The 47,483-nt window shown below is 44.7% G+C and carries 44 protein-coding genes and 4 tRNA genes; 26 read left to right on the top strand and 22 right to left on the bottom strand.

Annotated features, from left to right (window positions below; translation table 11 throughout):
* Positions 1–145 precede the first annotated feature (145 nt).
* From PHX29_03190 to PHX29_03160, 7 genes are all read left to right on the top strand, one after another.
* Entirely contained in the window at positions 146–1,681 is a 1,536-nt protein-coding gene (locus PHX29_03190) for an AAA family ATPase (GenBank protein ID MDD5604901.1), read from the top strand.
* A complete protein-coding gene (gene tmk / locus PHX29_03185; GenBank protein ID MDD5604900.1) occupies positions 1,678–2,313 on the top strand; it encodes a dTMP kinase in 636 nt (211 codons plus the stop codon). The genes PHX29_03190 and tmk overlap by 4 nt, the downstream gene beginning before the upstream one ends.
* Complete coding sequence (gene mnmA, locus PHX29_03180) at positions 2,313–3,344, top strand: tRNA 2-thiouridine(34) synthase MnmA (protein ID MDD5604899.1); 1,032 nt, start codon at positions 2,313–2,315, stop codon at positions 3,342–3,344. The genes tmk and mnmA overlap by 1 nt, the downstream gene beginning before the upstream one ends.
* Positions 3,345–3,350: 6 nt before the next feature.
* Positions 3,351–3,986, top strand: coding sequence for a ribonuclease HII (locus PHX29_03175; GenBank protein ID MDD5604898.1), 636 nt, complete (start codon positions 3,351–3,353; stop codon positions 3,984–3,986).
* A complete protein-coding gene (locus PHX29_03170) occupies positions 3,983–4,357 on the top strand; it encodes a YraN family protein (protein ID MDD5604897.1) in 375 nt (124 codons plus the stop codon). The genes PHX29_03175 and PHX29_03170 overlap by 4 nt, the downstream gene beginning before the upstream one ends.
* 41 nt (positions 4,358–4,398) lie before the next feature.
* A complete protein-coding gene (gene thiE / locus PHX29_03165) occupies positions 4,399–5,469 on the top strand; it encodes a thiamine phosphate synthase (protein ID MDD5604896.1) in 1,071 nt (356 codons plus the stop codon).
* A 68-nt stretch (positions 5,470–5,537) separates the two neighbouring features.
* Complete coding sequence (locus tag PHX29_03160) at positions 5,538–7,577, top strand: sodium-translocating pyrophosphatase (GenBank protein MDD5604895.1); 2,040 nt, start codon at positions 5,538–5,540, stop codon at positions 7,575–7,577.
* Here PHX29_03160 and PHX29_03155 read toward each other — a convergent pair.
* Entirely contained in the window at positions 7,574–8,197 is a 624-nt protein-coding gene (locus PHX29_03155) for an MBL fold metallo-hydrolase (GenBank protein MDD5604894.1), read from the bottom strand. The two genes, PHX29_03160 and PHX29_03155, sit on opposite strands and share 4 nt — an antisense overlap.
* A 121-nt stretch (positions 8,198–8,318) precedes the next feature.
* On the opposite strand from PHX29_03155, the gene PHX29_03150 reads away from it, so the two are divergent.
* Genes PHX29_03150 through PHX29_03135 form a run of 4 tightly spaced genes read left to right on the top strand, consistent with a single transcriptional unit; the run spans position 8,319 to position 12,365 of the window.
* Positions 8,319–8,978 carry a hypothetical protein gene (locus PHX29_03150; GenBank protein MDD5604893.1) on the top strand — a complete coding sequence of 220 codons (660 nt, stop codon included), beginning with the start codon at positions 8,319–8,321 and terminating at the stop codon, positions 8,976–8,978.
* Between the two features lie 25 nt (positions 8,979–9,003).
* Positions 9,004–10,365: a glycine--tRNA ligase gene (locus PHX29_03145; GenBank protein ID MDD5604892.1), complete on the top strand. Its 1,362-nt coding sequence runs from the start codon at positions 9,004–9,006 to the stop codon at positions 10,363–10,365.
* A gap of 3 nt (positions 10,366–10,368) precedes the next feature.
* Complete coding sequence (locus PHX29_03140; protein MDD5604891.1) at positions 10,369–11,631, top strand: exonuclease SbcCD subunit D; 1,263 nt, start codon at positions 10,369–10,371, stop codon at positions 11,629–11,631.
* Between the two features lie 11 nt (positions 11,632–11,642).
* On the top strand, positions 11,643–12,365 hold the full coding sequence (locus PHX29_03135; protein ID MDD5604890.1) for a phosphoribosyltransferase family protein: 723 nt from the start codon (positions 11,643–11,645) through the stop codon (positions 12,363–12,365).
* Here PHX29_03135 and ade read toward each other — a convergent pair whose 3' ends face one another.
* The 4 genes from ade to PHX29_03115 form a co-directional block, all read right to left on the bottom strand.
* Positions 12,366–14,078, bottom strand: coding sequence for an adenine deaminase (gene ade, locus PHX29_03130; GenBank protein MDD5604889.1), 1,713 nt, complete (start codon positions 14,076–14,078; stop codon positions 12,366–12,368).
* On the bottom strand, positions 14,078–14,614 hold the full coding sequence (gene hpt, locus PHX29_03125) for a hypoxanthine phosphoribosyltransferase (GenBank protein ID MDD5604888.1): 537 nt from the start codon (positions 14,612–14,614) through the stop codon (positions 14,078–14,080). Before hpt ends, ade begins: the two co-directional genes overlap by 1 nt.
* Positions 14,615–14,701: 87 nt before the next feature.
* Positions 14,702–16,732 (bottom strand): ferrous iron transport protein B, encoded by a 2,031-nt coding sequence (feoB, locus tag PHX29_03120; protein MDD5604887.1) that lies wholly within the window; start codon positions 16,730–16,732, stop codon positions 14,702–14,704.
* An 18-nt stretch (positions 16,733–16,750) separates the two neighbouring features.
* Complete coding sequence (locus PHX29_03115; protein ID MDD5604886.1) at positions 16,751–16,987, bottom strand: ferrous iron transport protein A; 237 nt, start codon at positions 16,985–16,987, stop codon at positions 16,751–16,753.
* A gap of 193 nt (positions 16,988–17,180) precedes the next feature.
* Between PHX29_03115 and PHX29_03110 the strand changes: the two genes are divergently transcribed.
* The 3 genes from PHX29_03110 (at position 17,181) to PHX29_03100 (ending at position 20,612) form a co-directional block, all read left to right on the top strand.
* Complete coding sequence (locus PHX29_03110) at positions 17,181–19,304, top strand: ribonucleoside triphosphate reductase (protein MDD5604885.1); 2,124 nt, start codon at positions 17,181–17,183, stop codon at positions 19,302–19,304.
* Between the two features lie 6 nt (positions 19,305–19,310).
* Complete coding sequence (locus PHX29_03105; GenBank protein MDD5604884.1) at positions 19,311–19,997, top strand: anaerobic ribonucleoside-triphosphate reductase activating protein; 687 nt, start codon at positions 19,311–19,313, stop codon at positions 19,995–19,997.
* Positions 19,998–20,081: 84 nt separating this feature from the next.
* The gene (locus PHX29_03100; protein MDD5604883.1) at positions 20,082–20,612 is read left to right on the top strand and encodes a zinc ribbon domain-containing protein; all 531 of its coding nucleotides are present in this window, start codon (positions 20,082–20,084) and stop codon (positions 20,610–20,612) included.
* 125 nt (positions 20,613–20,737) lie between these two features.
* Here PHX29_03100 and PHX29_03095 read toward each other — a convergent pair whose 3' ends face one another.
* From PHX29_03095 to PHX29_03060, 8 genes are all read right to left on the bottom strand, one after another.
* On the bottom strand, positions 20,738–20,887 hold the full coding sequence (locus PHX29_03095; GenBank protein ID MDD5604882.1) for a hypothetical protein: 150 nt from the start codon (positions 20,885–20,887) through the stop codon (positions 20,738–20,740).
* Between the two features lie 569 nt (positions 20,888–21,456).
* A complete protein-coding gene (locus PHX29_03090) occupies positions 21,457–21,996 on the bottom strand; it encodes a formylmethanofuran dehydrogenase subunit E family protein (GenBank protein ID MDD5604881.1) in 540 nt (179 codons plus the stop codon).
* 147 nt (positions 21,997–22,143) lie between these two features.
* Complete coding sequence (locus PHX29_03085; protein ID MDD5604880.1) at positions 22,144–22,911, bottom strand: formate dehydrogenase accessory protein FdhE; 768 nt, start codon at positions 22,909–22,911, stop codon at positions 22,144–22,146.
* 211 nt (positions 22,912–23,122) lie between these two features.
* Positions 23,123–26,164, bottom strand: coding sequence for a formate dehydrogenase-N subunit alpha (fdnG, locus tag PHX29_03080; protein ID MDD5604879.1), 3,042 nt, complete (start codon positions 26,162–26,164; stop codon positions 23,123–23,125).
* 32 nt (positions 26,165–26,196) lie between these two features.
* Complete coding sequence (gene nrfD / locus PHX29_03075) at positions 26,197–27,141, bottom strand: polysulfide reductase NrfD (GenBank protein MDD5604878.1); 945 nt, start codon at positions 27,139–27,141, stop codon at positions 26,197–26,199.
* On the bottom strand, positions 27,138–27,935 hold the full coding sequence (locus PHX29_03070) for a 4Fe-4S dicluster domain-containing protein (protein MDD5604877.1): 798 nt from the start codon (positions 27,933–27,935) through the stop codon (positions 27,138–27,140). The genes nrfD and PHX29_03070 overlap by 4 nt, the downstream gene beginning before the upstream one ends.
* 259 nt (positions 27,936–28,194) lie before the next feature.
* On the bottom strand, positions 28,195–29,358 hold the full coding sequence (locus PHX29_03065; GenBank protein MDD5604876.1) for a substrate-binding domain-containing protein: 1,164 nt from the start codon (positions 29,356–29,358) through the stop codon (positions 28,195–28,197).
* Between the two features lie 84 nt (positions 29,359–29,442).
* On the bottom strand, positions 29,443–29,934 hold the full coding sequence (locus tag PHX29_03060) for a GNAT family N-acetyltransferase (protein MDD5604875.1): 492 nt from the start codon (positions 29,932–29,934) through the stop codon (positions 29,443–29,445).
* 313 nt (positions 29,935–30,247) lie between these two features.
* On the opposite strand from PHX29_03060, the gene PHX29_03055 reads away from it, so the two are divergent.
* On the top strand, positions 30,248–30,991 hold the full coding sequence (locus tag PHX29_03055) for a CPBP family intramembrane metalloprotease (GenBank protein ID MDD5604874.1): 744 nt from the start codon (positions 30,248–30,250) through the stop codon (positions 30,989–30,991).
* A gap of 286 nt (positions 30,992–31,277) precedes the next feature.
* Here PHX29_03055 and queA read toward each other — a convergent pair whose 3' ends face one another.
* On the bottom strand, positions 31,278–32,279 hold the full coding sequence (gene queA, locus PHX29_03050; protein ID MDD5604873.1) for a tRNA preQ1(34) S-adenosylmethionine ribosyltransferase-isomerase QueA: 1,002 nt from the start codon (positions 32,277–32,279) through the stop codon (positions 31,278–31,280).
* Entirely contained in the window at positions 32,276–33,847 is a 1,572-nt protein-coding gene (locus tag PHX29_03045) for a methylenetetrahydrofolate reductase C-terminal domain-containing protein (GenBank protein ID MDD5604872.1), read from the bottom strand. The genes queA and PHX29_03045 overlap by 4 nt, the downstream gene beginning before the upstream one ends.
* 133 nt (positions 33,848–33,980) lie before the next feature.
* On the opposite strand from PHX29_03045, the gene surE reads away from it, so the two are divergent.
* The 9 genes from surE to PHX29_03000 all read left to right on the top strand — a co-directional run bounded on the left by surE (position 33,981) and on the right by PHX29_03000 (position 38,561).
* The gene (gene surE / locus PHX29_03040) at positions 33,981–34,760 is read left to right on the top strand and encodes a 5'/3'-nucleotidase SurE (GenBank protein MDD5604871.1); all 780 of its coding nucleotides are present in this window, start codon (positions 33,981–33,983) and stop codon (positions 34,758–34,760) included.
* Between the two features lie 193 nt (positions 34,761–34,953).
* Positions 34,954–35,847, top strand: coding sequence for a DUF2520 domain-containing protein (locus tag PHX29_03035; protein MDD5604870.1), 894 nt, complete (start codon positions 34,954–34,956; stop codon positions 35,845–35,847).
* Positions 35,840–36,250 (top strand): aspartate 1-decarboxylase, encoded by a 411-nt coding sequence (locus PHX29_03030; GenBank protein MDD5604869.1) that lies wholly within the window; start codon positions 35,840–35,842, stop codon positions 36,248–36,250. The genes PHX29_03035 and PHX29_03030 overlap by 8 nt, the downstream gene beginning before the upstream one ends.
* On the top strand, positions 36,234–37,073 hold the full coding sequence (gene panB, locus PHX29_03025; GenBank protein ID MDD5604868.1) for a 3-methyl-2-oxobutanoate hydroxymethyltransferase: 840 nt from the start codon (positions 36,234–36,236) through the stop codon (positions 37,071–37,073). Before PHX29_03030 ends, panB begins: the two co-directional genes overlap by 17 nt.
* A complete protein-coding gene (panC, locus tag PHX29_03020; GenBank protein MDD5604867.1) occupies positions 37,070–37,909 on the top strand; it encodes a pantoate--beta-alanine ligase in 840 nt (279 codons plus the stop codon). The genes panB and panC overlap by 4 nt, the downstream gene beginning before the upstream one ends.
* Positions 37,910–37,982: 73 nt before the next feature.
* Positions 37,983–38,058: transfer RNA gene (locus PHX29_03015), tRNA-Phe, on the top strand.
* A 24-nt stretch (positions 38,059–38,082) separates the two neighbouring features.
* Positions 38,083–38,171, top strand: a tRNA-Leu gene (locus PHX29_03010).
* 19 nt (positions 38,172–38,190) lie between these two features.
* Positions 38,191–38,261, top strand: a tRNA-Gln gene (locus PHX29_03005).
* Between the two features lie 225 nt (positions 38,262–38,486).
* Positions 38,487–38,561, top strand: a tRNA-Asn gene (locus tag PHX29_03000).
* 322 nt (positions 38,562–38,883) lie between these two features.
* Here the strand turns inward: PHX29_03000 and yqeB are convergent.
* The 7 genes from yqeB to plsX all read right to left on the bottom strand — a co-directional run bounded on the left by yqeB (position 38,884) and on the right by plsX (position 46,042).
* On the bottom strand, positions 38,884–39,726 hold the full coding sequence (gene yqeB, locus PHX29_02995) for a selenium-dependent molybdenum cofactor biosynthesis protein YqeB (GenBank protein MDD5604866.1): 843 nt from the start codon (positions 39,724–39,726) through the stop codon (positions 38,884–38,886).
* A 114-nt stretch (positions 39,727–39,840) separates the two neighbouring features.
* Positions 39,841–40,812 (bottom strand): FAD binding domain-containing protein, encoded by a 972-nt coding sequence (locus PHX29_02990; protein MDD5604865.1) that lies wholly within the window; start codon positions 40,810–40,812, stop codon positions 39,841–39,843.
* A gap of 9 nt (positions 40,813–40,821) precedes the next feature.
* On the bottom strand, positions 40,822–43,044 hold the full coding sequence (locus PHX29_02985; GenBank protein ID MDD5604864.1) for a molybdopterin-dependent oxidoreductase: 2,223 nt from the start codon (positions 43,042–43,044) through the stop codon (positions 40,822–40,824).
* A 2-nt stretch (positions 43,045–43,046) separates the two neighbouring features.
* A complete protein-coding gene (locus tag PHX29_02980; GenBank protein MDD5604863.1) occupies positions 43,047–43,727 on the bottom strand; it encodes a (2Fe-2S)-binding protein in 681 nt (226 codons plus the stop codon).
* 575 nt (positions 43,728–44,302) lie between these two features.
* Positions 44,303–44,557, bottom strand: a complete 255-nt coding sequence (locus PHX29_02975) for a Smr/MutS family protein (protein MDD5604862.1) — start codon at positions 44,555–44,557, stop codon at positions 44,303–44,305.
* Positions 44,545–44,961 carry an FxsA family protein gene (locus tag PHX29_02970; protein MDD5604861.1) on the bottom strand — a complete coding sequence of 139 codons (417 nt, stop codon included), beginning with the start codon at positions 44,959–44,961 and terminating at the stop codon, positions 44,545–44,547. The genes PHX29_02975 and PHX29_02970 overlap by 13 nt, the downstream gene beginning before the upstream one ends.
* A 61-nt stretch (positions 44,962–45,022) precedes the next feature.
* Positions 45,023–46,042 (bottom strand): phosphate acyltransferase PlsX, encoded by a 1,020-nt coding sequence (gene plsX / locus PHX29_02965; GenBank protein MDD5604860.1) that lies wholly within the window; start codon positions 46,040–46,042, stop codon positions 45,023–45,025.
* Between the two features lie 180 nt (positions 46,043–46,222).
* Here plsX and PHX29_02960 point away from each other — a divergent pair, with 180 nt between their 5' ends.
* Both PHX29_02960 and PHX29_02955 read left to right on the top strand, forming a co-directional pair.
* Positions 46,223–46,462, top strand: coding sequence for an acyl carrier protein (locus PHX29_02960; protein MDD5604859.1), 240 nt, complete (start codon positions 46,223–46,225; stop codon positions 46,460–46,462).
* A gap of 1 nt (position 46,463) precedes the next feature.
* Positions 46,464–47,357: a beta-ketoacyl synthase N-terminal-like domain-containing protein gene (locus PHX29_02955; protein MDD5604858.1), complete on the top strand. Its 894-nt coding sequence runs from the start codon at positions 46,464–46,466 to the stop codon at positions 47,355–47,357.
* Positions 47,358–47,483: the final 126 nt, after the last annotated feature.

Here is a 47,483-nt window from a genome sequence, read left to right as displayed (position 1 = left end):
CACCCACTACACGGATGCTGCCATAATTGCCGAAGTGAGCAAGAACCTGGGTTCTGCTATGCCCGGGCTGGATGTCAGCAAGCTTGACGAAAAAGAACGTATGTCTCACAGGGGTTGGTAATAGAATATTTTAAGGATGTGATTATTGAATAAAATATCCACTGAAGATCTTTCTGACCTGCTAGATATTCTTCCACCTCATATACACAAGCCACTGGTTGAACAGGATGATATTAATTCCCTGCTTGAAGTAGTAATGGATCTGGGTAGACCTCCCAGCGCCCGATTTCCCGGTCGAGAAATTGATTTATCTGCACGTGAGGTAATCCAGGAGGATATTGATTATGTAACCAATCGCATTGGAGCGTTCGGTGATGATAACCGTGCTGGTATTGAACGTACCCTGCATCGTATTTCTGCTATTCGTAACCGGGCAGGGAAAATTGTAGGTTTAACCTGCCGCGTAGGAAGAGCAGTATTTGGCACAATCAGGGTAATAGAAGACCTCGTTCAAAGCGGCAAGAGCGTGCTGCTTCTTGGCCGCCCCGGTGTTGGAAAAACCACTATGCTGCGTGAAGTTGCCCGAGTGCTAGCCGATTATGCCGGTAAAAGAGTAGTGGTGGTTGACACCTCGAATGAAATAGCCGGGGATGGGGATATCCCCCATCCCGCAATTGGCAGAGCGAGAAGAATGCAGGTTGTGACACCTACCATGCAGCATTCCGTAATGATAGAAGCTGTTGAAAACCATATGCCAGAAGTAATCGTCATAGATGAAATTGGCACAGAGCTGGAAGCTCTCGCTGCACGTACTATTGCTGAAAGAGGCGTTCAGCTGGTAGGCACTGCTCATGGCAATACACTGCAAAACCTTATGTTAAATCCAACCCTCGCAGATCTTATTGGCGGTATCCAGGCAGTAACTCTGAGTGACGAAGAAGCCAAACGACGCGGTACGCAAAAGACAATCCTTGAAAGAAAAGCCCCTCCAACTTTCAATATAATTGTAGAAATCCAGGATCGTGACCTTGTTGCCGTCCATCCCGACGTAACCGTAGCGGTAGACGGCTTATTGTCTGGACAGGAAGTCCCCCAGGAAATTCGTTCATTAGATGAAAATAATGAGGTTAAAATCGAACACATCGAGCCAGCCAGGACTCCTCATAGAGGCACCTCAAAAACTCCCTCAATCCCTGTACCTGACCAGGCTATTCCGGGAATGTATTTGTTTGGCGTTAACCGTGAAAGACTCGAAGCAACCGCTCGAGAGCTTCACATTCCGATGAATATTGTGAGCAATCTATCCCAGGCCGATATCCTGGTTACCTCAAAAAGCTACTACCAGCGCAAACCGCAAAAAATACGTGATGCTGAAGCGGCTAATATCCCTATCTATGTGCTAAGAAAACACTCCAGCTCCCAGTTTAGGCAGTTTTTACTTACACTTGATAAAAGAAGCCACATTACAGAGGAGCTACCGATTACAGAAATTGCAATCCGTGAAGCTGAAGAAGCAGTATCCCGGTTAATAAGTGGCGAAGATGAAATAGAACTCAGCCCGCGCAGTTCGTATATAAGGCGTTTGCAACATCTGATTGCAGAAAGAAATCATCTTGCGAGCCATAGTGTGGGAAGCGAACCACGGAGAAGGGTGCGTATTACCCGAGGGGCAGGTCAATGAACAAACCAGCTTCTTTTTTTATTACCTTCGAAGGCCTTGATGGTTGCGGAAAAACCCTGCAATCAAAGCGTCTGCACGAATATTTGAAAAGCGCTGATAGAAAGGTACTTCTTTTACATGAACCCGGCTCAACGCCACTTGGGGAAGAAATCAGCCGTCTGGTAAAATGGCACAACACTACTGATCTGAGCCCAATTACTGAACTTTTTCTTTTCAACGCCTCACGCGCTCAACTGGTGCAAGATACAATAAAACCGGCATTGGCAGAAGGTTCTATTGTGATTGTAGATCGTTTCACCGATTCTACGCTTGTTTATCAGGGTTACGGCCGTGGCCTTGATCTTGAATTGATACGACAAGTAAACGACATTGCCTTGCAAGGATGCCAGGCAGATCTTTCAATATTACTCGATATCCCGCTGGAAGTAGCCAACCTCCGGCGGAAAAAAACAAGCGATCGGTTCGAATCGGAAAAATCTGCTTTCCATCGCAAGCTAAGAGCAGGTTATCTGGAACTGGCAGAAAATGAGCCTGAACGATGGATGGTGATTGATGGCACCCTTGAGGTAGATATTATCACGAGTATTATCACCGAAAAAGTAACCTTGCTGCTCGAAACCACAGAGGAATAATGTCCGGCAGAAAAGTTGCTGTAGCAATCAGCGGAGGATTGGATTCTGCCGTTTGCGCAGCTCTTTTAATAAAACAGGGTTATCAGGTTGTGGGTGTTACCATGCACCTCACTAATTCGAGCGCAAAATCAGTCATCGATAATGCCCGTTCAGTTGCCAGCACACTGAACATCCCTCATCATGTTATAGATTTTTCGGCGGCTTTCGAAGAAAAGGTTGTAACGCCCTTTTGCCAGCATTACACATCTGGAAAAACTCCAAACCCTTGCGTTGCCTGTAATTATTACCTGAAATTTGGCTTACTCCTCGACTATGTTAAGCAGATAGGTGTCGACTTTCTTGCCACTGGCCATTATGCCCGCATCGTAAAACATGATTCCGGTTTAAGTTTATGTAAAGCTATCGATACGTTTAAGGATCAAACCTATTTTCTTTACACTCTCAAGTCAGGTATTTTACCCAGTTTGCTCTTCCCGATTGGCAATCTGTATAAAAGAGAAGTTGCAATACTTGCCAAAGAGCTTTCCCTCCCGGTACCGGTTAACGAAGGAAGTCAAGATATCTGCTTTATGTCCGGCGCTAACTATCGTACATTTCTAAGCTCTCGCCTTTCCACGTTACCCGGAAAAGTTTACGACATTTCAGGCCAGGAACTTGGAGTTCACTCAGGAATATCCAATTATACTATCGGCCAACGCCAGGGCCTCAATTTTGGGCAAGCTGAAAAGCTTTACGTAGTTGAAATAGATCAAGCTGCCAACAGCATTATTATCGGCCCCGAGAGTTATCTTAGAAAAACCCGGCTGTTTGCTGATTCGATCAATTGGATTTCAGGTTCTTTTCCCCACAATAAATTGGACATAACTGCAAAAATAAGATACGGTTCAACGGAGACACCGGTAAATCTTGTACCCAGTGCAGACATCCTCGAGGTAGAGTTTGCTTCTCCGGTCAAGGCAGTAACTCCGGGCCAGAGTATTGTTTTTTACTATGGAGACGAGCTGCTGGGCGGTGGTATAATCCGAGCGTAAGATGCAATGGCAAAAAACAATCCAAGTTACCATTACGAATACCTTTTCACCAAACAAGGCTTTAGCCTGATAGCTGGTATTGACGAAGCCGGCCGTGCTCCCCTTGCAGGCCCTGTGGCTGCTGGTGCAGTGATTCTGGATCTTTCTGCTATCCATCCCTGGCTTGCAGATGTGCAGGACTCCAAGCTTGTCAGCGCCAGAATGCGTCAAAAATTAGAAAGCATTATTCAACGAGAAGCCATAAGCTGGGGAGTAGGGATGGTTTCCAGCGCAGAAATTGACAGTTTCGGCATCGCCCGCGCTGCCCGTCTCGCCATGAAAAAAGCCGTTAGCCTGCTTAAACCGCCACCCCAGGCGATTCTGGTTGATTATTTCAGACTACCGGAAGTCAATCTCCCTCAGCGAGGCATCACCCGGGGAGATAGCCTTTCTTATTCAATCGCTTGTGCGTCTATTCTAGCCAAGGTTGCTCGCGACCGTTTGATGGAAGAAATGGATGAACGGTATCCCGGTTACGGCTTCTGCCGCAACAAAGGCTATCCGACACACGAGCATTTGGAAGCCTTGAAGAAACGAGGCCCCTGTCCGATTCATCGAATTTCTTTTCGTCCGTTAAAACCTCAGCTTGGTATGGAGTCATGACTTCAAAGGAAACTGGAGCACTAGCAGAAAAAATTGCTGCGAAGTACCTTTCCCGTAAGGGCTATTGTATACTTCACACGAATTACCGTAATAGTATCGGGGAAATTGATATCGTTGCTATGCACGGCTCTACCCTGGTATTTGTAGAAGTGAGAAGCAAAACTGGCAAGGGATTCGGATTGCCTCTCGAATCAATAACCCGCACCAAATCATCCAAGCTCATCAAAGTAGCTGAAGGCTATATAAACCAGTATCCGAATTCCCCTGAGGACTGGCGAATAGACGCAATCGGCGTGTTGTTTTCGCAAGAAGAAACTAATCCCCGCATCACTCACATACCCGGTGCCATCGAACGACCCGACGGTTTTTAGTCTATAACTCTATTTATGTTAAAATAATTGACTTTACTACTATGAATGAAGAATACGGTATAAATTTACCCTCTGGTATATTCAGGATGCTTGATGCCAGCTTAAACCGTGCCGCCGAAGGTTTAAGGGTTCTCGAAGACGTCGCTCGGATGGTCTTAAACGAAGCAGAGCTCACTCATGAGCTTAAAAATATACGTCACGGACTTGAGCTGTCTATACCTTTTCGGCCAGTATTGCTGTCTAAGCGTGATTCACAAAACGATGTCGGTCAGGTTAGTTCTGGTGGTGGCTCGGCTGAGCATGGAGATATATTTTCAATCGTTACTGCCAATGCTCGCCGTTGCGAACAAGCTCTTCGGACCATAGAAGAAATTGCCAGACTACCAGACTCCAATATGAAAAGCAGTACTTTTGAAAATATGCGTTTTAAGCTCTACAGCCTTGAGAAAGACATAGTCTCTCGTATATTACGCAGACAAAAGCAAAGTCGGATAAAAGGTCTTTATGTAATTCTCGATTCTACCCTACTGGGCGGACGAAGCCATATGGATATGGCTAAAATGCTCCTTGAAGCCGGTGTAAAAACCATCCAGTTGCGGGAGAAAAATATGCCGGGCGGCAAATTCCTGAAACTAGCTTGCTCTCTGGTAAAATTATGTGATTCCAATAACGCCATGCTTGTTATTAATGATCATCTTGATATTGCTCTGGCAAGCGGTGCCGGAGGGCTGCACCTAGGTCAGGAAGATATTCCATTATCCATAGCTCGGAAACACCTGCCAATCGATACCATTATCGGAGTTTCGGTGGATTCTGTTGAGCAGGCAAAGAAGGCAGAACAGAATGGTGCCGATTACATTTCCCCGCAAGCAATATTTGAAACTCATAGCAAAGCTTGCCCCCCAATCGGGCTCAACGCCTTCCGGGCTATTCGCAACGCTGTTTCAATCCCTATAGTTGCTATCGGTGGCATAAACATAGATAATATAGCTCTTGTTATTGAAGCTGGCACAGACGCCGTAGCGGTGATATCTTCGGTTACACTTTCCCCGGAGCCTGATCAGGTAGCCAGGGAGTTGTCGAAAAGGTTCAACCAGTCTACTATAAGCTAAACATTAACCTGGAAAATACCTTAACTATTCCGGGTTATTAGAATATATATTATTTAAGGAGGATTAATTTGGAGCTGGTTATTGCATTATCAGCGGGTCTATTAGGGGTTATTGTAGCCGGCCTGATGGCTCAGTTCGTGCTAAAACAGCCCCAGGGCACGAAAGCAGTCCGCGATATTTCTGCTGCCATTAAAGAAGGCGCTCTCGCCTTTTTAGGAAGAGAATACCGAGTACTGGCAGTTTTCGTGGTTGCGGTAACACTTATCCTGGGTTTCGTACCAATGCTTGGATGGTGGGTTGCCATCAGTTTTATTTTTGGAGCGGTTTGTTCCGGCTTGGCTGGTTTTATCGGCATGAGTATCGCCATTCGGTCAAATTCGCGCACCGCCACTGCCGTTCAGCATGGTTTAAACCATGGCCTCAAGGTATCCTTCCGCGCTGGCGCGGTAATGGGTATGAGCGTTGTCGGTATTGGCATGCTGGGGCTTACAGCCCTTTATTTTGCATTCAACGGTAATGCCGATTTTACCCAGATAATTCCCGGTTTTGGCTTCGGTGCTTCCTCGGTAGCTATATTTGCCCGTGTTGGTGGTGGTATTTATACCAAGGCAGCTGACACCGGAGCCGATATAGTTGGTAAAGTGGAATCAAACATACCAGAGGATGATCCCCGCAACGCAGCTGTTATTGCAGACTTCGTTGGCGATAACGTTGGTGATGTTGCAGGTATGGGAGCTGATCTTTTTGAATCGTATGTCAGCTCAATCATCGCCACTTCTGCCCTGGCAAGTATTGCAGTAATGTCTCCAGCGCTTGAAAAAGCGCTTGTTCCCACTCAGGAAGCTGGCTGGTTCCTTCCGCTTTTGGTTTCGGCCGGCGGTATCCTGGCATCCATTATTGGTATATTCTTCATTCGTGTTGGAGAAAAACTGGAAATGACCGCCCTGTTAAACGCATTGCGTCGCGGTACTATTGTAAGCTCAGTCCTGGCTGCCGGCTTTTCTTACCTGGCAGTCTGGCTGCTGGATGCCGATATTAGAATATTCTGGGCGATTATCATAGGCCTTGTCGCCGGGATTCTGATTGGCGAAAGCACCAACTATTTTACTTCTTATGTATACAAACCGACTCTTAAGATTGCAGAAGCTTCACAAACCGGCGCAGGCACAAATATCATCGCCGGTTTTGGCAATGGTCTCCTCAGCGTATTGCCGCCTATAATTATTATTGGGATTGCAGTTATAGCGGCCTACAAGCTTGGTGATATATACGGTGTAGCTATCGCCGGCGTAGGTATGCTGTCAACTCTGGGTATTCAGGATGCCACCGATGCATATGGACCAATTGCGGATAATGCAGGCGGCATTGTTGAAATGAGCGGGCTTCCTCATGAGATCCGCGAACGCACTGATGCTCTGGATTCCCTTGGTAACACAACCGCTGCTACTGGTAAAGGTTTTGCTATTGGCGCAGCTGGTCTAACGTCTCTGGCGCTACTGTTTGCGTATGCAGAAACTGTCGGCATTACTGCTGAAGGAATCAACCTTCTTCAACCAGAAGTGTTGGTTGGTATGTTTCTTGGGGCACTCCTGCCAGCCATATTCTGCGCATTAACTATGGATGCAGTAGGCAAAACCAGTTTCTCTATCGTTAATGAAGTTCGACGTCAATTCAAAGAAATTCCCGGCCTCATGGAAGGGACTGGCAAGCCAGAATATGCAAAATGTGTAGATATTTGCACCAAAGATTCCATTAAGAAAATGGTAATGCCGGGCTTGATAACCATTCTCTCCCCGGTAGTGGTGGGCATTGTTCTTGGCCCAGTAGCCTTGGGAGGGTTCCTCGGCGGGGCTATTTCTACAGGTCTTATCCTGGCAATCACGTTTGCCAATGCTGGTGGATCCTGGGATAATGCCAAAAAGTGGATTGAGACTGGTGCTTATGGCGGCAAGGGATCAGCAGCTCATAAAGCGGCAGTAGTTGGAGATACCGTGGGTGACCCAATGAAGGACACTTCTGGCCCAGCTCTCAACATCATGATCAAGCTGATAAGTATAATCTCGGTGGTTCTTGCTCCGGTAATTGCCAGCTTTGGCGGGCTTTTCTAAACCCAACCATCAAGATAAATATTACCCCGGCTTTCGGCCTCAATCGTAGTACTGGGGCCATGGCCGGGGTAAACTTTTATTGATGGGTCCATCTTCATAACCTTGTGCAGGCTTTCTGTGATCTGATTTTGGTCACCGCCAGGTAAATCACATCTGCCGATACCTCCAGAAAAAAGCAAATCGCCAGTAAACAAAATTCCTTCACTCTTTAAACAAATGCTTCCCTGTGAGTGGCCAGGTGTATGAATAACTACAAATTCGATACTGCCAACTTTAATAACGTTCCCATCGACAAGTAATTCGTCCGGTTCAATTTTTGTGTTATCTTTTATGCCCAGCATCATACGTAATAATCGACTATTGACTATTTCCAAGTCACCCGCGTGCATTGCAATTAAAGCTTTGGTGTTTTCTTTTAATTCTTTAACACCGGCGCAATGATCCGGATGGCCATGTGTTAGCACGATTTTTTCAACTTGCATATTCATCTGCCGGGTCTTTTTAATAATACGTTGCACCTCATCCCCGGGATCAATTACGATCCCTTTCCCGGAACACTCACACTTGAGTAAATAACAATTGGCGCCGAATGCACCAACAACCAAACTCTCTATGAACATATACCATCTCCCCTGCTCTATTTGCCGTTGATGATAACACCGGTTTCAGCGATGGATCAAATTGAATTTTCTTTGACACTGACTGTATAAAGCTGGTATCTTTAAACAACCTGTTATTATTATGAATACCAGCACTGTACTTATCATACTCATTGGTGGAGCAATAGTTGTTTTTGGCGGGTTTTTTGCTACAGTCGTTCTTTTCCAGTATTTTCTTAACAAAAGCCGTGCTGCAGCACCACCTGAGCAATCAAAGACAGAACAACCGGAACTCAATATACCGAAAGCTCCGGAACCTATTTACCGAGCCTATTTTGGTTTCAGGCAGATTGTCCCTTTACTTGCCATTGGCGCCACCTGCCTTGCTTTCACCCTGGCGTTGCTCCCCCAGCTATCAGCAGAACCAGCCTTCCGTTTCAGTGATGCCGGTGAGCCGGCCAATTATGCCGGCGCATCCCTTGTAATAGCTGGTTCTTTACTGGTACAACTTCTGTTCATAACAATTGGATGGTTCGTCGGTACCGCCGTTAAAAGCTTTATTAATCGTTTGGCCATGCCAGAATCAGCTGGGCGCCAGTCCCAAAAGGTTATTTCTGTTGCAGCTAATATGATAGTCCTTCCCCAGCTGATCGCAGCCTATATATCCTTTGATATTTTCATTTACGATGTTTTCAGTTTTCACTTGCTGCCAGTGTGGATATTCGCCATTATGACCATGGTGATTGGAGGTATTTTCTTATGCTGGCGGTTCTATAATATAATGCACAGCAAGATCGAATAATTATGCCAGGAGTACATATAAATACGTGGAAGATAACAACAATAAAGTAAGCATGGATAAAATTGTTTCCCTAGCCCGCAGGCGCGGGTTTATTTTTCCCTCGAGCGAAATTTATGGAGGGCTTTCCAGTTGCTGGGATTATGGCCCATTAGGTGTAGAGGTTAAACGTAATGTAAAAAACGCCTGGTGGCAAGCAATGATTCACAATCGGGATGATATGGTTGGCCTTGATACCAGCATAATCATGCATCCAAAGGTTTGGGAAGCTAGCGGTCATGTTAGCGGTTTCAGCGATCCACTGGTTGACTGCATGGACTGCAAACAACGCTTTCGTGCAGACCACCTTACAACCGAAAATTGTCCTAATTGTGGCGGCAAACTTACCCAGCCTCGACAATTTAATTTGATGTTTAAAACATATATCGGCCCGGTTGAAGACCAGGCTTCCATTGCCTATCTCAGGCCGGAAACCGCTCAGGGGATTTTCGTCAACTTTGCTAATGTTTTAAATACTACGCGTAAAAAGCTACCCTTTGGTATAGGTCAAATCGGTAAATCCTTTCGTAATGAGATTACCACTGGCAACTTCATCTTCCGCTCCCGTGAGTTCGAGCAGATGGAAATTGAGTTTTTTGTAAAACCAGGAGATGATGAAACCTGGTTTAAATTTTGGCTTGAAGAAAGACTTAACTGGTTTACCAGTATTGGTATTAGAAAAGAAAACCTCAAGCTCAGGCAACACCGCAAGGATGAACTGGCTCATTATGCCAAGGACTGTTACGATATTGAATATCTGTTCCCGATGGGTTGGAGCGAACTTGAGGGCATTGCCAACCGTGCCGATTTTGACCTCAAGCAACACGCCGCTCACAGCGGTAACGATCTTACCTTTTTTGATGAAGAATCCAAAACACATGTCGTTCCCTATGTTATCGAGCCATCAAGTGGAGTAGATCGTACCGTCCTTGCGCTCCTCTGTGATGCTTACTGCGAGGAACCAGATAAAGATGAAATCCGCACCGTTCTCAAGCTTCATCCGTCCATCGCGCCATACAAAGTAGCTGTATTGCCGCTCAGCCGCAAGGAGCCTGTAGTTGACTGCGCTCGCAAAGTTTACTCTGCACTGCGCAAGAGTTTTTCTACCTCTTATGATGATGCTCAAAGTATAGGTCGCCGTTACCGCCGCCAAGACGAAATCGGTACCCCATATTGTGTAACAATAGATTTTGACTCCCTGGAAGATAATTCGGTGACACTGCGCGATCGGGATTCCATGCGCCAATTGCGTTTACCGATAGATAAACTTTGCTCAACGCTCGCAGCTAAACTAAATGGCGAGTCTTTCGAGGTGTTACCTGCTGGAGGCAAGCACTGGTTGGGTTTTTAGACCATGGCAGAAAAAACCTTAAAACTTATCCATTTTGCTGACCTTCACCTTGGGGTTGAAACCTATGGCCGAGTTGATCCGGAAACAGGTTTCTCATCCCGGATGATGGATGTTCTGAGTGCGCTCGACAGCCTGGTAGACTTTGCGATTGAGAACGGGGTTGATTTGGTATTGTTTTGCGGTGATGCGTACAAAGACCGCTCACCAAATCCTACCCAGCAAAGAGAATTTGCCAAACGCATAAAACGGCTCTCAGAAGCTAAAATAACCACGTTTATTCTCACCGGCAATCACGATTTGCCTAACGCGCTCAACCGCGCCACCGCTACCGAAATATTCGATACACTCGAAGTAGACAACGTTCATGTTGTTAGCAAGCCCGGCCTTGATCGCATTGAAACAACAGGTGGGCCAGTGCAGATTCTTTCGCTTCCCTGGCTGCGTCGTTCCAATCTTATGAAAATGGAAAAGGTAAAGAATCTTGATATGGCTTCTCTGTTCCAAAAAATGGAGCTATTGCTAACCCATGCAATATTGGAAAACCATGCCAAACTGGATTTAAACCTCCCGGCAGTACTTGCTTCACATGTATGGGTGGAAGGCGCAAGAACCGGTTCAGAAAAAGGTTCTACTATTGGCCGAGAGCCACACCTGTTGCTCAGTAATTTAATCTTACCGGGAATTGATTACGTTGCCCTGGGTCATATTCATCGCCGTCAGATATTGAACGAAAAGCCCCCGATTGTTTATCCTGGCTCGCTGGTCAAGCTGGATTTTAGCGATACCGACGATGAAAAAGGTTTTTTTGTAGTTGATATTTCTCGCCGTGATGACGGGACCCGAAACACCAAATATCATTTCCAACCGATATCTGGACGCCGTTTTTTAACTATCAGTGCGGATATATCTCCCGATGATATCGATCCCACACAAACAATACTTGCACAAATTGCCCAAGCGTCTGCAGACATGGCAGACGCTATCGTCCGCCTTGAAGTTACGATACCTCAGGATGCAGAAGGACTACTTCGAGATTCAGAAATACGCACTGCTCTCAGACCGGCTCATTATACAAGCATAGCCAAAAAGGTTATCCGTTCAGTTCGCTCCCGATTGGGCACCAATGTTTCCGCCGAAGCACTTACTCCTGTGGACGCGTTACGAGCATGGCTAGATGTTTCAAACTGTGACGCAGAAACCAAAGAGCAATTAATTCATTACGGCACCAGCCTCATTGAAGAGGTTTCTGGTAAAATTACACAATAAAGAGGTCTTGAATGCATCTACCGGGTACCAGGCCAATTTTTGAAAACCGCTATGATGCCGGCAAAAAACTTTCCGAAAAATTGGGTGAGTTTAAAAAACAGCCGGTAGTCGTGCTGGCGATACCCAATGGAGGGATACCAGTCGCACACCATGTAGCCCTGGAGCTTAATGCAACACTGGATTTGATAATATCCCGCAAGATCCCCATTCCTCTTGCCCCTGAAGGAGGATTTGGTGCTGTAACAGATGACGGCACTGTGATACTCAACCCAGATGTTCTAAAGCGTATTAATCTGAACGAGTCTCAAATCAATTACCAGGTCAGCCGAGTGCGCAATGACATCCAGCAAAGAAGTATCATCTACCGCTCTTCGAGGCCGGTTTCGGTTCTCACTTCCAAGATTGCAGTACTGGTAGATGATGGCCTGGCTTCCGGATATACGATGATGGCCGCAATCGAATCAGTGAGAAGAAAAAAACCCAAGATGGTAATAGCAGCCGTACCAGTAGCTTCTGCCATGGCGGTAAAACAGGTAGAAAAGGTTGCCGACAGGGTTATAACCGTAGTTACTGATTATTCACCCCGGTTTTATGTATCCGATTATTATCGTTACTGGAACGTTCTAAATGACCGCGAAGGTCTTGAGTGCTACCAGGAATGGCACCGCCGCAGGTACCAAACCAGCATTGACACCGACCGTCGCAATCACCACGTTCCGCCTTCTGGTTATTAGCTATCCGGAGATAATTTCAAATTTATCTACGTCTATTATACCTTTATCAGTGATCCTGATTTCAGGTATAACCGGCAGCGCCATAAAAGATAGTACAGTGAAGGGAGATTCTATACTGACTCCCATCACTTTAACCAACGTTTCTATATCATTTAACTGCCCGGCGGCTTCCTCTGCCGGCTCAAGTGAAAGAATCCCGGCAAGTGGCAATTCCATTTTTCCGATAGCCGCGCCATTTAATACCATGACCAGGCCGCCTTGCATAAGCTCGATTTCCCGTATGGCTGCAACAAGGTCTTGATCATTAGTACCAATTGCAACGATATTATGCGAATCGTGTGATACTGACGAAGCAATCGCACCTTTTTGTAATCCAAATCCTTTCACAAGCCCAATGCCAATATTTCCTGTTGCTTTGTGCCTTTCAACCACAGCGATTTTTAAAATATCTCGGCTTGTATCAGCTATCACCAAACCGTTTTCAATTTTAGGTGTTTCCATGGTCTTTTTTGTGATAATTTGTCCCGGTACAATGTTTATAACCGGCATCTCGCCACCGCTCGATTTCAAAGCCAGGTCATCCGCTTTAATTTCTTTTATATGGATGGTATCAATCGGCTGGGAAACTCGGGGTACCTGGGGCGTGAAGTTAGGCTCTTTTCCAACGCCTACCAGATATCCTCGATAAAATACTTCTTCAGTTTCCATGATTTCAAGATCAGATAAAGTTATCAGATTAGCGTAATATCCGGGGGCTATTGCACCTACATCCCTCAACCCCAGGTATTGCGCAGGATTTATGGTCGCCATCTGAATGGCTCGTACCGGATCCATCCCCAATGAAACTGCCCGATATACAACCCAATCCATATCGCCTTCCTGTTTAAGGGAGAACACATTGCGGTCATCAGTGACCAGCATACAACGGTGAAAGTTCTTATCATTCACCAAGGGCAAGAGCGCTTCAAGGTTCTTTTCACTTGAGCCTTCGCGCATCATAATATACATCCCTCTTGCCAGTTTCTCTTTGGCTTCATCAACAGTCACACATTCGTGATCGGAATAGATACCAGCGGATATATATGCAGAAAGATCTTTACCGCCAAGCCCTGGAGCATGGCCATCAATAAGTCGCCCCTGGAACATGCTGAGTTTATTAAGTACATTTTCATCTTTATTAATAACTCCGGGATAATTCATCATTTCACCCAGCCCAAGCACTCCCGGTTTTTTTAAAATTTCTTCCAAGGCGCTTGTATCGATTATGGCGCCACCAGTCTCTAAATTGGTCGATGGCACGCAGCTTGGCGCCATTAAATAAAAATCTAGCGGCAATTTATTGCATACCTGAATAACGTAGTTGAATGCCTCGATTCCGAGCACATTACTCAATTCGTGCAGATCTGTTACTATTCCCAGCGTCCCTCTCGGTACCACCGTTAAAGAATATTCAGCTATATCGATCATCGAACTTTCTATATGAACATGAGCATTGATGTATCCGGGGATGACATATTTACCCTGTACATCGGCTACATCCTTGCCTAGCGTGTAATCTCCTATTCCGGCAATATACTCATCTGCAATAGCAATGTTGCCTTCTTCTATCTCGCCATTAAATACATTTATGATTTTGGCGTTGGTTATCACCAAATCTGCTGGTTGATCTCCTTTTGCTACACTTATCAGTCTTTTGAGGTTCTTTTCTGCCATTATTCCTCTCCTAAAATTATTATATTACGTAAATTACGATAACTTTCGTTATAGTCCAATCCGTATCCCACCAGAAACCGGTCCGGCGCAATAAAACCAGTGTAATCTATGTTGACTTCTACTTCCCTTCGACATTTTTTATCTAGCAAAGCGCACAGTTTTATACTTTTTGCTTTTCGATTGTTTAGATAATTGATAGCAAAGGCAGTAGAAAGCCCAGTATCAACGATGTCTTCTACCAAAACCACATCTCGCCCGGCAACTTCGATTTTCGGCTCGTAATACAGTCTAACTGAACCAGAACTGATCCGGTTCTTTCCATAGCTTGATAGTCCAATAAAATCTATTTCTGTATCGATTTCCATTTTTCTTGCTAGATCAGCAAGAAAAATAAAACTTCCTTTTAACACGCCAATAAGAAGTATTTTTTTATTTTTATAATCCTGCCTGATACGGACTGCCAGCCTTTCGACTGCTGCTTCAATTTCGCTTGAATCGGCAAATACGTTGTCTTTTTCTATATTACCTATATTCATTAGTATAAGCCATTATAAATGTTAAAACGCCCAAGTGTCCATCATAAACTGAAACTGGGCGTTTTAACAACAATCATTCCATCTTTATTACACGAACAAATTGCCAACCTGATATATCAGAGTAGAGACAATCCATGCTACCGCAATTGTGTAACCAGCCGAAAACGCAGCCCATCTCCAGGTGCCGGTTTCACTGCGTATTACAGATATAGTTGCGATACATGGTATGTATAACAAACAAAACACCATAAAAGCATAAGCATTTAGAGGCCCCCAGCCGAGCTGGCTGACCAATGCATCCCCAAGTACTCCACTCCCCGTAAGTAATATGGCGCCAAGTGTAGCTACTACTACCTCTTTGGCAACGAAACCGGTTATTAGGCTTACAGCAATTGCCCAGTGGCCAATTCCAGCTGGCGCAAGAAGCGGTGCTATCCAGCCTCCAATTGTACCTAATACACTATCCTGGCTGGCATATTCTACACCCCATGGAAGACTGCCGAGCAACCATATGATAATTACAGCACCAAGAATTACAGTTGCAGCACGACTTAGAAAATGTTTACCTCGCTCCCATGTATGAATAAAGATACTCTTTAATGACGGCATCCGATAAGGGGGCAGCTCCATTACAAAGTGAGCTGATTCCCCCTTGAGCAATGTCCTACGAAATATAAAGGCAAAGAACACAGCAATAATGATACCAATAATATACATTGAGAAGAGAACGATGCCCTGGTGTTGCGGAAAAAACGCACCGGCAAATAACACATATATTGGAAGCCTTGCCCCGCAGGACATAAATGGGCTGATAAGAATAGTGGTAAGCCGATCATGGGGATTATCTATGGTGCGGCAAGCCATTACAGCAGGAATCGAACATCCGAATCCAAGCATCATTGGTATAAAGCTTCGCCCATGCAAACCTAGTTTGTGCATGGCTCTATCCATTATGAATGCTGCCCGCGCCATATAACCAGTATCTTCCAATATAGCAATGGCGATAAACATTAGAAAGATCGGCGGTATAAATACCAGTACGGTACCGAGGCCACCAATTATTCCATCACTGATTAATGAACCAAGCCAACCAGGGGAAAATCCAGCAGATTTATCTCCCAGCCATTCAAAAATTGCCTCGATAACCGCCATAAGCGGCTCAGAAGCTTTAAAAACAAATTGGAATAACAAAAAAATTAATACAATAAAGATCGGAATACCCGCCCAACGATGCACCAGTACGCGATCTATTTTATCGGTGGTTGATATCGGCTGATGTGAAGGCCGGGTGTATATATCTTTAATTAAACCAGAAATGAACCCGTAGCGAGCATCGGCAATTATGGTCTCTGCCTCGTCTCCATATATACTTTCTAAACGAGCGGTAGACTCTTCAAGCGTCTGTAGAACGAGGCTGCTTTCCCCATCGGCTTCCTTAAAACGATCGATTATTTCATTATCATGCTCAAGTAGTTTAACCGCTATCCAGCGGGAAGCATATTTCTTGTTTAGTGAGCTTTTTTCAATAACCGGTATCAGATTTTTTATTTCAGCTTCTACATCCCGACCGTAATTTATTTTAAGCGTCGGGCAAGCAACCCCCGACACTTCAGTTCCGCAGATTATTTTTTTTATCTCAAGAGTTCCTTCATTGCGGCTTGCCGCCATGGGAACAACTTTAATACCCAGCTGTTTTTCAAGAGCGCCGATATCGATTTTATGTTTTTGAGCAACCACCACATCCATCATATTGAGCGCCATTATAACCGGCGCTCCCATTTCCATGAGCTGCAGGGTTAAATATAAATGTCGCTCGAGGTTGGAGCCATCTACGATGTTTACTACGATATCCGGATTATCATCGAGGATGAAATTACGTGCGACTACCTCATCCGGCGAATAGGCAGTAAGACTGTAAACGCCAGGCAGATCCACGATTTTTACAGATTGGCTACCATAGCGGCACACTCCTTCTTTTTTTTCTACTGTAACTCCCGGCCAGTTCCCAACATATTGATGCGAGCCGGTAAGATTATTGAATAACGTGGTTTTCCCAGAATTGGGGTTGCCCAGCAGGGCTATTACTACCGATTCTTGATTTAAAACTGAGCCTTCCAAATTTGAGTTTTTTCCTTTCTATTCCGAGGTTTCTACTTTAATGAAGGCTGCTTCCTGTTTTCTTATGCTCAAGTTAAAGCCTTTTAGTTTAACTTCCATGGGATCCCCCAACGGCGCAATACCTAATACAGCAATCTCGACACCCTTTACCAATCCCATATCCATAAGTTTAAGACGGAATTTTCCCTTCAGGCCAATTGATATCACCCTGCCTTTTTCTCCTGGTTGCAATTCATTTAAAGTTTTGAGCGCCATTTATATACCCCAACATTGTTAGCTTCAGCTAACAATTATACCCTTTTTGTTCAATTTGTCAAATATTGATTATAATGTTTTGGTAGACAATGTATCTTAAATTTTTCTGTATGTTGTGTTATTTTTCTATTGACAACCCCATATATTGTGGTTTATATTGTTGCAATAACAACTCATAGTGAAGGAGAATTGCATGCCCAACCTTAAGACAAGCAAGATTGAAAAAATAGCCAAACGTGACGGACGCGTGGTTCCTTTTGATGCATCCAAAATTTACATAGCCGTTACCAAAGCGCTCGCCGCAGTAGGAGATAACGACCTTTCCAAGGCAGAGAGGGTGGCTAACGATGTCATCGGTATTCTTGAAATTACCTGCCGTCAAGGACGCGTACCAGACGTAGAAGAAGTCCAGGACCTGGTAGAAAAGATGCTCATTCAAAACGGGTACGCAGATGCGGCGAAATCTTATATTCTCTACCGCGAACAACGCGCCAGAATCCGGGATGGTAAAAAACTGCTCGCCGGAGCGGTTTCTATGGTAGATGAATATCTACGAGAGAGTGATTGGCGTGTTAAAGAAAACTCTAATATGACTTATTCACTACAGGGCTTGAACGTATATCTTTCTTCAGATGTCCTGGCTTATTATTGGCTTACCCGCGTCTATAACGAAAAGATTCGTGAAAGTCATCTTTCTGGTGACTTCCATTTGCATGATCTCGGTGTCCTTGGTCCATATTGCTGCGGCTGGGATTTGAAAGACTTGATTATTCGCGGATTTGCTGGTGTCGCCGGCAAAATAGAAAGTCGTCCGGCAAAACACCTGAGAAGCGCTCTTGGCCAGATTGTGAACTTTTTCTTCACTCTTCAGGGCGAAGCCGCCGGAGCGCAGGCTTTCTCCAACTTCGATACTCTTATGGCTCCATTCGTTAAAAACGACAACCTTACCTATAAGGATGTGCGCCAGGCAATTCAGGAGTTTGTATTCAATCTTAATGTTCCCACCAGGGTTGGTTTCCAAACACCTTTTACCAACCTTTCATTTGACTTAACTCCTCCCAACTATCTTAAGGACGAAGCTGCCATAGTTGGAGGAACACCCCAAGATTATACATATGGGGATTGTCAGCAAGAAATAGATATGATAAACCGAGCTTTCTGTGAGATCATGAACGAGGGCGACTCCAAGGGCCGTATCTTCTCCTTCCCGATTCCAACCTATAACATTTCCACTGGTTTTAATCCAGATAATCCCAATTTGGACGCCCTTTGGCAGATGACGGCCAAGTATGGTATTCCCTATTTTGCCAATTTCCTTAATTCCGACCTTAAACCGGAGGATGCTCGTTCGATGTGTTGCCGTCTCAGACTGGACTTGCGGGAGATACGCCGCAGGGGCGGCGGCCTGTTCGGCTCTGATCCGCTTACCGGCAGCTTGGGCGTGGTGACTATCAACATGCCTCGCATAGGCTATCTATCCAAAACAAAAGAAGATTTTTTCTCCCGCCTACGTACCAATATGGAAATTGCACGGGATTCTCTGGAAATCAAGAGGAAAGCGCTGGATAAACTGGCCGAGAAAGGGCTTTTCCCATATTCAATCTGTTACTTGCAATCAATAAAAGATCGTTTGGGCAGCTATTGGGCTAACCATTTTTCCACTATTGGGCTTATAGGCATGAACGAAGCAATACTAAATTTCATGGGAACAGATATCACAACATCATCCGGTTCGGCTTTTGCCAAAGAGGTATTGAATTATATGAAGGCAATTTTAGCCGAATTTCAGGAAACCACTGGCAATCTCTACAATCTGGAATCCACTCCGGGTGAAGGTGCTACATACCGTTTGGCAAAATTAGATCGCGAAAGATTTAGTCGTATCATATCAGCTGGCGAAAAAGAACCTTATTACACCAATTCTTCCCAGTTGCCGGTTGATGCCGATATCGACCTTGTGGACGCTATGAAACATCAAGATGAATTGCAAACGATTTATACCGGAGGCACCGTATTCCATTGCTTTATGGGAGAGCGTATCCACGATCCTGAAATGGCAAAGCAAATGGTAATGAAGACCGCCAGGAACTTCCGCCTGCCATATTTCACCCTTACACCAACATTCTCAATCTGTCCCAATCATGGTTATTTAAACGGGGAAAATCCCAAATGCCCTACCTGCAACCATGAAACTGAGGTCTACTCCAGAGTGGTCGGCTATTTTCGCCCGGTACGACAATGGAACAAGGGCAAGCAGGAGGAATTTTCAGAAAGACATCTTTTCAGTGAAAACATGCTGGAAAGCATTGCTGCATGAGCCTTTATGATAAACGGTTATAAAGACCTCTCGCTGATCGACTATCCGGGACTTATTGCCCCGGTGGTATTTGTGGGGGGCTGCAATTTTCGCTGCCCATTCTGTCATAATGCTGACTTGGTTTTACACCCCGGCCTTGCTGAGGAATTTTCCATTGATACCATCCTCAAACGAATTGAAAAAGCCAAAAGCCTTTGTGACGGTGTCGTCATTACCGGCGGAGAGCCTGCGCTCTGGCCGGAACTTGAAGATTTTATACGCCAGATCCGAAGACTTGGTCTCAAGGTAAAACTGGATACCAATGGAAGCTTGCCTGACGTTTTGGAACGGCTGAATCACCAGGGATTAATTGATTATGTTGCGATGGATATAAAAACCGCCTTGCATCGTTATCGTGAGGCCACTGGCGTAAAAGCCGATGTTTCTGCTATACAAAAAAGTATTACTCTATTACAGAACTCAAATGTCTCCCATGAATTCCGTACCACTTGTGTTCCCTCTCTGGTAAGCGCAGATGAAATCCTTTCTATCTGCCGCTTGGTGGGCACAAACGAAAAACTAATCTTGCAACAGTATCGACCGGTAAATACAATTGATCCAGCCTACACTTTAATTCAACCTTACTCTGAAGCAGAAATGGAAAAATTATTGTCGATTGCAATTGAGCAAGGTGTGGATGGTAAAATTACTTGATCCGCTCGTTCTATCACACGGCTTCAATTACTCACAAGTCCGTGCTAAAATAGAACAAATTCTGGCTGTCAACTGGAGGTCTGGATGGAATGTCCAAAATGCGGTGAGCACATCGACCGCGCTATGTTTGCTTCAGATGTAACGTTCTGCCCCTATTGCGGCCAGGACCTTAATGATATACAACCATCTATAAACTTGGCCTATTGCCCGTATTGCGGGCAAGAGCTCGTTCCGGGTGCGCTATTTTGCCCAAAATGCGGCAAAAAACTGGCTGTAAAGAGCAAACGAAAGGAACGCCCACAAGCGTTATCGAACAATTTCCAGGTTTACTCAGACCAGCCTGCCGGTTCTTCCGGGTTCAAGCAAATAGCAGATAAGATAACCCGTTTTCTCACCTATCTATTCAGTTCGGAACGTAAAATGCGTCGCCTTTATGGGCAGTGGGCAGAGTATGCCGATCTTTCTCCTGAAGAAATTCAGGCGCTGGAAGCACAGACTGAAATGAGCGATGATTGGAAACGTAAAGAACGTGCCCTTAAAATTGCTCTCCTGGTTGGTTTAAGTCTTATAATTATAATTATTATCGTCGCCTTGCTGGTACTTTACGTTTTTTAATTCACTGGCTGCTACCCCGGCAGTGGTTTTTTACTTTGCAGGGGGGCAATACATATAATACCCGTCGTCTTGCGCTAGTTACGATTGTTATGAATATTAAGAGTTATCCTGGTAGCCAGCAGAATTCAAAGGGTGTTTTCTTCTACCCGCAGCTTCATAATTCGCAGCAATTTACTTGCGATTGTCGGTATCACTGCAAGCCTGGTTTTTATATGTTCTTTTATCGCCTGCCTCCGGTAAAGCGAAATGCCCGGCTCCCAAATTACATCATTCATGGATGCTGCTTGAGCAAGGATTGACCGGATCGATGAATTAAACGAAGATGAGATACGGCTATTATCCGATAATATAGAATTCCTCAAGAACAGGAATCGTAATAAGGTTGATACTGAATAGTATCGTGAGAAGTGTAGCTGTTACAACAATTTATAAGGTCAGTCCCTGGATAACATTTCGTTGATATTGCAAAGAAGCGTCGTAATATCGAATGGTGTGGTAATATAAGGCAGTTCGTGATTCTCAAAGAATTCCCGTATTGAGATATCTGATGCATCACCGGTGGCAATTTACACCACTTGACGGGACACTACCCAAGATTGTGGTTAGTATAATGTCTCGAACAGCAAAGCGTCATTTTTATTAATAATAATATATCTTTTATGATAAATTATATTACGAAAGTAAAACTTGTGCCTGATGCTAGATCTGGATCAAATAGCTTGCTTTACAAACAGTACTCTTTTAGCATTCAACTGTTATTGGGAAAGATGAAATATTGTTACGGGTCAGAACAGGATGTGCTGCAAAAGCACATGTATTGCATCTGTTGTCTTAGGCGGACTTTTTAATTTCTAATACGAAACGGCAGCTCTTGCTGGCAGCCTAAACAGATTAAACCGTCTTTCGCTGGATATGCTTCACCACAAATGCTGCATACATTGATTATTCCTTTTGACCGATTGGTTCTGAAGCCACTTTTAACGTGTATCGGTTGGATTGTGCATATTTCCTTCCCCGCCGTTAGAATCTGTTCCTTCAAACGCACATTGTCCTGGTCATGTTTGAGTTTTAATTTTAAAAACCATGTTTTTATTTCGTCCCAATGATCTAGCTTAGCCGGATCTAAAAAAACCCGAAATCCATCACCTTGATGCTTATCATATAAACTCACTGCATACCGCCCGAAGTCCAATATGCGGAGCCATCCATTTCCAATAGTGCATGGTGTCAGTATTTGCACCGCGTCAGGCAAACATGAGCGGGTTTCACAAATGACATCAAATAAGGTGCCTTGTGGCAAGAGCTCCATAGCACTATCAACCATAATTCCGCCAACCAGCACCCCGGGGGAAATGCAACCGTGGAAAGACTTAGCCCGATCCATAAATTCTTCTCTCGTGAAAGAGCCAAATCTTTCTACTAATTGACTATTAATCGAAGAGCAGCTTTGCTGATTAATCATTCTTATTTACGAAGCCTTTCATATTGTTAATATTTACATCTAACCGTGTTAGCGAAAATGAATACAGCTTTACGAAAGAGGTGTTATCACTTTCCAGCTGCAGTCAGCCGTAGGAATGAATCCTTTCTTCTGAGCTATCGCGTCTAAATGTATCATTCCAATTGCAGCAATATCCGCTCTCATGTTTTTATTTTCTCTGAGATCAATGTTTGAGATATACCTATTGCATAAAGAACAGAGTTCCACCCATTTATGGTCATTTCCGTCAATGGAAAGCACTTCCTTATGCTCATCCTTTTCTCCACAAAAAGGGCATGTCATCCGGTCGTACCGCCAATCGTACCCGCAGAACGAACACTTCAGCCATCGTTGGCCCTCTTTACCCTGTAAAATGCTAAGTTCCGGAAATGCTCCACATATAGGGCAATATCCCTCAAACCATGGAATCTCTTTTATACTTTCTTTGAGGTTTTCTACCCTCTTCTCGACGAATGGTTTAATAAGATTGAAAAGAATAAATTTTAATAATGATGATTGAATTCTAATTTGATCAGCCAACAATCCAAGGTTGTCCTCATCACCTTCGATGAAAGAAACAACATATTCGCCCCACTCAGTATCTCCATTCTCTATGGAATTCACGAGGTTCAACATATCTGGTTTAATCTTTGGAAAAGCGTCTGCTATTGAATTTGAAACGCTTATTATGTTATTTCCCCAAGGATCAACCAATGAAGCAACATTTTGTTCGGTCAGCCAAGGGTAACCCTGGGATAGCTTTTTTTTATCAGGCTCAGGGATGTATAAACCAGGAATATCGGTAATGGCGGCTTTCATAATCGCCCGGCTAACGAACAATTCACGAAAAGCCGTTACAACTGGCTTCAAACTAGGTGTATTTTTTTCTATGTCGTCGAAAGCTAATCCAATTAGCTTAACATCGTCTTTATGATTGTTCACTACTACCCTTCCGCTGACGCGTAGCTCTATTTTAATCTCAACGAAATAGAGCTACGCGCATTTATATTCAATTAACAGTAACTATTTGCTAAGCTTTTTTAAGGTTGATCATGCAAGCCTTGTATTCTGGTGTTTGGGCATTGGCATCGCCCACATTAGTGGTAAGCAAGTTAATGGTGTCTCCGCAATCCTTGGGGAACAGCCAACCATAATTGAAGGTTGAACCTACCTGATGGATCGTCTTGCCGCCGCATTGCATAGGTTTCATGCGCTTGGTAACCATGGCAACTACTTCCAATTTTCCCCTGGCTGATTCAAGTACTACCCGTTCACCGTTCTTGATGTCTTTTTCGGCTGCCAGTTCTTCACTCATTTCCACATAAGCTTCAGGCATAAGCTCCGTCAGGTTGGATTGCCACCTGGTAATTGCTCCACTGCACCAGTGTTCCGTGCAAGAATAGGTAGTCAGTACAATTGGATAATCCGGTGAGGCGTTGGCAACTTGATCCATTTCGCCAGTGTAGAGTTTGATAACAGGATTATTCAACTGGCCTGACATTATGTTCTGGGCAAAAGGCCCTTCCAAAGGCTCGTATTGTTCGGGGAACGGACCATCGTCAAGTCCAGGTCCATACAAACAACCCATACCATTAGCTTGCATAATAAACGGCAGTTTGCCATTAGGATCGTTGAGTGGTGCTCCACCGCCATCAACGACATCGCCGACCCAATTTCCATTTTCCCATTTTACTACTACCCTGTCAGAGTTCCAGGGGTTACCATTCGGATCACATGAAGCACGGTTGTAGATGATGCGGCGATTCATCGGCCAGCACCAAGCCCAGTCATGATACATACCTAGACCGGTCTTGTCCTCCTTGCCACGTCTGGCCATCAAATTGGTGCCATCCTTGGTAAATGCCCCGCACATCACCCACAAAGCTGACGAGGTAGAACCATCAGACTGCAGACTGGGGAACCCGGGCACAAGGTCGCCCTGTTTATACTCAATGCCATTAACAGTGGTATCCTTGAGGAAATAACCATTAATAGCTTTGCAGACCTTCAGAGCGTTCCACTTTCCATTTTCATCATAGTCCCATTTAAGGTTTACTATCGGCTCGGGTAAAGCTCCTCCTTCATTCTGGTACAGTTCTTTTATCCTGCCCATCAGTTTCCAGAATGTTTCGCCAACCGAAATAGCATCTCCTGGAGCTTTGCCTGCGGCGTAGTTCCAGTGTATCCAGCGGCCGCTGTTGCTCTGGCTTCCATCCTTCTCGACCGAAGCAGAAGCGGGCAGCAGGAAGACTTCGGTTTTAACCTGACTGGGATCCATGCCTGGCCCCTTCCAGAACGAAGCGGTTTCATTATCGAAAATATTTGAATGAATCAATAAATCGAGGTTTGCCATAGCTTTGCGCAACTTATTCGCATTAGGCATGCTCACACATGGGTCGGTGCCAGCAGTGATATACCCTTTGATTCCGCCTTTGTACATGTGGTCTATCATGGTTAATGCGTCAGCTTTCTGGGTATCATCAATTTTAGGCAACCAGGCATAGCCAAAATCATTGTCTGCAGTTGCAGCTGAATCGAACATGGTTTTTAGAAGACTTATCAAATACTTGGGGTAGTTTTGCCACCAGTTGACTGATTTAGCCACCTTGGTTGTTGGAGTATTGTCTTCCAGGTATTTAGCAGTAGTAGGTTGTGATGCTTTTGGTGCCTTTAAGTATCCAGGCAGATAATGATACAGCAATGCGAAATCAGTGGAGCCCTGTACATTTGGCTCTCCTCTCAAGGCATTGACTCCTCCACCGGCAATACCGATATTGCCCAAAAGAAGCTGAATCATACACATTGTGCGTATGTTCTGAACTCCTGTTGTGTGCTGGGTTTGTCCGAGTGCATAAAGAATACTTCCAGATCTGTTAGCTGTCCCGGTAGAAGAGTAAGTTTCATAAACTTTCAGCAAATCCTCTTCCGGAGTACCGGTAATGGAAGAAACTGTAGCCAGATCATAACGCGAATAATGCTCCTTTAGCAGTTGGAAAACACATCGGGGATTTTGTAGGGTGGCATCGGTTGCCGGGGTGCCATCATTATTGTATTTATAAGCCCATTTCGATTTGTCATAAGTCCTGGTTTCCGGATTGTAACCAACGAAAAGCCCATCCTCGAAATCGAAATCATCACCAACTATTTGAGAAACGTTGGTATAGTTAATCACATAATCCTTATGGTACTTTTCGTTGTCGAGGATATACTTGATCATGCCACCCAGAAAAGCTATATCGGTGCCGGAACGCAGCCGGGCATAAATATCCGCTTTGGACGAAGTACGTGTGAATCTGGGGTCAACATGTATCATCTTCGCCCCTCTGTCTTTTGCTTTCATGATCCATTTCATAGCCAGGGGATGGTGTTCAGCAACATTACTGCCCTGAACCAGGAATACATCACTATTTCTGAGATCAATATAGTGGTTGGTCATTGCGCCACGCCCAAACGACTCTGACAGAGCCGGTACAGTTGGGCCGTGTCAGACACGTGCCTGGTGATCCAGATACACCAGGCCTAGCGACCTCGCAAATTCGTACATCATGAAGCATTCTTCATTGTTAACATTGGAACTGCCATGAAAAGCCAGGCTTTCGACACGGTTGACATTCTGCCCCTTGCTGTTGGTAGTCATGAAATCCGCGTCTCGGATATCTTTAATTTTCCGAGCCATACGGTCCAGCGCCCAATCCCAGTCTTTCTCTTCCCATTCTTCACTGTAAGGTGCCCGGTAGAGCACCTTTGACAGGCGATGTGGATTGGAAGCCGAGGTTTCCTTCAAATTCATACCCTTGGGGCATAGTGCACCTTCGTTGATAGGATGGTCAGGATCGCCTTCAATGTTGATGATTTCGCCATTAGAATCAGTGCTACAAATCAACCCACACCCGCACGAGCAATAGCAGCAGGTAGTAGTTGTCTGAACACTTGTCTTAATTTTTTCAAGCTTTTCCAGTTTGCTGGCATGTACTCTTATCGGGCGAACGTCGATGCCCAGCGCTGATAACGCTAAACCACCGGCAAAAACCTTTCCAGAACCCTTTAAGAATTCTCGACGATTAATTGACATATTTCCTCCAATTTTTTAAATGATCTAATGAGCTAAAGCTGAGCGCTAACAAGCAAGACCGCCCTTAATACCAAACCCCCGATAAAAGCTAACCCTGCGGACGAAATTGCTAATGCTGGAGGGATCTGCATTAGTTTATTTCTACACCGGTTAATACCTAATAGCGCTAGCGGGAGCACCAGCCCCAACGCTACGAGTCCAGCCCAAAAATAGACTGCCATTTCACCAAAAACGAGTTGAGTAAATGCAGATTCAGCTGTAAACCATAACCAAACCATGAAAGCTGCCAGAATCACAATTTCAATTACCAGATAAACAAATAGCGCTTTTATAAGCTTGGCTACGACATTGTTATTAATGGTATAGTCACTCGAATCAGTGAAACGGGTGATTAACCAATCTAGAGGCTTGATATTTTTATTTCCCAGCCAATTAACTATATAAGACAAAATGATCAGCCATGCAACGCTGGTGCATAAAGCCGAACCTATGAATAGAGAAGGTAGCAGTAGGGTATTCGCCCACAGTGGCTGGTTGGTGGTAGCAATCAAAACACCACCGTAGGTAATGAGAAGGATTGATAAAGCAAATCCAACCCAAGACAAAACGCCATTTATTTTTTTAACCAAAATATTGTTCGAAATATAGTGTTCAACCACCCACAGTACAGCCATAATACCCGCAACAGCGAGCCACAAAGAGAGAATCCAACCGCCAAGAGAGAGTACTGATTGCGGTCGGATTGTTACAAACATGTGCCAGAACCACAAAATGTGACCAAGGTGAGATAGCAATAAAATCACACCTATGAAGGCAAAAACAAGACCGGATAGAACCGCAAAACGGAAAAGATTTCGCTGGGTCCCCGAACTCAGCTTATCAATGACAAATGCATTCATAAAAGCACCACTTGCAATGCCTACACACCACAAATCAAGCCACAGAGTAATTCCCCAGGGCATATCAGAAATGCTCATACAGTGCCCTCCTTGGCTTTGTTTTTAGTTATCATTTCTTCGCGTCGTTTAAAAATCCATATCAGCGGCAATGTAGACAAAACACCAGCCGTAGCTAGACCAGCAAGCCATTTACTGATCATGTCACTGGTTGGCATCTGTGGATTCTCAGGCAGCCCATATACTTCCGGTTTATCGTCAAGTACATACAAAACATGCAAGCCGCTTAGTTCATGTTCTCCGTACAACATGGCGTTTACGTGACCTGTAGCCTTGAGTTTTTGTACTTGGCTGCGGCCTTTTTCTAACAAAACATCCCTTTCTCCATACTCTAAAGCACCTGTGGGGCAGGATTTCGCGCAAGCTGGACTCAAGCCTTGTGATACTCGATCAAAACCTAAAGTTGTGCATGCGCTACATTTGCTGACGATGCCTTCGTGATGATCGAGATGAGGTACATGGAAGGGGCAAGCCTGCGTACAAGTTCCACAACCTATACACCATTCTTGGTCAATGTTTACAAAGCCTTCGTCTGTATGGAAGATAGCACCAACAGGGCACACTTCCGCACAACCAGCATCGGTGCAATGCATACAAGACCTTCTAATAAACTGCCAATCGAATTTGCCTTCTCTTTCGATCTCGAAAAAGCGCATTTTCAGCCAAGTTGCTGATGAGAGTTCTTTCGGATTTTCGTAAGAACCCCAGTTATTGGTTTCCTCTGCCGCTTTATCATTCCATTGCTTGCAAGATACTTGGCAACCGCGACAGGCAGTACACCGAGACATATCGTACAATATAGCTTTATCCGGCACCTATACCTCCTGTATAATATATTTTTATTCGATCAAGCCAGGTGGCAGAATAGAAATAATACCAAACTGTCTCTTTGTAATTGTACAAATACTACATTAAAGAAAAGGGTGATGTCAAAGAAATTCAGATAGATGTTTCAGGTGTTTTGCACGATGATTATTATTCTTAAAATATGCAGGGGAAGAATTTATATTAACCGAAGAGAATACAAGGATTAGCGTAACAAAAAGCTGTTCTAATAAATAATTTGCTGTAAACCTATGAAACTTCCATCACCGAGCCGGTCTTGGACGTGTCGTAGCCTTCAACTTCACTCACAATCTTTTTAAACTCGGATCCGGAGATGATGCTCATAAGAAGGTCTGTTTTCTTGCTATCAAACGTTTTTGCGGGCATTACGATATCATACCGCTCCTTAAATAATGGTAAAAAACCCAATCCACAACTATGAGCAGCTGCAGCAATACCCAAACCTGTATCAGCTCTTCCTTGAGCTATCGCAAGCCCAACTGCGAGATGATTGTCCATCTCTATATCAAATCCACAAATGTCTCTCTCATCAATTCCCGTTCTTTTCAACTCCAAATCCAATAATACCCTGGTACCGGAGCCTTTTTGCCTGTTTACAAACCTTATGTCAGATTTGGCAAGATCACCCAAGCCGCCAATGTTTTTAGGATTTCCTGGTGCAAACAACAAACCTTGTTTGCGATATACCAAATTAATAACTACCATTTTTTGCCCTGGTAATATGCGTTTAATAAAAGGAATGTTGTATTCACCTGTTTCTTCGTCTAACAAATGGATTCCTGCTATGTCGGCAGTATCCTCTTCTAAAGCTATCAAGCCCCGCAGGCTTCCTACATGGCTGGCTTCAACTTTAATGTTGGATGAATACTGTTTGAACAAAGTTATCAAGATATTTAAAGCGATATCATGGCTGCCTGTTATACGCAATGTTTCGCCACTATCGCCTTCAATATTCGTAATAGATGGCGTAGTGGAAGCTGACTCAAATTCTTCCTTCCACCGGTTAATTCCTAACAAGTAAGCTGCTTCCAATTCATCGAGCTTGTACCCCTGGCCAAGCATCCGAACAATATCCTTGGATACATTGCTTTGCAGGTGTTTTGCACGTATTTCCCGTAAAAGCTGCTCATCCCTGCTTGCGGATACTATGGTTCCGCCTCCTCTTTTTGTAACCACTATTTGTTCGCGTTCCAGTTCCAGGTAAGCTCTTGCGACAGTATTAGGGCTAATATTTAACTTATTCCCCAAGTGTCGAATGGAGGGAAGGTGGTCGCCTTGTTCTATTTGTTCTGTTATAACAAGCTTTTGTATTTGCTCGACTAATTGCCGATATATCGGTTTAGAAGAACGAAAATTTATATATATCTTTTTTATGAAAGCATCCATTGTCATTATGAAAAGTGTATCAGGTTTGAGTAATTTATGTAAATGGTCTTAAAGAGAGTTGTCAGGCACTCCAATCCGCTGACAAGAAAATCAAAGAACAATGTAATATGGGCAGATATCTTCATAATGTCCATCTTTCATGCGAAAGCCGCCGGGGATCGTGCCAAGTTGCTTAAAACCAAGCTTCTCGTATAATCGCCTCGCCGAGGCGTTGTTTGCAACTACAGCATTAAACTGGAGTATTTTAAACTGGTGCCGTCTGGCTTGAATAAGGCTATCGCTTACCAGTTTTTCGCCGATGTGCTTTCCTCTGCTTTCAGGATATACTCCATAACTAGCATTGCATATATGACCACACCTGCCAACATTATTGGGATGAAGGATGTACAAGCCGTAGAGTATTCCACTTTCCAGATCTTGGGCAACACCGCAATAGGATTGCTGGTAAAAAAAGGCATAACCTGTTTCTGGAGTTAAACATTCATCCTGCGGGAATGCGTTTCCTTCTTCAACAACCTTATTCCAGATTTGAATCATCGCAGGGATGTCTTCGCGCGTGAACGACCGAACAATTACATTCATTATGTTTTAATAAACCCCGGCTAATATAATAACAAATTCCATTCCGCCAATGCCTAAAACATTATTATTCATACATTAAGTATTATAGATAAGGTTTATCGTTCTTGAGTCACCGCGCTTGTGTGTGAAAATTTTTTATTACTAATTGGCCTTTATTTTTAATTAAGTGGATTTCTATCTAGCATTAATGCTTCATCAAGGAGTACAATATCACAATTTGTATTAAGCACCGGAAATTCTCAATTATGAGTATAAATACGAATTATGTTAATAAGCTTGCCAAAAATAGTATAGAAAATGAGGTATTAGTCATATGGAAAAGCTCCCCCTTAACAGGATTTTGTATACCGGTGCTACTTTTATTGCTTTACTCGCGACACAAGTATTATTAGGAAAAGCGGGGCATTTTGTTGCAAATCAGTTTTCGTATGCACAAATTGATCCGCACGATGCTTTTGCGAGTATTTCCGTCCATCATTTTGCCCAAATGGTCTTCGCTTTAATAATAATCATCGCGCTGGGCAAGTTGTTAAAAATCGATTTCTACCTGAAGCTAGGCAATATAAGAAAAGGTACAAAATATGTTGCTATATTTACTGGAGTCTTTGCATTTGCTGCTATTATGCTCCACTTGTTTTTGAGTCTTAATAATCAGCTACCAACTTATGCCTTTCCGTTAGACTGCCGGAACATCTTGGGAACTATAGGATTCCAGTTATTTTTAAGCGGTCCTTCTGAAGAGGTGATATTTCGAGCATTGCCTATAACCATTTTAGTCTATACATTTGGACGAAGCATACAAATCAGGAAAAGCTTTACCGTAGAAGTCATCATGGCTTCGATCCTGTTTTCTTTTGCCCATTTAAATTGGTCATTGGCGCCATTTAGCTTTGAGGTTGATAGTTTTCAATTAGTGTATGCGGTTATACTTGGAACTATACAAGGGATTGTATACCAAAAAACCGAGAGTATTGTATATCCTGCGCTCATGCACAGTTTTAGCAACGTCATCATGGTTGGGACCGGTTATCTGTTTACAGCTTTAACTGTTGCTTGATTTTTTACGGTTTGCACAATATGCGATTTCATTCTATCGAAAGCGCAAGATAGGACAGATGGAGAAGTATTGTTAAAACTAAAGCGTGGAAAATTATGCCAATTAAAATATGATGACACAGCAAACAACAACAAAGTGTCACCCTGGAGCGCAGCGAAGGGTCTCACACAAGTTGAGCCCGTACATACGGAAAAGCTCCCCTGTTACAACGGGCACTATTATGGGGAAGATCCTTCATCGTGTATAAGCCCTTTTCAAGGAAGACAAAAAGGATACACTCATCCTCTTATACAATAAGCATAGCATCGCCAAAGCTATAGAAACGATAATGGTTGTTAATCGCTTCCCGGTAGGCAGAAAAAATAAAATCCTTGCCGGCAAATGCACTCACCAGCATAAGAAGGGTGGAGCGAGGGAGATGAAAATTAGTAATCAGCGCATCCACCACCCGATATTGGTAACCGGGCAGTATATATAGGCTCACCCAATCGCTATATTCCGGCTCGCCAGCAGCTTGTTCGAGCAAACGTGCTGTACTGGTACCAACTGCTATAATCCTGCGGCCCTCCCTTTTGGCTGTGTTAATCCGATCAGCGGTAGCAGCATCGATCTGCCCATATTCAGTATGGATAGCATGCTCAAGGGGATTTTCCGTGTTTACAGGGCGGAAGGTATCCAGTCCAATATGAAGGGTCACATAATTGGTTTCAATTCCCTTGTTACTGATTGTTTGTATTAAATCGGGTGTAAAGTGAAGACCTGAAGTGGGCGCAGCTGCGCTACCCAATATTTTGGAATACACTGTTTGGTAACGTTCTCCGTTTATAAGAGGGTGGTGAATATAAGGCGGAAGCGGCACTTCCCCTGCCTTAAACAGCTGTTCTTCAGAGGAAAAGCGCATTACCCGAATGCCCCCTTCCTTTTCCTGTATAATAGTTGCACTTACCTCAACCTTCGGTATTTCCACCCCTTCGCCAGTTTTAAGTTTTTTTGCCGGTTTGGTCATCACTTCCCAAGTATTTAACGTAAGCCTTTTAAGCAGTAGAATTTCCACATTCCCGCCAGTAAGTGCCCGTTTACCGTAAATGCGAGCCGGCAGAACGCGGCTATTGTTAAACACCAGAACGTCCCCGCTGATAAGCATATCCGCCAGTTGATTAAACACGCGATGGGTAATACTCTTATCTGTTCGGTTGAGTACCATCAAACGTGAAGAATCACGTGGCTCTATCGGCTCCTGGGCAATCAGCTCCTGGGGCAGGATATATTCGAAGTCGCTGGTTTTCATTCTTTGCTTTTTGGTTGGGGCGGCTCTAGACCCAGCCGCTTGGAAGTGTGGTCTCTCCCCAAGTAGAAGTTCAGTTGAGAGGGCGTCTGCCAAAGCGTCCAGTCACGCGGGGGTACAATATAAGAACCAATAATATCTTCTTCGTTATAATGTTTAAAGCGTTCATATGCGCGCACCCAAATACATTGTTTCTTACCAGGGTACACTTCACACCACCCTTCATGACTTCCACCGCAGGGACCAAGCCGTCTTTCTTTTGGACATTGTGAAACCGGGCAAAGGTAAGCAGTATCAAATAGTGCACAATCACCGCAATCGAGGCAATTGTACAACATGGTCTTGGCTATATGGGTGAGCTTGCCAAACGCTCTACGGGATAAATCAGATTCATCAATCCGAGCTGCCATTTTTTGATATAAGGAAAAGAAGGGATGGCGCGGATCAAAAAACCCTTCATGAATTATGCGAGCTATACGATATGAAAAGGGCGCTTTGCCTTTTCCGAGTAATCCGGTTTCTTCCATAGTATTTAAACCTGTCTGCTCATCTTTTTCGAACAAATAGTAACCATCCGGCTGAGGGTAGCTAAATTCCGGTACCAATTCCTGCCATCGTGGTTCCAATTCATTTCCCAAATTTACAATGTATTCCATATCCTTGTGCGTCAGATGATAACCACCAATATGCACACCAGCATAACCCATTCCTTTTGCCATGGCATACATCTTGGCGGCTCGAATCATGCGTTTTTCTCTGCCTTTATCAGGCGCCTGTCGCTCAAGTTCCACTTCCTCAAGCAGTTCTTTTGTAACAACAGCTCCAGGTATGCGGTTAACATGCATTGCCTTGGCAGCTGGATAACTAAGCAAATAAATATTTGCCAGTACTGGCACCTTGTAATCCATATACTTCAACCACGTTACCAGTTCGTGCATCTTGCGGGCATCGTAGCCAATCTGGCTGATGATAAAACCGGCACCGCTTTTAATCTTCTTTTCGAGTTTAAAGTATTGGCATACGGTTTCTGCTTCTGATTGCTTAAAATGGGATACTCCGACTCCACCAAAGAAATCAGTTGGTTCCATCTGTCGGGGTTTGCCTAAAGCTTCATATTCACGCCCGGAATTCAAACACCGGATCAAATCCATTACATGCGCCGGATCAAGGTCATACGCCGGCAGCGCCCTGCCCATATACGAGGTGACTTCTGGATAATCTCCGCTGATCACCAACACATTTCGTATATTGTTTAGATTAAGGTTATATAAAATACTCTCTACCTGGGTTCGGTTTTTATCCCTAAGGGCAATATGAACCAGAGGTTCTATCCCCAGTTTTTGAACTTCTAGTGCAACAACCTCGGATGGCAATGCAGGGGTGCCTCCAGGTGAATCTGTGATACTGATAGTAGTTACAATTCCGCCGGCTGCCGCTTCAGCGGTATTGGTAAGAATAGAATTAAGCTGTTGGCGGGTGTTTATCCTCCCAGGAATTTGCTCCCAGGTAACGGTAAACCTTTCCGGATTGTTGAGGGAATCTCTATACTTATTTACCGATACATTTTCCATCCTGCCCACCCTACTTAATAAGTTTGTTAGCTTATCATATAACTTTTCAGGCAATCAAACACAATTATTATCTGGTTTCTATATGCAAGCCATGTTTTTGAGGCGTTATTGCATTAATGGTAAACTTGTTGGTATGAAAATACTTGTAACCAATGATGACGGGATTTTCGCTGATACCCTCTGGATTCTGGCAGATACTCTAAACACTAAACACAGCGTCAGTGTGGCAGCTCCAGACAGAGAGCAAAGTGCTACGGGCACCATGGTTACCCTCAGGCTGCCACTCAGGGTCAGGCAGCATAACTGTTTTACCCAGGGGATTGATGTCTATTCTATTGAAGGGTCTCCTTCGGATTCGGTTATCCTTGCCATAGGCAAGCTGGTGCAAGATGTAGATGTAGTTGTTTCGGGCATCAATCTGGGGCTTAATCTTGGGGATGACGTACTGATATCCGGCACAGTTGGAGCTGCCATGCAGGGTTATCTGCGAGGATTACCCGCCATTGCAATCTCGGTATCGCCAGAATCCAAACGCGAAACCTGGCATAATGCCGCCCGCCTGGCATTGATGGTAGCTGACGCCATAAAAGCAGGCTCGCTTGGTGTAAACGGCTTTTTTAATATTAATTTCCCAGATATTCCTGTTTCTTCAATTAAGGGCATTAGAGTTACCCGCCTGGCGCATAAAACTCACATTGACACTGTTGAACAAGGATATGATGGACGCCGGGAATATTATTGGCTGGTACGCCAGCAACTCAGCCAGGATGTATCATCCGAAACCGATATCTGGGCAGTTGAAAATGGGTACATTTCAATAACACCGCTGCATGCTGAGTTGTTTCACCGTTCTAATGGCGAACTGAGTGATTCGCTTTGTGCAGGCATTTTTAATAAATTTAAACAGCCTTAAGGTATGCCCATGTTTGACACTTGTTCTTCAAGCGCCTACAATTAACTCCCCAGTGCCAGCGACCCCGAAAGAGGCGTTGAGCCATAGGGTGTTTGTCTTACACGGATAAAATAACCGCTTGGATCCGGTGCGACCGAGACGGAGGATTGGCTGAACTGCCTTCTCTATTGGCCTTGCCGGAGAAGGTTTTTTTATGACAATCGAGAAAAATGGGTTGGAAATTGGTTTTATCGGAGCAGGAAAAGTTGCGCGAGCGCTGGGATGCGCATTATGTAAACGCGGATACTCAGTAAGCGCCGTTTCTAGCCGCAGTTACGAAAGTGCCTTAACCATGGCCAGCCTAATACCTGGCTGTAAAGCGTATCATACGCCAGATGAAACTGCTCGAGTCTCTAGCCTGGTCTTTATCACCACCCCAGACTCCTCCATAGCGACTGTTAGCGCAAGCGTTAACTGGCAAACCGGACAAATGGTAGTGCACACTAGTGGTGCCGATTCCCGATCGGTATTGAAGACCGCCAATAACATGGGAGCTTTAACTGGAGTATTTCACCCGTTGGCAACTATTGTTTCTAACGCTAACGCACCAGATCCGTTTATGAATATAACTATAACCATAGAAGCTGAGCCTCCACTGCGAGAAACACTGGAGGGGCTAGCACACGATTTGGAAGCTGATACCCTGCTCCTGCAAGAAGAGAACCGTGCACTTTACCACGCTTCCGCAGTGTTTGTATCCAATTATGTAATGGCTTTAGCAGATATTGCTGCCAAACTGTGGCAAGAAATGGGGTTTGATAGAACTCGTTCAGAAAAAGCCCTTATGCCGCTACTCAAAGGCGCCGTTAATAACCTCCAAACTGTTGGACTTCCTGGCTGCCTCACCGGCCCTGTCAGTCGCGGAGATACAGGGACGATTAAAAAGCATCTCACCTCTCTTGAAAAGCTGGAGCCACCTCTTGCTTTAACGTACCGCATGCTCGGCTCGTACACTGTTGATATTGCCAAAAGAAAAGGCAGCATATCTCCCGAACAAGCCAAGGAAATGACCTCTATTCTTAACAACAAGGAGAGTTCGTATGATTAGAACTATGTTAAAAAGTAAAATCCACCGTGCTCGCGTTACCGGAGTCAACCTGGATTACGAAGGTAGCATCACAATTGATAAAGCGTTGATGCGAGGTGCCAATATACGTGAATACGAACAGGTAGAGGTTTTAAATATCAACAACGCTGCTCGTTTTACCACCTATTGCATAGCCGGAGAGGAAGCTAGCGGAGTAATCGAACTAAATGGAGCAGCGTCAAGGCTTGCCTCTAAGGGAGATGTTGTAATAATCGTCAGTTATTGCCAGATAGCTGAGCATGAATTGGCTGGATTTAAACCTGCCATAGTTTGTGTGGACCAAAATAACCACCCTAAAAATGCCGCCACAACCGGTTCGGATATTCCGATTTTAGAGGAGGGTATGTATGCGCATCAGCGTTAACCAAATCAGGGAGAAAAAAACTAAAAGCGAACCGCTGGTAATGCTTACCTGCTACGATTATTCCACTGCCCGCATTCTGGATGACGCCGGCATTGAACTCCTGCTAGTAGGTGATTCGCTTGGCACAGTAATGCTCGGCTATGAATCCACCATACCGGTTACCATGGATGATATAGTCCATCATACCAAGGCTGTCGTGAGAGGCAGTAAAAAAGCAATGGTAGTTGCAGACATGCCGTTTTTGTCCTACCAGGTCAACCGTGAGGAAGCACTGTATAACGCCGGCCGGTTTATCCAGGAAGGAGGAGCAGGCGCAGTAAAAATGGAAGGCGGTGAAAACATTGCTTCCATTATAAAGAGCATAACCAGTGCAGGTATACCAGTGATGGCGCACCTTGGCCTCACGCCGCAATATATTCACGCTCTGGGTGGATATCGTATCCAGGGTAAGAGCGTTGATTCAGCGGTTAGATTGTACCAGGATGCTCTGGCAGTAGAACAAGCTGGAGCATTTGCACTGGTACTTGAAACTGTGCCAACGCTGGTTGCTGCTCATATATCAAAAGCTATAAAAATCCCCACCATAGGCATTGGAGCCGGGGCAGGTTGCGATGGGCAGGTACAGGTTGTACACGACATATTGGGTAGTTTTTTGGACTTTAAACCCAAACATGCAAGGCGTTATGCCAACCTCGCTAAAACGATAACTGAAGCGGTTACAACTTACCGAGATGATGTTATCTCTCATAATTTCCCTGGGGATGAAGAAAGTTTTACTATTGATAGCGAAGTTTACGAAGAGTTTAAAAGAAGAATAAGTTGATTACTGTACGCACAATTGAAGAGTATAAGAAGCTGCTTGGCGAGCTTGAACGGCCAATTGGTCTTGTGCCAACCATGGGCAGCCTGCATGAAGGACACCTCTCCCTGGTGAAAGCTGCTAAGGCAAGCAACCATATAGTTGTAGTCAGTGTATTCGTTAATCCCACCCAGTTTAGCCCTGACGAAGATTATGAACGTTATCCCAGAGATATCGAAAGGGATTCTGCCCTGCTTGAAAAAGAAGGTGTCGATATACTGTTTGCGCCTAATGCAGCTGAGATGTATGCACCAGGCTATGATACCTGGGTAGAAGTGGGCACAATTACCGAACGTCTTGAAGGTGCTGCAAGACCTGGCCATTTCAGGGGAGTAGCTACAATTGTTTTAAAACTGTTTAATATTATTGCTCCTCAAACAGCCTATTTCGGCCAGAAGGATGCCCAGCAGGCACTTGTAATTAAAAAAATGGTACGGGATCTGAACCTGGATATTAATATTGTAACAATTCCTATTGTCAGATCATTCGATGGGCTTGCGTTAAGCAGCCGTAATAAATACCTCTCGCCGGAGCAAAAAACGGCAGCGTTGGCAATAAGCGCCTCTTTAAAGCTTGCAGAAAAGCTCCATGCAGATGGCGTACGAGATGCCGGCATCATTAAAGAACGGATGAAAAAATTGTTAAACGACGCCAGCTTAACAATTGATTACATCAGTATTGCTGCACCGGATACCCTAAAAGAACTCGAAACCATTAGTCAGGGTGCACTGGTATCACTTGCAGCTTACATAGGTTCCACGCGTTTGATTGACAATACTCTGCTAAGTTGTACGCTTTAGCAAGTACTGGTTTTCTTTTGACCCGCGTTAGCCTTGACGCCTTCGCGCTTAAAAGGCTACAATTACTACTTGTGCCGAGGTAGCTCAGCAGGTAGAGCAGCGGACTGAAAATCCGCGTGTCCCCAGTTCGATCCTGGGCCTCGGCACCAATCCTGCTGCCTCTTAACGAACAAGCCGAAGTGGCGGAACAGGCAGACGCGACAGTCTCAAAAACTGTTGAGAGGCAACTCTCGTGTCGGTTCGATCCCGACCTTCGGCACCACCAACAGAGGGTACCACGTTGCCGAGTTGTGTAAGGGTAGCACAGTGGACTTTGAATCCTCTAGTCCTGGTTCGAATCCAGGCTCGGCAGTATCCCAACTTCCATCATCTCCGGTAAGGGACTGCATACACGAAATTCTAAACCTTACAATTATTCCTCAGTGATTCCAATCGTTGAGTAAAGCTTCCGCACATGTTCGATATACAAAACGTGACCCCTAAAAGAGCTTCCGGCAAGTCATTTGACTTACTAAAGCTAAAAGTTGGATAATATGGGCTGGTTCGCTCGCCAGGGCGGATCTTTAAGAAACCTCGGTCCCCGATAGCTCAATGGTAGAGCGGGCGGCTGTTAACCGCTAGGTTGTAGGTTCGAATCCTACTCGGGGAGCCAAGTTTGTCAATACACAGAACTTCCTCTTCAGTGGTTAATCCGTTAAGCAGAATGGGCATTGTATAACTTCTCATCACACTAGATGCACCTACCCTAATTTTGTTTATAAACGAATTAAGGGTAGATTTTTGCTAAATGAAAGTTTGGATAGTGAGTGATGCGCCAATGCGTCATAAAAGCCCTCTATTTAGAGCGCGGTTTCTCCGTTATAGGGTGCTTAATTATTTATTAAGCTAGTAGGGTTGCTTACACACCAGATCAAGCCTATTACTTATAACAGGCAATTTTTTGCTGCCTGGCTGGACATTTGATGAGTTTTTCGCTATTTTTTTGCTGCCTGAACGCTTATCCACACCTCCGGGGTGTTGCACAACAACATAATAGCCTCTAAAACACCACCTGCGACCGCCCGCCATTTATCCCTTATGACATAGCAGACAGAGCAATCATTTACCGGGTCTATCTCGATAAGCTTAGCACCTGAAGGAATTCTAACGCCGTTCCTGAGCAAGCCGCGAATCATCCCATCAACGGGGGCTTTTATATCTAAAGTTTCAAGCTGACCAATGACTTGCCCGTTTTTTACATATTCTCCTATCTGGTGGCAGGTGCTGAATACACCTTCCTGCTCAGCCCAAATTACCCGACCGGAGGAAAGGCCGCCAATGATGACTGGTTGTTTTGTATCCTTTTTGGTTTTTCCATTAAGAATTACTCTCCCGAGGTCGTTATCATGAAGTGTCTCCACCACAGCATCACAGTTTTCTCCAGCGTGATAGCCAGGACCTAGTCCTATCACCAGCGGGACATCGGTTATGCGGGTATCGGTTATTTCTTTAATCGACCTGGCATCTACCAAAATGTCAGGATGGAGTAAATGCCTGGCTTCACATTCGGGATCTACGAGAATTGGTATATTATTACGAGACCACACTTCTTCAATAGCAGCGGTCGAAGAGAGTGTCAATTCCGCGGTCGTACCTTCGACTGATTTGGTACCGTCGAAGATGGCTTCAGAGAATGTAGTACCTCGACTAACCGCGATTGGTGCAGCAACCTCAGTCAGACACACTTTAAAATGACTGCGATGTAACCTGTGTGCTACGGCGCTGGCCATTTCTCCACCGCCCCTGATAAGAACAATTATTTCAGGCAGACTTCGCATTATTCCCCCTTTTTTATACCTCTATTGCTAAAAGGGAAGGGTCCCGCCACTTTCCCAGATTGTTACCATCGCTTACCTGGCAGGACCCTTCAAAGTGGCATCTCAGCCTTTTTGTTATCTGCAGGCTAGTATAGCCCTCTTCACCATAGTACGGGCAATTTGTACCAGGTATTTATTGCCTGTCAAAGGTACGGCAGCTGTAACTGCAGCATCCCCGGCTGCCTGAGCAGAAACCTCATCTATAGCTTTGCCTGTTAATGAGGTTTCTGCTTCAGTGGCCTGGTATGGCGCTCCAGCAACAGCGTTAAGAACAATACGTGCTGAGCTGACAACGCCACCTGATGTAGTGACTACAGCAGCGCAATTCACGATGGGAAAGTCAATAGATTTTCGTATGGCAAATTTTACGAAGGCACTTTTTGATCCCGCAATCAAAGCTGGTATCTGGATTTCGGTTGCTACTTCATCGCCTTCGAGCGCGTGAGTATTACCACCGTTGGGCACAAAGAAGTCTTTGGCTTCGAAGGTGCGCTTGTTTGTCTTAATCTTGGCCCCCAAAGCAACCAGTGCAGGTGCTGTATCTGAGGGATTAACTGCAACGCAGCCATCAACAGCCCCAAATATTGAATGGTAGCGGTGATCACCGGTAAGAGCATAACAGGCACCACCAGTGGTTTTTCTCAAACAGTCGAAATAGTTGCCTGACGATCGAAAGTACCAGCACCTTACCTGCTGACAGATATTACCCCCAATCGTTCCCATATTACGAATGCCGGTTGACCCTACTGCTCTGGCTGCTTGAGCCAGTGCAGAATACTTAGACTGCACCGTAGGATTTTGAGCCAAATCATTCAGCGTTGTCATTACGCCTATTTTAAGAGTACCGCCTTCTTCCCTAATATACGCCATATCAGGTATGGTCTTGATATTCACAAGAGCTTCAGGATAGGCCGGAAGAACTGCATCTTTCAACAGACCTAAAAGGTCTGTTCCCCCTGAGATGAGTTTAGCTTTATCACCATAATGCCCAAGAGATGAAACGGCCTCTTCGATAGTTTTAGCTTCAACATGAGTAAATGTCTTCATCTTATCCTCCTATGCCTTGCCCAGTGCGGCGAGAATTTTATCAGGGGTGATAGGCAGTTCAAACATTGTACCAGTAGCGTTGTAGATTGCCATGACAATAGCTGGCGTTACAGGTACTGGAACCGCTTCAGCGAATGATCGTGCGCCATGCGGGGCAGTTTCTTCTGGAGTTTCCGTAAATATGACCTTAAAATCCGGTAAATCGTTAAAACAGCGTGACTTTATATCAAGATAGTTGGGATTGAGTACCCGGCCCGTCGTCTTATCAAGCGTGTAAGCTTCTCGCGTTCCGTCCATCACCAGGCTCCATATCGGCTGCTGATAAGCATCATTCGGTGACATTATCTGCCCAATATCCGAGCCGTAAACGATATTTTTCACTTCAAATCCACCAGTCTCGGAGTCTACCTCTACCTCGACAAGGCAACAGTACATCATTGGCATTTTACCCGCTGCAAGGGATGAACCACTGCCAATTATTGACATATTTTTGGGGATAAGAACATTCCATGATATCCGCTTGTCGGGATTGTTGATTACTTTAACTGCTCTATCTTCAAGGTACAGGTCTTCAACAGATACTCCAAGTTGGGGTGCCGCCAATTCAAAGAGCTGGCGCCTAACCTCCTCGGCAGCATATTTTACCGCTCTTCCGATAGAATAAGTTCCACAGGCAACTGGCCATGCATAAAACGCCTGGGAGTCTGTGTCACCAGATGGGCCTTTTATCGCATCCAGGGGAATTTTCAGCACTTCAGCGGCGTGACGCCTCGGGGTTTGCCGTTGACCATTCCCAAAATCATCCTCAGACGGGGTAACATAGACATTACCGTTGCTACTCAGGGTGACCGTCGCAAAGTGCGAAGTCGAACTGCCGTTGCCGCAACCGCCCCAACCTATGCCTACCGCCGTAATTTTGCCATTGCTAATTGAAGTTGGTTTCTTCCATCCCTTCCACTTCGCTTTCCAGCCAAATTCCTCAGCAGCAAGCGTCGCTGCGGCGGTTACGGGGTCACAGGCACACTCATGATACCCGTCATGATAAAAACGAGTGCCCTTTTTAAGGGTGTTCTTCATAAAGAAATCAAAAGGGTCCATGTCGATGGCTTCAATAGCTTGTGCCAGCGCTGGCTGAAATGTCCATTCAGCTTCCATGTATATCCAACCCCGGCACCCGCCACCAGGCGGGACATTGGTAAAGGCAGTGTTCAGTTTCTCGAACTTAAGGTTTGGTATGTTCGCCACATAATTGATTTGGGATGCGCAATAATTTGCTGCGGCTGTGAAGTTGTACGCTGTGCCGTCGCCCGTAGCCGAACCTTCTACTGCCATCAGCGTACCATCCTGTTTCACACCTATCTTATATTGTGCCCCCATGCGTTCCTTGTGGTATTGATGGAACATTTCTTCTTTATTCAAAAAAACGCCAACTGGTCTGCCGGTAAGTTTGGCAAGAGTAACGGCAAACTCCAAATCCTTGAGTCCATTTTCTTTTACATTCATGGAGCCGCCAACAAAACGTGGTGACATCACCCGCATGTTCGTTACATCAATCCCGGTAAAATCAGCTATTTTACCCAGAGTAGATGGACTGTTTTGGGTGGGTCTCAGGGCAAATACTTTTTCACCTTCAAACCATGCTATGGTGCCGGAATCTTCGAGAAGGTTCACTACAGGGAGTTCGGCAATAAGATTGGAAGAAGTCTCAACGATAACAACGTCAGGCTGAGCAAAAGCCTCCTCCACATCACCATACTCGTACGCGCTTTCTGGGATAGAATTGTCAGGATATTCTTCGTGAATTATTGGTGCTCCGGGTTTTAAAGCATCAGCGGTAGTGAATACAGCGGGCAACTTTTCATATTCGACGTTGATAAGTTCCACTGCGTGATCGGCAATAGCCTTGGTTTCAGCAGCGACAACCGCTACCGGGTCACCTACAAAACGCACCTTGTCACTCAAGATGCGCAGGTGTTGATTTTTTCCATAACCCTTAGGCCATTCTGCCGGAATGTTTTTGTAAGTCAGCACCGCTGCCACACCGGGAAATGCTTCCGCCTCAGAAGCATCGATACTCTTGATATTCGCATGGGCGTGCGGGCTACGGAGGATGCACGTATGCAGCATATTGGGAATTTTGATATCCCGGTGGTACATCGCCGCCCCAGTGACGATGGGACGAGCATCGGGTCGAGGAAGAGATTTTCCCACTACATTATATTTAGTAGTCATAATTAATTACCTCCCACCATCTGAACGGATTCAATGAAAGAGTAGAAAGCGCCACATCTGCAAATATGGCCACCCAACGCCTCTTTTATCTCCTCCTGTGTCGGATGCGGATTCTCATCTAGCAAGGCTTTAGCTTCCATGATTAGTCCCGGAGTGCAAAAGCCGCATTGATAGCCGGTGTGGTCGTAGACAGCCTGCTGAAGGGGATGGAGCTTGCCTTTTTCTTCAAGCCCCTCAATGGTTGTGACGGAAGCCCCATTGGCCTCGATGGCCAACATCATGCAAGATAGTACAGGCTTGCCATTTACATGTACCACGCATGCCCCACAGGTACCACGGTCGCATCCAACTTTTGTACCTGTAAGGTTCATTTTATCTCTTAGCATTTCAGCCAGAGTCTCTTCGGGAGTTACCAGGACCTTAGATTTATATCCATTTACAGTTATCTCGATATAATTGGCTTCGGAAACTTTCTCAACAAGCAGAGTATCCGGAGGAGATGTAACTGTCACAGGAGGAGATGTAACTGTCACAGTTTTGGTCGGCGTCTCTGCTTGGGCATTAGTGCAAGCTGTAATGGACATCGTGCCCAGAGTAATTCCACTAACAGCGATGCTTGCGTCTTTCAGAAACTTCCTTCGTGAAAGTCTACCAATATCCAACTCTTCTTTGTTATCAGCCATTGAAATAAACTCCTTATCATTAATGTTTAATTATTTCGATTTGCGAGAATTAAAATATCTGGATCTTCCTCCTTTCAGTTGCCGCATCAACTTGTATCAAAATGCTGTTTAAGTTGATTGACTAAGAGTATTCTTTCCTATATAATGCGAAAAGGAAAACGGCAGTAACTGTCTTAGTCGGCGGGTATTTGTTCGTTATTCCGTCGGAACAGCCCCTGCAAGGGCTGTTCCCTTTTTATTTCTCCTGTTTATATTTTTACATTCAGCGTTATCTCGATTTTTCTTATTCTTTCCAGGGGATTAACTCTAATTCTATGCAGAAGGTATAACACATCTAGTTATGAATTGTCAATAATTCTTATGGTATTGATAAGTAAATATTATAATAGATCCCGCGTGAGTGGTATCAATTAAGAGGTGTGGATATAAATTCACGCTTTATTAATAAGCTGGGGATTCTTAACGAAACTACCATGGAGGAAAGAGCTATAGCAGTTGCTATCGTGGCAGAATTTTAAAAATGCGGGTGCCACTAGTTAGTAAACCATGTTTCATTTTTCAGTCCAAATGTTCAACTAATGCTTGAAGTGCACGAATATTCGTCCGAAGTTTTTATCGTCCTTTTCCAGGCGATGATATAGTTTTTTAATCTCCGGCTGGGCAAGAAATCTCAATACCCGTTTTTTCAGCTGCCCTGATCCTTTACCCGGTATTATCTCCACCGGAGTGATGCGTTTTTCTAAAGCCTCTTGTATAACACGGTTCAGTTCGCTATCGATAGCGGCGCCTTTGTTATATATATCATGCAAATCTAGTGTTATTTTTGCCATGTATTGTCACATCCAATACGATTAACTCTATAACGCCTTCTTTCTATAAACTCCTCGGCTATTTTCCGTGCTTTTCTGGTAATCTTTGTACGAAAACACGGCAATAGTAAAAGTAAGCCAAGTAAATCTCCTATTATTCCCGGGGATATTAACAGCACACCAGACAAATACAATAATAAAGTATGCAGAACGCCTTCTTCCAAAGGGGTGGATCTGGTTAGGATTCCTTTAAGCCTGAGGACTGCTGATACCCTCATAGGTGCCAGAATCACCGCTCCTAACAAAGCGGTGCCAATTATGATGGCTGCCCCGACAACCACGCCGCAAAACCGGATGATCAATGCCAAAATAACAACCTCGGCAATCAGCAGAGAACCAATAACAAGTATTATTTTTAACAACATATGAAAAGTATAACACTCCCCAAATTTGAAGTGCCATTACAGCTGAAAATACACCGCTGTTTTATTCAGTAATAGTGCTATGGCTGATTTCTGTTACTGCTTTTTTGATTGAACCAATAATTTCAAGTTCAACTGTGCGAATGGCAAGATGAATAGCACTCTTGATGGCCTTGGATTTGCTGCGCCCGTGAGCTACTACCACATTGCCTTCCAGCCCAAGCAAACAGGCGCCGCCAAATTCCTTGTAATCAGCCCGCTTAGTTAGAAACACGACCTTCGCATAGTTAACCAGCGCTGAGCCTTGCAATTCACGTGGGACTTTATGGGTCTGCTGCCATCCAATACTTTTACCGAAGTTTTCTCCGAAACCCTCAAGGGTCTTCAGTACTATATTGCCAGTAAAACCATCTGTCACCACTACATCTGCACGGTTAGCCAAAAGTTCCTGAGGTTCAATATTGCCACTGAAATTAATATCCGGAGTCGTCTTGAGTAATTGATGGCTCTCTTTTGCCAAACGGTTTCCTTTCCCCTCTTCGGTACCGTTGTTAAGCAGAGCAACCCTGGGTTTTTCTATCCCCAAATGCTCGACGGCAAATATAGAGCCCATGACAGCAAACTGGGCAAGATATGCCGGTATGCAATCAGCATTAGCGCCAGCATCTATCAATAAAAAAGGATGCTCTGGATTAACCGCAATCACCGTAGCCAATGTAGGTCTCTGTATATTTGGCAGCCTGCCAAGCATCATATAGCTTGCAGCCAGGACTGCTCCGGTGGAACCGGCAGAAACAAATGCAGAAGCTTTTCCTTCTTTAACCATATGCATTCCTACCACGATTGAAGAATGCGGCTTTGTTTTTAATGCCTGTACCGGCTGTTCGTTACAAGTTATTATCTGTGGAGCATCTATTACAAGGAGGTTGGTTTTTTTCTCGTACTTTTGTACCAGCCTGCTAAGAATATTTTTATTACCAAGCAAAGCTATGGGTACGTTATATTCATTAGCAGCCGAAGCGGCTCCTTTTACAATTTCATGCGGGGCATAATCACCTCCACTGGCGTCGACAGCGATTATCATCAGGGCAGGCTCCATTTATATTAGTATTTGACAACTTTTTTTAGGATCCTTATACTAGCACCGCTTAACAAGGATTTGCAAAGGCTGGATCTAATCCCGAGCCTCTTATATATTTAACAAACTTCTATACAGCTTTTTGGCACTCCTTGATTTATGTAATCTATTATTAAGGACGGTGCAATGGACATTCACGCAGAACTCAAAAAGGCTATCTGCAAGGTAAACCCCGGAATCGATGAAGCTAAAATTACCCCTGATTCCACTTTTATTGGTGACCTCGAAATGGATTCTCTCAGTATGGTTGAACTCAGCCTGGCCATGGAAGACAGTTTCGGTATAACCCTGCCGGACGAGGAACTGGCCAAACTGACCAAAGTCGGCGAAGTTGCCGAACTCATACAATCTAAAATGAGCACTTAGCATGACTAACAGAGTTGTTGTAACCGGATACGGGGCAGTCAGCCCTCTTGGTATCACCGCCGACCAAACCTGGCACAACCTCATTTCCTCCGTCAACGGGATTGATACTATTCAATGCTTTGATACCTCTACTTTCCCGGTAAAAGTTGCCGGAGAAGTTAAAAACTTTGATCCAGTAAATTATATGGATCCTAAAACCGCCAGATACACCGATCGCTTTGCACAGTTCGCTATCACTGCTTCCAGACAGGCAATAGAACAAGCCGGCCTGGTGATAGATGATGAAAACCGTTACGAAATAGGCATTCTTATTGGTACCGGCATCGGCGGTACCCACTCCATGGAAGAACAGGTTTCAGTGTTAAATTCTCGCGGACCAATGCGGGTCAGCCCCTTTATCGTACCAATGATGATTGCCGATAATGCTACCGGCCGGGTATCAATTGAAACAGGAATACGCGGTTTTAACCTGAGCCTGGTATCTGCCTGTTCAACCGGTACCGACGCACTCGGAATCGCTTATAAAATGGTAAAGCATGGAGAACTCAAGGCAGCCCTAGCCGGCGGTACTGATGCCGCTATAACCCCCCTTGGGGTGGCCGGCTTTGCCCAGGCGGGAGCTCTTACCCGCAACCCTGACCCTGCAACTGCTTCACGTCCATTTGATTCTCAGCGGGATGGTTTTGTAATTGGTGAAGGTTCGGGAGTACTTGTGTTGGAAAGTCTTGAATATGCACTGGAGCGAGGTGCTCCAATTCTTGCCGAGATTGTTGGTTATGGAGCCACTTCAGATGCCTTTCATATCACCCAACCCCTTGCTTCTGGAGAATCAGCAGTGCGCGCAATACAAATCGCCTTGAAAGACGTTGGATTTGAAGGTATTGGCAATAGATGAAGCAACCGCGAAACAGATGTTGAAGGATAACCCTGAACTCAATTTGGACGCGAACAGCCTTCTCTCTATGGTTCGTCTTATCCTGTACCAATCTTACGAAATTCAGATTCGTGACCGAAAAGCAGT

It is taken from the genome of Dehalococcoidales bacterium (assembly GCA_028717385.1).
GTDB lineage: Bacteria > Chloroflexota > Dehalococcoidia > Dehalococcoidales > CSSed11-197 > CSSed11-197.
The sequence above is the reverse complement of the archived record's forward strand: the minus strand, read 5'-3'. Positions and strand labels throughout refer to the sequence as shown.

Excerpts from the sequence above, each read along its gene's own strand:
- PHX29_03030 (MDD5604869.1), top strand. The coding sequence starts at position 35,840 with ATGATTAGAACTATGTTAAAAAGTAAAATCCACCGTGCTCGCGTTACC.
- ade (MDD5604889.1), bottom strand. The coding sequence starts at position 14,078 with ATGGCAGAAAAGAACCTCAAAAGACTGATAAGTGTAGCAAAAGGAGAT.
- PHX29_03135 (MDD5604890.1), top strand. The coding sequence starts at position 11,643 with ATGCATCTACCGGGTACCAGGCCAATTTTTGAAAACCGCTATGATGCC.
- hpt (MDD5604888.1), bottom strand. The coding sequence starts at position 14,614 with ATGAATATAGGTAATATAGAAAAAGACAACGTATTTGCCGATTCAAGC.
- PHX29_03175 (MDD5604898.1), top strand. The coding sequence starts at position 3,351 with ATGGCAAAAAACAATCCAAGTTACCATTACGAATACCTTTTCACCAAA.
- PHX29_03170 (MDD5604897.1), top strand. The coding sequence starts at position 3,983 with ATGACTTCAAAGGAAACTGGAGCACTAGCAGAAAAAATTGCTGCGAAG.
- PHX29_03085 (MDD5604880.1), bottom strand. The coding sequence starts at position 22,911 with ATGAAAGCCGCCATTACCGATATTCCTGGTTTATACATCCCTGAGCCT.
- yqeB (MDD5604866.1), bottom strand. The coding sequence starts at position 39,726 with ATGCGAAGTCTGCCTGAAATAATTGTTCTTATCAGGGGCGGTGGAGAA.
- PHX29_03055 (MDD5604874.1), top strand. The coding sequence starts at position 30,248 with ATGGAAAAGCTCCCCCTTAACAGGATTTTGTATACCGGTGCTACTTTT.
- queA (MDD5604873.1), bottom strand. The coding sequence starts at position 32,279 with ATGAAAACCAGCGACTTCGAATATATCCTGCCCCAGGAGCTGATTGCC.
- PHX29_02960 (MDD5604859.1), top strand. The coding sequence starts at position 46,223 with ATGGACATTCACGCAGAACTCAAAAAGGCTATCTGCAAGGTAAACCCC.
- PHX29_02975 (MDD5604862.1), bottom strand. The coding sequence starts at position 44,557 with ATGGCAAAAATAACACTAGATTTGCATGATATATATAACAAAGGCGCC.
- PHX29_03105 (MDD5604884.1), top strand. The coding sequence starts at position 19,311 with ATGATAAACGGTTATAAAGACCTCTCGCTGATCGACTATCCGGGACTT.
- thiE (MDD5604896.1), top strand. The coding sequence starts at position 4,399 with ATGAATGAAGAATACGGTATAAATTTACCCTCTGGTATATTCAGGATG.
- plsX (MDD5604860.1), bottom strand. The coding sequence starts at position 46,042 with ATGATAATCGCTGTCGACGCCAGTGGAGGTGATTATGCCCCGCATGAA.
- surE (MDD5604871.1), top strand. The coding sequence starts at position 33,981 with ATGAAAATACTTGTAACCAATGATGACGGGATTTTCGCTGATACCCTC.
- PHX29_03110 (MDD5604885.1), top strand. The coding sequence starts at position 17,181 with ATGCCCAACCTTAAGACAAGCAAGATTGAAAAAATAGCCAAACGTGAC.
- PHX29_03060 (MDD5604875.1), bottom strand. The coding sequence starts at position 29,934 with ATGAATGTAATTGTTCGGTCGTTCACGCGCGAAGACATCCCTGCGATG.
- PHX29_02955 (MDD5604858.1), top strand. The coding sequence starts at position 46,464 with ATGACTAACAGAGTTGTTGTAACCGGATACGGGGCAGTCAGCCCTCTT.
- PHX29_03045 (MDD5604872.1), bottom strand. The coding sequence starts at position 33,847 with ATGGAAAATGTATCGGTAAATAAGTATAGAGATTCCCTCAACAATCCG.
- PHX29_02985 (MDD5604864.1), bottom strand. The coding sequence starts at position 43,044 with ATGACTACTAAATATAATGTAGTGGGAAAATCTCTTCCTCGACCCGAT.
- PHX29_03090 (MDD5604881.1), bottom strand. The coding sequence starts at position 21,996 with ATGGATCGGGCTAAGTCTTTCCACGGTTGCATTTCCCCCGGGGTGCTG.
- tmk (MDD5604900.1), top strand. The coding sequence starts at position 1,678 with ATGAACAAACCAGCTTCTTTTTTTATTACCTTCGAAGGCCTTGATGGT.
- PHX29_03150 (MDD5604893.1), top strand. The coding sequence starts at position 8,319 with ATGAATACCAGCACTGTACTTATCATACTCATTGGTGGAGCAATAGTT.
- PHX29_03095 (MDD5604882.1), bottom strand. The coding sequence starts at position 20,887 with ATGAATGATGTAATTTGGGAGCCGGGCATTTCGCTTTACCGGAGGCAG.
- panB (MDD5604868.1), top strand. The coding sequence starts at position 36,234 with ATGCGCATCAGCGTTAACCAAATCAGGGAGAAAAAAACTAAAAGCGAA.
- PHX29_03140 (MDD5604891.1), top strand. The coding sequence starts at position 10,369 with ATGGCAGAAAAAACCTTAAAACTTATCCATTTTGCTGACCTTCACCTT.
- PHX29_03155 (MDD5604894.1), bottom strand. The coding sequence starts at position 8,197 with ATGTTCATAGAGAGTTTGGTTGTTGGTGCATTCGGCGCCAATTGTTAT.
- mnmA (MDD5604899.1), top strand. The coding sequence starts at position 2,313 with ATGTCCGGCAGAAAAGTTGCTGTAGCAATCAGCGGAGGATTGGATTCT.
- PHX29_03065 (MDD5604876.1), bottom strand. The coding sequence starts at position 29,358 with ATGACAATGGATGCTTTCATAAAAAAGATATATATAAATTTTCGTTCT.
- PHX29_03100 (MDD5604883.1), top strand. The coding sequence starts at position 20,082 with ATGGAATGTCCAAAATGCGGTGAGCACATCGACCGCGCTATGTTTGCT.
- nrfD (MDD5604878.1), bottom strand. The coding sequence starts at position 27,141 with ATGAGCATTTCTGATATGCCCTGGGGAATTACTCTGTGGCTTGATTTG.
- PHX29_02980 (MDD5604863.1), bottom strand. The coding sequence starts at position 43,727 with ATGGCTGATAACAAAGAAGAGTTGGATATTGGTAGACTTTCACGAAGG.
- PHX29_02970 (MDD5604861.1), bottom strand. The coding sequence starts at position 44,961 with ATGTTGTTAAAAATAATACTTGTTATTGGTTCTCTGCTGATTGCCGAG.
- PHX29_02990 (MDD5604865.1), bottom strand. The coding sequence starts at position 40,812 with ATGAAGACATTTACTCATGTTGAAGCTAAAACTATCGAAGAGGCCGTT.
- PHX29_03115 (MDD5604886.1), bottom strand. The coding sequence starts at position 16,987 with ATGGCGCTCAAAACTTTAAATGAATTGCAACCAGGAGAAAAAGGCAGG.
- PHX29_03035 (MDD5604870.1), top strand. The coding sequence starts at position 34,954 with ATGACAATCGAGAAAAATGGGTTGGAAATTGGTTTTATCGGAGCAGGA.